Consider the following 47,340-nt stretch of genomic DNA (forward strand, 5'->3'; position numbering starts at 1 on the left):
ATGGTGCGCTGCAGTCCAACTCCAAAGCCGAGCACCAGTACCCAGAAAAAGGTGACCGGGTCGATTTTCCGGTTGCGCTGGACGTATCCGACTTTAGCCGCTGTTTCCCTTAGCCACTCCGGAGAAAACATCTTGTTCAAAACTTTTTCTATTTCGCGCGGATTAATTTTTCCGGGAATTAGAGCCAATGTAGAACCTCCTCGCGAACATTATTTGGAGGAGAATTCCACAAAGGGAGGGGCATACTCCTTCTTTTCAAAGAACAATTCCCGCTATTTATTTTCCAGGGACAAAGCCCTATCTCTGGCTGTTATTGGTATATCCAGGGCTTAACCGAACACAAATGGAGTTTTGCAGGTCACACAAATTGGATATTGCATAATGATTTGGATACGAAACAGAATCAATACTATTCTTTATAATGTTGGAATATTCTATTTGTTTATTAATTAATTGTTGGATATTATTTATCCCATAATCATCAGGATCGAGCCCTTTTAACATTACATAGTATCCTTTATACTCTTGTCCTAATTTTATAGGAATTATGGGGTTGAATGGATTATAATTTGTTATATATTTTCCACTTGTTGGATCTAATAATATCCATTTATCGTCTATATAGACTTCTAGAAACACGTGCCCACTAAAAGATTTAGTTTTTTTTGGATAATCAAGTGAAAACTGAATACCAGTTGCATCAACCATTACAACAGGGAATCCATATTTTCTTAGTATACTTCCAACTAGCAATGCGTGATCGTGGCATCCACTAAGCTGTTTTTTCTGAATAATTTCATTAACCGTAATTTTCCCTACATATTTTCCCCCTGCAGGTACAGTATGAAAGTTTTTGTTTTTCCAATTTAAAATAGTTTTAATATCCAATAGGGTTTTTGTTCTAATTTTTAACTTTGTTTTCCGTTAACAGTATATTTGTTTGGGTTACTATAGTCTATGGCTCCAATGCAACCTTTTTGCTGTTTTCCTTCAGATGGATTAGCCATAGAAATAATAGTAATTGTTTGAGATGCAACATCCCAATTAACCTTACTCTCTAGTGCTTCAGATACAAATCTTAAAGGAACGAATGTTCTATTATTTATTATCCTAACAGGAACATCTAATATTACTGGTAAGTCATTCTTATATGCAGTAACTTGATCAATAGTCAGTTTTATCTTTGTTGTTCCTTTGGTTACTGTAATTGATTGCGTAATATCATCCCAACTAACATCAGCGCCCAACGCTTCAAATATTGCTCTTATTGGAACTAATGTCCTGCTGTTTTCGATAACTGGTGACACATCAAAGCTTAAAGCCCGCCCGTCAACTATAACCGTGGGTGAGCTAAAAGCCGGGCTGACCATCGGAAATAGAAAAAGTAAAACCAAAAAGGAAATAAACATTACTGCTCTTTTCATTTTGCATTCCTCCAAACGTTTAAAATATTCAAATGTGTAAATGTTCAGTCAACTCGATTAAAGCACGGCGTTGTCCCGTTTACTCCCTGGCTTCCGCGTAAGATACGCACCGCGGCTCACTTCGGGCCGGCTCTGGCCCTTAAGAGGATTGCCCGTCACCATCATTCAGGAGCCTCCCTCAGGAACTTGGATATGACGCGCAGCCCCTAGCCTACCTGCGCCTTACGGCGGCGCTACAACTCGTCCAAAATTCCTGGGCGAAGGGGTCCGTGTATCTGCCCAATGAATTGACAAGATTAATCCCCCTCGCGTTCCCCCGATTCTCTAAATGCCCAGAGCATTGAGCAACCGCAAAACCACGGCCGCTGTCTCGGGCCGGGTTGCTGGTTTTGCAGGCCTGAAGGTGTGGTCTTCGTAGCCTTTGATGACGCCCTTCGCCACAGCCCGCGAAATGCTGTCCGCAGCCCAGGCCGGACCTTGCCCGCATGTAGTACAGGCCGTTATTGTCGGTCATCACCCCGTCCCGGCCGTTGTACAAAAACGGAGTTGCATTTGTCCCCGACCTGTAAACAAGCTCCCCGTAAGGACCGTACTGGAACCTGTCGGTCACCCGGCCGCCTTCATCCGTAAGAACTACCGTACTCCCCCGCCGGTCATAGTGATAGGTGAGGTAGGAGCCGTCGGGGTTTTCCGTAACCGCGCTGAGGCGCCCTAAAGCGTCATAGCTCAAATAACCGATTTGCCGCGGCCGTTGCTCAGGCTGATTAACCTTCCTGCCGAGTCAAACCGGTATTCCTTTTGGTCTTTGCGGGTTAGAGTATAGGAGCCGTCCTGATTTTTAACCAGCCGGGTCTCATAGTTATGGCTCCAGCCTTTGCCTAAGGGGCCTTCTTTCAGCAGCAGGGAATTATAGTTTAAGTTAAAAGAAACTGGCTGTGCTCCGTTGATTGTCAGTACGTTTCGCTCAATCACATGCGCCCCTGTAGCAGCGTCCACCGGCTCTGCGATGAGGGTGCCGCCTTTTTCGTATTTCCCCAGCTTCTCCGCTGCAGGTTGACCAGTTAAGGGGAAAGAAATCACAGAGAGTTCGGGTTTGAGTTTTACAAGGTAGATACTGAAATCAAGTTCTGAATTACCTGATTGGGTTAAGGTCTCTGTATAGCCTACAACGATATATCCTCCGTCCCTGGTCTGCTGGACAAACGAAGCTTGATCGGTTTTATTACCTGTTCGTACCAAGGCTTTTTCCCATAACTTTTTGCCAGAGGCGTCGATCTTGACAAGGTAAAAATCTTTCATACCATCGCCAAAGGATCCTGAATAACCAGCAATGATATAATTCCCGTCGCGGGTCCGCTGGATGCAATTGGCTCCATCATCTGACCACCCCCCAAAAGTCTTTTCCCACTGCTTATTGCCAAAGGCGTCAGTCTTGATCAGATACCCATAAAAACCGCGGCCTGGGGACACGCCTCCTTCAGGGGGCAGGTACGATGACTTGATCCGCAAGTGAAAATCGGATGGTACAAATAGCCAGGATAAACATATGTTTGGTAGTTACAGTTTCATTTCGAGCAATATATTTTTTTCTAACACATTTGAATTTCCTGTCAACATTATTTAAAATATTTCGACATATTTAGACAAAAAACGTGGAAGTCATGGACAACCAGGAGGTCCAGCTAGGCTTTGTAATAGAAAATGAGATTATCATGCATTTAACACTGATCAAAAAAATACGCCAGGAGGTATCTTTGTACGATCCCGTGGGCGTGGATAAGGAAGGCAATGAAATCATCTTGATCGAAACCCTGGGTACACCACCGGAAATTTTCTCCGAAATGGTGGAAACACAGCTTGAACTCAAAAATTTGCTGGAAAGAATTGTTACGCTAAGCCCCCAGGAAATAAAGGTTCTGACCCTGCGGTTTGGTTTAAGCAGTGGCATCCGTGCAACTCAACGGGAAGACGCCCGGAAGCTAGGAATATCCAGGTCATGTGTCCCGAATTGAAAAGAGAGCCCTGTACAAATTAATCACGGGTTACCAGCTCTACCTGGCTTATCTGGCAGGCCTCCCCGAATTTCATTGACAAGACAGATTTTGCGGTTTACAATTATAACATATACGTTATACCAGAGAAGGTTGCTCCATGCGCTGGGAAGTTGAATTTTACAAAAGCGCTTCGGGCAGGAAACCGGCAGCCGATTTTATTGTGTCGCTGCAGCCGAAAGAACAGGCGAAAATTGCCCGGGCCATCGACCTCCTGGAAGAATTCGGCCCGCAGATCGGGATGCCTTATGTTAGGCACCTGGACGGCGGTCTTTGGGAATTGCGCGTGCCATTCGGCGGGCAGACGTTCCGACTGCTGTTTTTCATCGAGGGTAACACCCTGGATTATGGTGCACGGCTTTTCCAAGAAGACCCCGAAAACGCCGCTTAAAGAGCTGAATACCGCCATTGCAAGGATGAAAGACTACAAAAGAAGGATCGGTGATAACAAATGAAATGGAGCGATTTAAAAAATGAACTGATGGAAGATCCGGCTTTCCGGCAAGCTTACGAAGAACTGGAACCGGAATACCAGCTTATCAGGGCCATCATTAAACAGCGGAAATTAAAGGGAATGACCCAGGCCGAACTCGCCCGTAGAGTCGGCACCTGTCAGTCGGCTATCGCCAGGCTAGAAAGCGGAACTTATAACCCCTCCCTTCGGTTTTTAAAGAAAGTCGCGAAAGCTCTGGAAGCGAAAATCGAAGTGTCGCTAAAATGCGACAACTGATCCGGGTAGCGGCCAGCACTCCCCCGGCAATGCCCAGTCGGAAGCGGGGCACGGAGCCCATTACGGCGCTGTTGTTAGGAGACTGGAATAGCCCCGTGCCCAACCCGAAGATGCCGAGACGCCAGGCCACGTCGCCGGTGCCGGAATGCTGCCCCAGTCCAGCCAGGAGTAGAGCAGAGACGGTACAGATAAGCGAGCCCGTGAAGGCCAGTCCTCGCTGCCCGCTCTTATCCGACAGCGCACCGGCCAGGGGAGCTACTACCAACACCGTCAGGGGAAAGGCGGTCATGGTTGCTCCTGCCCGGCCAGCGGAAAGTCCCATCGCCTGCTGCAGGAGAAAAGGGGTCAGGAAAACAATGACGTACTGGGTCATGAAGTTTAGAAGGGCGGCCAGGTTGCCGGCCGCAAAGGCGCGGATGTGGAAGAGCTTGAGGTCCAGCATGGGTTCGGGAGAGCGCTTCTCCACCACGACAAACCAGCTCAGTAAAGAGAGAGCCGCAAGGCCGAGCACCAGGATGGGCCAGGACCAGTTGTAGGCCTCGCCACGGCTGACGGACAGAAGCAGGGCGCCGAGGCCGCAGAAGGCCAGCACCGCTCCCGGCCAGTCAAAGCGCTGGCGCTTTTCGCTGCGGAACTCGGGGAGAAGGTGCCGGCACCACAGGTAAGCGGCAATACCGATGGGCACGTTAATAAAAAAGATGGCCCGCCATCCCAGGGTATCCACCAGCAGGCCTCCCAGGCTGGGCCCCATAGCCAGGCCGAGGGCTATGACCATTCCGTTCATGCCCAGAGCCCGGCCTCGTTCCTGGGGTGGGAAGACGGCGATAATGATGGCGGGAGCCATGGTCATCATCATGCCTGCTCCGCCGGCCTGCAAAGCCCGCAGCAGGATCAGGGTGCCCAGGGTGGGGGCAAGGCCGCAGAGGGCAGAGGTGAGGACGAAGGTCAAAAGCCCGGCTAAAAAGACCCGCTTGAAGCCGAACATGTCTCCCATCCGGCCAAAGGCGAGTATCAAGCTGCCCAGTACCAGCAGATAGGCCATGGACACCCAGCCTATGGTGGCCGGGTCTGCACCGAAATCCCGGGCAATGACAGGTGTGGCTATATAGACCACACTGGCATCGATGGGACCCATGATGGAGCCGAGCAGGACCGCGGTCAGGATGCGCCACCTGTTGGCGTACTGCTGATCACTCATATTTTTATACACCACCTTTTTTATACACCACCGATATTACCTATATTCGTCTGCAAAAGGGCTGGGTGTACCTGGTAGCAATCATGGATTGGTACTCCCGTTATGTGGTCAGTTGGGAGATGGATCTCTCGCTGGAGATTTCCTTTGTCCTGGAAGCAGTCAAACTGGCCCTGGCCCGGTCCCGGCCGGAAATCATGAACAGCGACCAGGGAAGCCAGTTCACCAGCCCGCAGTACATAGAGCTTTTAAAAAATGCAGGGGTCCAAATCAGCATGGACGGTAAGGGTAGAGTTACAGATAACATCTTTGTCGAGCGCCTCTGGCGCAGTCTGAAATACGAAGAAGTTTACCTGCTCGACTACGCCAGTCCCCGCTAGGCCAGGCAAAGAATCGCCCACTACCTGGACTTTTATAACTATCGTCGCCCTCATCAATCACTTGGCTACCAAACACCTGCAGAAGTTTACACATAATCATGCCATAATATACAAAAGGAGGTGGCCACAACCAGGGATATTATAACAGATTTGGTAGTGCCAATGGTTTAATAACCCTAACCATTCTACCTATTACAAGGTCTATAAAACACGTGTTTGACTCTTAAATTTTAAATAAAACTGTCTTGACAATGGGGTCCACCTTGCCCGATATCATGTTTAATCTTATCCCTAATCAGTACACCCAGTTTTTCTATGTCCTCCGCCGACAACTCTACCTGACCCAGAAAAGTAACATTTTCTAGTTCCGCCGAGAGAACCTGCTCACAGTCTTCCACGTCGATACACCTTTCCAACATCAGCAGATATCCCCCAATAGATATCTTCTTTTTTCAAATGATTATTTCGCTAAACTATTCGACGATTTTTACCAATTCCCTCTAATCTTTACCACAGAAAAAGCACCGGCACCCCGGCACTTGCAAACGATTTGACTGTATGAACTAGCCCCTGGTACAATAAATACAACACAGGAAGAAGGTGATTATATATGCTGCCCAAAAGAAATATGCTACCCAAAAGAAGGATGAGCAATTTCGCGAAGGGTTTAATTGAAGCGCGTCGTCTATCAGGGATCATTACGAGAAAAATGAAGTCAGCCGGCTTTACCCATGAAGAATTAGAGAAGGATGTCCATGAAGTCTTTCGTGAAATCAAAAGAAATCGCAATTCCAATCGTGGTTGATACGAACGTGCTTGTTCCTTCTCTTTATATGGCCACCCCCCTGCTTCGTTTTGTACTTTCCGGAAATTTGATCCTCATTTGGAATGATTTCATACGTTCGGAAGCCTGTGAAATAATTAACCGGCTAGCTCACCGTTATTTTGAAAAGGCCGGTGTCTCCGCTTCGGAAGTAAATTACCTGCTCGACCTGGTTCTCCATAAGGAAAGCAAGGTGCCGGAAATGCCGGGCGACTGGCCGCCGCACTCCCCGGACAGGGACGACGACCCATTCTTATGGGCGGCCATAGCCGGAAAAGCGGAGTACATCATTTCTAGCGACATCCGGCATATGCTTAAGTTAAAAAATATCTATGGTATCCCGATAGGAAGACCGAAAGACTTTTTCGATTGGGTGAAAATAGCACATCCCATGTCCTGAAACTTACCATATCCTGCTGAGATACGGTTTTTTTAAGAACCGTTCGGGTTATCCCCGGCCCTTCAAAACCCGCTGCCTGCATCTTTGGCTCGCACGAATTTCCGGGCATCATGAGTTATCCCCGGCCCTTCAAAACCCGCTGCCTGCCTATGAAGCAGGGACGAACAACAGGGCGTTGCTTATCCTGCGTCCGGGAGCGGTGAGGTAGCGGCCCTTGTAGTAAAGCCCCGATGACGCCCCGCCGTCGAGGTTCATGGCGTCCACGGCGCCCAGTTCTTTCATAACCGACGCAAGCTGCCTGATGGTCGCGCCGGGTACCGTCACCAGTAAAATGCTGCCGTCGGGTTTCACGCCGATGGCGCTCCTCGCCCCTCCGCCCGTTAAGATCTTGGCACTGGTGAATCCTTCACCTGCCGGGTCGACGGTGACCCGGCCACCGGTCAAAAGCCTGGGTCCGGCACCCACGGCAGTCACTACGTCCGACCAGTCCAGCCTGTTGCCGTCCTTGTCCTCAAAAACTACCCGGTAGCTGACACTCTTCCTTGGTTCGAAACGGTCCCGCAGGTACTGTTCCGAACCGGTGAGGTTGACCACGAAACCGTCGTCGGGGATCGTCACGTCCTGGTTTTCCACCACCCTGACCACTTTCCCGCCGGAAACCACCACCGAGATACCGTAAGCAAATCCCAGGGAACTGCCGCGTTCGCGGGTGTAGATATACGCCGCGCTGCCGCCCGGGCTCGGCGTCCTGTTGAAACCGTAGGCGTACCAGTTGTCCGGCCATTCGTAAGAACCCCCGGTGCCGCCCTCCACTTTTATGCGCACCGTGTCCATCTTAACCCGGCCATCGGAAGTTATCCCCACCACGGAACCGACATTGCCCACGTGCACGACCTTCCCGTCCCTGATAATGGTGCCCCACGGTTCGGGTATGCCGCCGTACGCTTCAAAAAAGGTCCCGTTGATGGCGGCCACCGCACCGTAGCGCTTCGCCATCGAAGCCAGGTCTTCCGTCGTGCCTATCCTGTCGTGAGCAATTGCAACCACGGCCCTGACGGGAGCACCGGGCGGGATCTCCACCACCGTCGCCCTGATATTCCCGACCTGGCGGGAGTACTGTTTGATGCCAGCACTCCCGCTGCTGGACACCTTCACCAGAACAACCTTACCGTCCAGGCTGACGGTAGCCGTACCGGTCTTTTCGTCCCAGTCAACTTTTGCCCCGAAAGCCTCGGAAACGAAGCGCAGGGGTACGTAGGTAATGCCGCCGACCACGCGGGGCGGTACGTCCAGGAGAATTTCTTTCCCCGCTATCCTGGCGCGGCTCGAACCCGCCTTCAGGGAAATAACCCTGTCCCCTTTTTGAACCGTGATTCCGGAACCGTCCCACCCAACCGCTGCACCGAGGGCTTCCAGCACACCCCGGAGGGGCACCAGGACGCGATCCTGGACTTTAATCCCCCTGTACAGCGTGCCCGCACCGGTAAGGCCGGGCAGGATCAACAGGGCAACCAATACCACAAACAGGGTTGCCATTACGGGCGATCTGCGCATTTCCTTATCCCCCTGAACAATACATGACTGGATATATTTTCCTCCCAGGAAGCCGGAATCCAACCCCGGTTGCTCTATTCCGTCTGTGTCAATCCTCATTTTAATACTGTCTCGTCATTTCAATAACGGCTGTGATAATGGCCGCAATAAAAATGGCGGGTAAAAGGTTTCCCACTTTAATCCGGGCAGACTTGATCATATTAAACCCAATAGCCACAATGAGGAGGCCACCGGTAGCGGTAAGCTCGGCCACCACCCAGGGGCTTAAGCCTGCACCGGCAACACGGGCGGCAAGGGTTATAGCACCCTGGTAGAGAAACACCGGAATAGCAGAAAAAAGCACCCCGATGCCCATAGTGGAGGCAAAAATTGCGGCGGCGATACCATCCAGCATGGCCTTGGCGATCAGGGTTCTGGGATTACCGGTCAGCCCGTCCTCGATGGCACCCATTACGGCCATAGCACCAACGCAAAAAATCAGGCTGGCGGTAACAAAGGCATAAGCCATGCCGCTCTCCCCGGGGCGGCCAAATCTGGCCTCGATGCGTTTCCCCAGGGACTCCAGCCTGCCCTCAATGTCCAAACCGGCTCCCACCACACCGCCCAGGGCAAGGCTGCCGATAACAATAAGCGGGTTTTTGGTTTGCAGGGCCATCTGGGCACCGATCAGGATAACGGCCAGCCCGAGCCCCTGTATAACCGTATCGCCCACTCTCTGCGGTATGCCTTTTTTAAGTAAGGTACCGAGCAACGCACCTGCACAAATAGCTGCCGCATTAATTAATGTACCAACCAACTACAGTAACTCCTTTCCGGTTGAAAAATAAGTTCGCTATATTTGAACAGGGTTCCTGCTGGAATGGAAAAAAACCGGCCCTATTGCATAGGGCCGGCTCCTTTTAAGGAAACCCCTCCTAATACCTAACTTAACTGCAGCAGCACCCCATACCTTCTTTATTACCAGCAAAATACCGGTCTATCAGGCCGGCCAGAGTCCGGGCGTGCCTGGCCTCATCCCGGGACGATTCGTCCATAATATCGTGCACCGGGTCCAGGTTTAGCTCCTTGGCCCGTTTGGCCACTTCCTTCTTGCCCCGGTTAGCTTCCTGCTCCCCTTTAAGCATTTTGAGCAGATTTTCCCTGGTGCTTTCGGAAATCTTCCCGTTTAACTCAGCAAAATGGGCGGCGTGCCAGGCCTCATCCATGGCTATGGACTTCAGCACTTCGGCCACCTCGGGGTAGCCCTCCCGCTGGGCCTGCCGGGCCATGGCCAGGTAAATGCCCACCTCCCAGGTTTCACCCCGGAACTCCTTATCTACCGCCTCTTCCACTTCAGTACCTCTGGCCACACCCAGTCGATCCTCATTGATTAGTTCCAACGGCCATTCCTCCTTCACCGGTGCATATTATTTACCCCAGGCTCAAAAAATAGAATTACCCGCAGGGGAAAAATCTATCCACCGGGAGGTATTGTAAAGTGACTACGGAGCCCGTAACGGTGTATACCACCCCCACCTGACCCCACTGTCGCACGGTGAAAGAGTTCCTTTCCCAAAAAGGCGTTAAATTTACCGAAAAGAATGTGGCCGAGGACGAACTGGCCCGGAGTGAAATGGTGCGTAAAACCGGACGACTTGCCGTACCCACCATTACCGTGGGAGAACGGGTGGTGGTAGGATTTAACCGGAGTGAACTGGAAAGGTTGTTGCATTAAATGCAGGGAAAAATGGCGGTGACCATCCATCCTGCGGCAGGCATCCCGCGGGACAGGCCACCGCCATTCCGGCTTTGAGTTTAAAATCCGTTCTACAGCAGGCTTTCAAGCTTTTTAGCAAGGACCCCCTTGGGAGTATAGCCGACCATCTGGCCCACCACCTGTCCGGCTTTAAACATAATCAACGTGGGAATGCTCATGACACCGTAACGGCCGGCCAGGGCCCGGTTTTGATCCACGTTTACCTTGGCCACCTTTACCCGGCCGGCAAATTCGGCGGCCAGTTCATCAATAATGGGAGCCATGCTGCGGCAGGGACCGCACCAGGGCGCCCAGAAATCCACCAGCACCGGCTGGGTGGATTGTAAAACTTCGCTGTCAAAATTGCTTTCATTTAATTCCAGGGCCATAAAATTTTCACTCCTATCCTTGGTTAATAGATTAAGAAGGGCTACCAGCCCTTAGTTTTAAATAGCTCACCCGCCGGCAGAACCAGAACTGCTTTGCCCGCCACCGCAACTGCCGCCCTTTACGCGAACGGCACAGCCGGTAATCAGCTGGCGTATATCCCGGCTCTGGCACTGGGGGCAGGAAACCTTGTCCCGATCATCAATCCCCACCAGCAGGGTAAACTTGTGGCCGCAGTTGTTGCACTGAAAATCGTATATCGGCATCTATATGCACCTCCCTGAAAAGTTATTGCTTCACAAATCAGGCAGCCGTGATGGCTCCGTTGGGACAGACAAAAATACATTCTTCACATTCCCGGCACAACCCGGGGTCAACTGTTGCTAGCTTGGCGGCAATGGTTATAGCTTCATAGGGACAAACGTAAGCACAGGCTCCGCAGCCGGCACAAAGATCCTTTACTACATAGGCAGGCATGGGTAGTCTGCCTCCCCTTTTTCTTCTATTATACTACAGAGTATTTTCGCTTGCAATAAATTTATTTAAGTTGGACATGTTCTCCATAGTTTACCATTACTCCAAATAAATCGTCAAGCTCTCCCGTTGCAGGCGAAAATAAAAGGAAACGGCACCTGCTTTAACGCAAAGCCACTCCCTTCTCAGCATAGATCAGAGCGCTTGAAGAGTTGAATGAAATTCAAGACAAACTGTAACTCCTTCTGGGTAAGGTTGCAGACCAGGCTCAACACCGACTGCACGTTGGGGTGCATGAGCAACTCGCGCAACTCGGGGTTCATTAAACTGAGCATTTGATCCACTGCACCCGGTTCCATAATAAAGTAGCACGGGGAAACACCCATTACCTCGGACAGTTTTTCCAGCGTCTTTAAAGAGGGCTGCACTTTGCCCTGCTCGATCTGGCCAATCAGCCCGGCTGTAACCCCTGCCAGGTTCGCCAGCTGGGCCTGGGTAAGGCCGTACTCTTCCCGGAGGGCCTTGAGCTTGTGCCCCAGAGAACCCTCCTGCCCCATAATGGAAGTAGGAGACACTTCCAGTGCTTCGGCAATGCGCTTTAAGGTGCTTAAAGCAGGATAAACGGTACCGCGTTCAATTTCACTCAAGTAAGACAGGGAAATGCCCGCCCGCTCGGCCAGTTCCTGAAGCGAAAGGTTTTTTTCGTTGCGCATGATGCGAATCTTATCGCCCAAAGAGAGGCCTCTATCCGTAACATCTCCCTCAATGAGCTGTGCTCTGGGTACGTTCAGGGCGGCGGCCAGCTTCTCAATGGTTTTCAAAGAAGGCCGTTTGGACCCCCGCTCAATTTCGCTCAAATATGATAGGGAAAGGTTCGCCCGCCGGGCCAGGTCCTGCAATGTATATCCGCGCTCTTCGCGCAGGGCACGGATTTTTTCCCCCTTGATAATCATCCACAACACTCCCAGATCAAATTATACTATTATCCTACTATACCTTTACTAAGCAGTCAATGTATGAGGTAAGAATGGTGAAGCAGCCGTCCTTAGTCCGGCGGCAGGGTGAGAATTTTCTCCATGATCTCCCGGAACACCGGGGCGGCCGTTTCTCCCCCGCTGATCCCTTCCTGCACCAGAACCGTCACTACATAACGGGGATCTTGAAGGGGGGCATAACCGGTAAACCAGGCATTTACCTTACCCCGGCCGTCCACCTGGGCGGATCCGGTTTTCCCGGCACTGCCGTAACCGGGCACATAAGCCTGGCGGCCAACACCTTCCGTGGTCACCAGCTTCAACATCTCTTTTACCTGGGCGGCCGTGGAGGCGGGAATGGCCCTGTGACCGGGCCCCGGGGGGAAAGAGCGGGTCACCCGGCTGGCATCGTTGCGCAACTCCCGGACCAGCCGCGGCTGCACATACACACCGTCGTTAACAATAGCATTCATCATGGCCGTAATCTGTACCGGAGTAGCCAGCACCGGTCCCTGACCTAAACTGCTATTAACCAGGTTGTGGGGTGCCGCAACAAGCTGCCAGTTCTGACGCCCATCGGCCGGTACGGGATAACCGGTAACTGTCTGGTTATCCAGCCCGAAACGGCCGGCGTATTCGATGAGTCTCCCGGCCCCCAGTTCCAATCCCACCCGGGCAAAAACCGGGTTGCAGGATTCGGCAAAGGCCTGGCTAAAACTAATGACACCGTGGCCAGGGTCATACCAGCAGCGTACAGGCTGGTCCATGCTCCCCCGACAGTTAAACCGGCTGCCGGGTTTAACAATTCCTTCCGCCAGGGCGGCAGCGGCCACCACTACCTTGAATACCGAACCCGGGGTGAACAGGGCGGTGGTCTGATCGGTAAAGGTCCCTTTTTCACCTAGAGCCAGGTATTTAGCCAGGTTACCGGGACGGGGATCGTAAACGGGGCGGCTGGCCAGGGCCAGGATGTCCCCGGTATGGGGCTCCATAACCACCACTGCCCCCTTTTTTATCCGCCGGTCCATTATTTCCTCCACCACCCGCTGGATCCTGGCGTCCAGGGTGGTAACCAGGTGTTGCCGTCCAGGATCCACCGACTGGAGATCAACAGCAAGGCCCAGTCCCGGTATAGGCCTGCCGGCGGCATCAACGAAGAGCCGGGCGGCACTTTTGGGCCGGGTGGCCTTCAGCTCACTCTCATAGTACTTTTCCAGGCCGGCCTGGCCGATCCAGTCGCTAAAACTATAGCTCTTCCGGCTTTTAACGCTTAAGGCGTCCACCACCTCTTTTGACTGCACCCGTCCCAGGTAACCGACCACCCCGGCGGCCAGGGGTGTGGGACCGTAGCGCAAGTGGACCGGCAACACTAAAACACCGGGCCATTGGTGCTCCCGGATGGCCTTTACCTGGCCGGGAGTGAGGGAAAAGGGTAAATAACAGGGCTGCCCGTCAAAATACGGGGCTATTTTTTCCACCGGCAACCCCAAAATCCCGGCCAGGGAGGTAATGACCGCCTGCTTGTCCCGGACCAAGCTGGGAAAAACCACCACCCGGTTGGCATCAAAACTGCCAGTCAAGGGTTGTAAACGCCGGTCCAGGATTTCCCCCCGGGGATATTCTTCCAAAAGTACCGTCTGGGTCTCCCTCTCCAGGGCTAAAAAGGCATACTCGCTCCCCCGGCCCAGCTGAATAACGGCCAGGCGGAAAAGCAAAAAGGCGAAACAAAACAGGAAAAGGGGAAAAAGGATGACCAGGCGCCTTCCCTGCACACTTCCACATCCTGCACCATTTTTATCCAATAGCATGGCCCGGTGAACTAATTATTATACTCTTCCCGGCGGCGCAAAAGGCTCCAGGGCGGAACGGGGCGGGGCGGGGAGAGAAAAACCCTTTGCCGGGGATGGGGTGCCGCATCAATGGGGGTCATTTCTTCGTTGTATAAACCGGTCAATACAAAGGAAAATGTCTGCCCGCCGGGAAGCAGCACCTCCAGCTCTTCACCCCGGGCAAAACGGTTCCGCTGTTCCACCAGGGCCAATCCCCCGGCGGGGTCATAATCCCGTACCACGCCAACAAAAGTATAGGGCCGGCGGTAAATGGAGTCCACCGCACCCTGGGCCGCTTTTGCCGTCGTACCGGTGAAAAAACCGGTGGTGTATTCCCGGTGGCTGACCTTGCCCAACTCTTCCAGCCACCGTTTCCGAACCTGAAAGCGGGCCGGATCCGCCCGGTAAGCATCCAGGGCCTGGCGGTATACACTGACCACGGTAGCCACATAATGCACGCTTTTGACCCGGCCCTCGATTTTCAAACTGTCAACTCCGGCCTCCACCAGCTGGGGAATATATTCCAAAAGACAGAGGTCCCGGGAACTTAAAATATAGGTGCCCCGGGAACCCTCCTCCACGGGAAAGAACTCCCCCGGCCGCTTCTCTTCCACCAGCGCATAGCGCCAGCGGCAGGCCTGGGCACAGTCCCCCCGGTTGGCATCCCGCCCGGTCATGTAGTTGCTTAACAGGCAGCGTCCCGAATAAGATATACACATGGCTCCGTGGACGAATACTTCCAAAGGCACCGTCACGTACCGGCGAATTTCCCGGATCTCCTCCAGGGTAAGCTCCCGGGCCAGGACAATCCGGGACACTCCCTGCTCCTGCCAGAAACGGGCGGCCATCCAGTTGGTGGTATTGGCCTGGGTGCTCAAGTGCACCGGTAATCCGGGGGATACTTCCCGGACCAGGGCCAGCACCCCGGGATCGGAGACAATAACGGCATCCACACCGATATGTTCCAGTTGTTTTAAATAATGCGGCAGGTCATCCAGATCCCGGTTGTGGGCAAAAATATTCACCGTAACATAAACCTTAACCCCCCGGGCATGGGCAAACTCCACTCCCACAGCCATTTCCTCCAGGGTAAAGTTCCCGGCCCTTTCCCGCAGGCCGAACTGCTTCCCGCCCAGGTAAACGGCATCGGCGCCGTAAATCACGGCTGCCTGCAATTTTTCCAGATCCCCGGCCGGAGCCAGGAGTTCCGGAACAGCCATACCAGAATCACCTTCATTTAGTGCCCTTATCTTAGCGTATGTATTTACGCTTATTTGTGTTATGCTCGTCCAGGGTACTGGCAAAAGCATGGGTACCGTCGGGTCTGGCCACATAATACAGGTAACTGGTTTTGATTGGTTGCACGGCGGCCAGCAGGGAAGCTTCCCCCGGACAGGCTATGGGGCCTGGAGGAAGACCCTTGAACAGGTATGTGTTATAGGGGGAATCCACCTCCAGGTCCTTATAGTACAGTTTTGCCCTTTGAGTGCCCAGGGCATACTGTACCGTGGCATCGATCTGTAAAGGCATGTCCCTCTTTAAGCGGTTAAAAATAACTCCGGCTATTAACGGGCGCTCCCGGTCCACCCGGGCCTCCCGCTCCACCATGGAAGCAATGATCACCGCCTGGTGCAGGGTTAAGCCGGCTGCCTTTACCTTCCGGTAATAATCCATTTCCTTTAACTTCCAGTCAAAACGGGATAACATGAGGTTTATGACTTCATGGGCGCTGGTGTTGCTTCCCACCCGGTAGGTATCAGGGAATAGATACCCCTCCAACCGGTTTGGCCCCGCTGGAAGCCCCTGCAAAAAGGGATAGTCAAACGTGTCCCCGGCGGCTGCAGCCAGGAAATCCCGGCGGGTTACCAGACCCTCCCTTTCCAAAAGTTCGGCTATTTGTTTCAGGTTAAATCCTTCGGGAATGGTAAAAACTCGCCCCTCATCGGGTCCTTTAACCAGTTCGTTAACAATCTCCGGCAGGGACTGGGCGGTAGAGAAAGTGTAACGGCCCGCCTTGAGCTTGCCGTCAACACCTTTCAGCCGGGTATAGAAGTTAAAAAACCAGGCACTGTGCACCAGTCCCTGTTCATGAAGAATACGTCCGATATTACTGCTGGAAGCAGACCGGGGAATGGTTATGTTTACGGACTGACCCTGGCCGGAGGTCACCGGGGATAGCATTCCCAAAATGTATATGAATACAAAAAGCCCCCAAAGAGCTATACCTCCGGCCAGCAACCGCTTTTTTTCCTTTTGTTTGAAGACACTTTGCAAGCTCTTCATTTTGCTACCTGCCTGTTTTAATTACCACATTATATATCAATCCCCGTGTCGATACAATGGCCCTGAAAACAAGCCGGGTTTTACTGGGAACCGGCCGGGGGGACTACTTCGGGCACGCTATTATTACCCTCCGGGGATTGTTGTTCCGGTGGAGCCATACCCTCACCATCAGCTGGCTCCGGAGATTCTTCCGGGAGCTTGACATCCTCCCCACCCACAGGTGTTTTTCCGGGGGAATCACCTGCCGCCGGTGGCTTTTTATCCGGCAGAGGTTTCTGGCCGGATGAAGGCGGGGGAACTACCGGTCCGGCACTCGGTTCCCTGGTGCCTATAGCCACCACCTGGTTCACCGGCTTATAAAAACTACCCGGGAGCCGTTCAGTATACAGCCGGCCGTTTTCCCTCACCACACGCTCGGTTATTACCCGGTAACCCCGGACTCCCTTTTGCTTGACCACCTGCTCCCCCCGCTCCAGATTGGGGTCGGGCTCCCGCACAACCTTTGGCTCCAGAACCTCCGTTATCCGGGTGCGGATTTCCACCGGCACTTTGTAATCTGTATTTCCGTAAATTTTGAAAGTAAGCCGCTCGCCATTAACGGCGGAACGGATATAAACATAGCTTTCAGTATTGTTGCGGAAGCGAAAATCAATGGCCCCGTAAACAACCGTAGCATCCCGGCCGACGGGAACATAGGGGACGGGCAAAGAATGGTTGGTACGCTCCAGCACCTCCAGGTTAGCCAGCAAGACTGCATTGTACAGTGTACTGCTTACCTGGCACACTCCTCCCCCAAGGCCATCCACCAGCTGGTTGTTGACAATCACTTTGGCGTTTTTATATCCGGCTTCGGAACTCCTGGGTCCGACTACCTTATTAAAGGAAACTTCCTGCCCCGGAGGGATGAGCAACCCATCAAGGGCCGCCGCAGCCACCCGGATATTATAAGCCCGGTCTGTATAGGAAGCATCAAAACTGGTGGTATAAGAAGCCAGAAGACCTTTAAGCCCCATAGCCTGGACCTCTTCCGTGGTGGTCTGGGGCTTCACATACACCATGTTAAGTTGAATTTCCGGTTTTTTACCGGCGGAAAGAGCGGAGAGCAAATCCCGGTAGGCCCGTTCTTCATCCACTTTCATCCCGTCGCGGCCCGGGATAATTTCAATGCGATCATCGGGCAGAACCCGAAAGGCGGCGTCCCGGGGCGGAGTGGCGATTTCTCCGGCCAGGGCGTTGAGTTTTTGATTGAATTTCTGCCGGCTGAGAACCACCATCAGAGGAAGCTCGTAACCTTCCTTCTTGATTTTCCACTGCCTGTACCACTGCCACCACCATTGTGCATCCCGGCCGGCCTGCAGGGCCCCGGTTAACATGGCCTGCGTGTCCAGACGCAAACCAATTTCCGGTGGGGAAAAGCTCCAGGTACGGTCCCGGTAATGAAAAACAACCGGGGTGGTATTTAACTTTTCCTCCAGGGAAGCCAGGGCCCGCCGGCACGCTTCCCTGTCCATACCAGACAGGTCCATACCCGCAGCCCGGACGCCGGGAACAACCTGTTGACGGCCATAAACAGAGCTGGCACCGGCGGCGCCAATTACCAGTAAAATACCAATGATAAAGCCAGCGATGATAAGATAAGTCCTCCTCATTTTCTCCCCCCTGTCTTAAGACGACATAAAGGGCAAAAAAGTTCCACCCACAAGTTCATGATATATAAATTATCTGTGAAGGGGGACAGTATGAAACTTGCTGGCGATAAGTAAAGGTTGAAAATAAAAAAGCTGGATGATCCAGGTGCCCCTGTCCCCAGCTCTTCTCTACCTGTGGTGAACTATCCTCTCCCAATCAGGAATCCTCACCAGCAACCATTTCCTCCCAGTAGTCTGCCACCTTTTCCCATTCCTCGTCATCTTCAATATCGACCAGGATTTCGTTCCCATCCTCATCCGTTTCAAACTTGAGGATTATAGCCTCCCCATCATCATCATCAGCCGCCCCGGTGTCAACTTCTTGAAGGGGAAGTAAAATAGCGTACTTTGAGCCGTCCAGATGTATAATATCGATAACTTCGAAATCCCGCTCCTGGCCGTCTTCATCCACCAGTGTGATTACCTCTTCCAGTTCCAGCTCTTGTTCGGGCATATCACTCACCTCTTTTTAACAAGTTGTGCCTATTCTATATCAAGAGGAACCTTTTGTCAAGAAACCGGTAACCTTACTAACCTTTACCCCGACCAAAATCCAACGATTGCTCCCCTGCTCTTAGACCAGAGAATCAAAAAAGCTATAGTTAATTTTCCCCATTTCCGGCCTTTTTATGCCGGGAATCTAAATAGTTCTGCAGAATCACTGCCGCGGCCATTTTATCAATTATTTTCTTGCGTTTGGCCCTGCTGACATCAGCAGCCAGTAAGACCCTTTCCGCACTGACGGTGCTAAGGCGCTCGTCCCAGGTTTCCACCGGTAGTCCCAGCTCCGTACCAATCTCCCGGGCAAAATCAAGCACTTTTTGCCCCTGGCTGCCCAGGGTACCATTCATATTGCGGGGCAAGCCCACTACTATACGCTCCACCTGGTAATCCTGAATCAGCTTTCTCAACTGCCCCATTACCTGCTCCTGCGGCCGGTCCCGGCGAATAACCCCTACGCCTTGAGCGGTCCACCCCAGGGGATCGCTTACCGCCACCCCAATAGTTTTTTCGCCTACGTCCAATCCCAATATCCGCGGAGGCAAAAAGCTATTCCCCACTTTCCCTATAACAAATGGATAAGTCCTAAATGACCTTGATACAGAAATCGGGGCAAACAGTTCCGCAGTAACCACATAAGCGGCAATTTAAAGGGTTCACCATCGCCCGCCCCCCGGCCAGGAACAGCGCTCCCGCGCTGCACCTTTCCACACAGCGCCCGCAGCCCCTGCACCAATCCTCAATATGTAAACGGCGTTTTTGACGCCCCACCCTGGCCCAAAGCCCGGATGGAACGGGTAACCGGTTGAAAACCGTCACGTTAAAGTCAACTTCCGCCATGGTCCGCATTCCCACGGCCACACTGGCCAGCTGGGGGATGCCAAGGACAAAGGCCAATGCTTCCTGCGCCCTGGGTATGAGATGCCCTCCTCCTAAAGCCTTCATGCCGTAAATACCCTTGCCGAAACTGGCAGCCTCGGCAATGGCTGCCAGCATATCATCCCTGGTTCCTCCCTGAATGCCAATGCCGGCTATATTGATTATGGGATGTATGATATCAAATTCAGCTATGCGGGCCGCCGCCCTTACCCCCTCCACACTGTGGGTGGAGACACCGGTGGCCCTTACCAGGCCTTCTTTTTTAGCCTTTAAGAGATATTCCACCGCCTCCCAGTGCCCCCGGATGGTCAGAGCCGATTCCTGTTCGTGGAGGAGGAAAATATCTATATAATCCCGGCGAAGGGCCCTCAAGGCCCCTTCCAGGCTTTGCCGCATCCCCTGCCAGCTATAAGCATAGGATTTGGAGGCAATCACCACTTCCCCCGCCCAGCCCCTGGTGGCTTCGTAAATATATGGATAGGTTTGGTAACACTCGGCCGTATCAATAAAATTCACACCCGCTTCCAGTGCCCGGCGGATTACCGCTGCCCCCTTATCCACCGGGAGGGCGGCCTGCAATGGGCCAATGGTAAGGGCGCCGAAGCAAAGGCGGGACACTTTTATCCCTGTTTGACCCAGTACCCGGTACTCCAATAGATGTTTCCTTCTTTCGAAAAACCTTTAAATAGCTTCTGCATCCTTTAAATAGTTTCTCACCAACTCTTCCAGCAGCTCGTCCCGTTCCAGCCGCCTGATTTTGCTGCGGGCATTGTTGTGGCTGGTAATATAAGCCGGGTCCCCGGATAACAAGTAGCCTACAAGCTGGTTGATCGGATTGTACCCCTTTTCTTTGAGCGCAGCATACACAGACAGAAGTATTTCCTTCGCCTGGTTTACTTCCTCCGCTTCAACCTTGAACATAACGGTATTTTCGGAAGTTTCCCTGCTCACGGCCAAAGCCCTCCTTTTAAGAATATAACCCCGTCTGGGATCTATATTCGTTGGTCCAACCCTTTTTCCTCTATTGTCAAAAAACTACCAGGACAAAAAAAGCGGGTCAAAGCCCGCCTAGTTCTTTAACTGCCCTGCTGCCACGGTGTAGGCTTTTTGCAGCGCCTCCTGGAGCCGGGAGGCATCCTTACCTCCGGCCTGGGCCATATCCGGCCTTCCGCCGCCTCCGCCGCCAAGCATGGAGGCCACTTCCTTAACTAGCTTGCCGGCATGCAACCCCCGGGGCAACAGATCTTTTGTCACTGCCGCCACCAGGTTGACCCTCTCCCCTACCGGGCTGGCCAGGAGAATTACCCCCGAACCAAGCCGCTCCCGCAGCAGGTCCACCATAGCCCGCAGGCTGTCCATGTCGGGAGCGCTGGTTTTAGCGGCCAGGAACTTGGCGCCGTCCAGGTCTTTTACCTGCTCCAGCAGCGTCTGCACCTCGTAACGGGCCAGCCGGGCACGCAACCCTTCACTTTCCCGTTCCAATTCTTTTACTTCCTTCACCAGCGACTCCACCCGGTGTACCACTTCTGCCGGAGTCGCCTTGACCAGGGACGCGATCTGAGCCAGCTGCTCCTCCCGGGCCCGGACATAACGCAACGCGCCGGCACCGGTCACCGCCTCCACCCGGCGCAGCCCGGCACCCACACTGCCCTCGCTAATTAATTTAAAAAGCCCGATTTCAGCGGTAGATCTCACATGGGTACCGCCACAAAGTTCCACGCTGAAGTCCCCCATCTTAACCACCCGGACCTGTTCCCCGTATTTCTCGCCAAAGAGGGCAACCGCCCCCATGGCCTGCGCCTCTTCCAGGGAGGTAATGAAGGTCTGGACCGGGAGATTTTCCAGCACCGCCTGGTTGACCATTTCCTCTATGCGGTGCAACTCTTCCGGGGACACCGGAGCGTAATGGGTAAAGTCAAAGCGCAGGCGGCCGGGTTCCACTAAAGAACCGGCCTGGTTCACGTGGGGGCCAAGGACTTCTTTCAAGGCCTTATGGAGCAGGTGGGTCGCCGAGTGATTGCGGGCAGTGTCGCGGCGGCGCTTACCGTCAACCACTACCAGTACACTGTCATTCTCCTTCAAAACCCCGTTCTGGACTTTCCCCCGGTGCACAATGATTCCTTCAACAGGACGGGAAACCTCCAGGACTTGAACCTCCAGTTCAGGGGCGCTGACCCGGGCGTGGTCGGATACCTGCCCGCCCGATTCGGCATAACAGGGAGTTACATCCAGGATAAATTCTACTTCTTCACCGGCAACCGCCTTGTCCACCGGACGCCCTTCTTTAAGCAAGGCCAAAACCTTACCTCGGGCTTCCAGGGTATCGTAACCCACAAAACGGGTTTCCCCCAGCTTATCCCGCAGTACTTGATAAAAGGCGTCCCTCTCGGAAAGGTATTCCGTTTCCTGGCGCGCGCGGCGGGCCCTTTCCCGCTGCTCCTCCATGGCCCGGGCAAAAGCTTCCTCATCCACGGTTAACCCTTCCTCGGCAGCCATTTCCCGGGTTAACTCCAGGGGAAAACCGTAGGTGTCATAAAGGCGGAAGGCATCCTCTCCCCGGATGACCGTGGAGCCGGCAGCCCTGGCCTCCTGAACCAGACGGTTCAAAATTTCCGTACCCTGGGCCAGGGTTTCTCCGAAACGTTCCTCTTCACTACGGATTATCTTCAGCACGTGACCTTGATTGGCCGGCAGCTCGGGATAGGCACCGCCCATCTGTTTGATCACCGCCCCGGCCACCTGGTAAAGGAAAGGTTCGTGCAGTCCCAGCACCCGTCCAAAACGCACCGCCCGGCGCAAAAGCCGCCGGAGCACATAACCCCGCCCCTCGTTTGAGGGCAGGGCCCCGTCGGAGATGGCAAACGTGACCGCCCGGCAGTGGTCGGCAATAACCTTTAAAGCCATATCGGTTTTGCTGTCGCCACCGTATTTTACGCCCGCCAAGCCGGCAGTAAAATCCATAATCTCCCGGAACAGGTCGGTATCGAAATTGCTAGGCACTCCCTGCAGCACGGAAGCTACCCGCTCCAAACCCATACCGGTATCAATACCCTTGCTGGCCAGCGGTGTATAATTCCCGGCCTCATCCCGGAAAAACTGGATAAACACCAGATTCCAGATCTCCAGGTAACGGTCACAGTCGCAGCCCACCCCGCAGCCGGCGGAACCGCACCCCCGCTCTTCCCCCAGGTCAACGTAGATCTCCGAACAGGGACCGCAGGGGCCAACCCCGATTTCCCAGAAGTTGGTGTCTTTGCCCATGCGCACAATACGTTCGGCGGGGACGCCCACCTCCCGGTGCCAGATGTCAAAGGCCTCATCATCATCAAGGTAAATGGAGATCCATAACTTTTCCTCCGGCAGTCCCAAAACCCGGGTGGTAAACTCCCAGGCCCAGGGAATGGCCTTTTCTTTAAAATAATCCCCAAAGGAGAAATTGCCCAGCATCTCAAAGAAGGTGTGATGCCGGGCCGTACGGCCAACCGACTCAATATCCGGCGTGCGCAAGCACTTCTGGCAGGTGGTTACCCTGCGCACCTCCGGTTTGGCGGCACCCGTAAAATAAGGTTTAAAGGGAACCATTCCCGCAGCCGTCCATAAAAGGCTGGGATCGTTCGTGGGAATCAAGGAAGCGCTGGGCAGAATGCGGTGCCCCCTCGCTTCAAAAAATTTAAGAAATTTTTCCCTGATCTCCTTCCCGGTCACTGTACTTAACCTCCCGTTTAAAAAGAAAAACCGCTCTTCGCCGGTGAAAAGGAAAGCCCATCATATTTCGGAGTAATTATACAAAAAGTGCCTGTACGGTGTCAAGGGAGAGGCTTTGAATTGGGTTTAGCCTGAGAAATAAAGCCATAAAAGAGAAAAAGTGAGGAATTTCCTCACTTTAACGGATCATCTCGCTGACTCTGCTGGTCATTCCCCGGAGTATTCTTTGTGTCCTGGACCTGGGATGGCCGCTCCGGACGATGCGAAAAATACTCCTCTGCTCCGGTTTTCTTTGTGGGGGGGCCATGAGAACACCGATCACTGCTCCCAGTACACTGCCGGCAATAACACCGCGCCAGAAGCTCATACGCACCACCTTCACCCCCCTGGCGTTAATTAAAGTAAGAATTCGTTATGCGGATCAAAGGCTACCAGACTGCCATCTTCAGCCAGTTCGTAAATCTGCACACCTTCTTTATTGATGCGGTATTCTACGCAACAATCCCAGCAGTAATACTGGTCCTGGCCCACCTTCCCGGTAGCTTTGCCACCACAAACCGGGCAATTCAAATAACTTCGCCTCCTGTATCATCCTTTACACCTGCATTATGCCCGGCCGGGGCGAAAAAAATACGCTTCACGGTCCGCCATTTGTCACAACAAACCCTAAATACTGGAAATATCTTGGTCGTTATGTGGGCCAGAACGCCTCCGGGCAATAATCCCTCCACCAACCACGTAGTCCCCCTGGTAGTAGACCACCGACTGGCCGGGGGTGATGGCCCGCTGAGGTTTGGCAATACGAACCAGTACCCGGTCATCATCCAGGGGGCTGATGACCGCCGGTGCCGGGCGGGAATTGTAGCGGATCTGGGCGGATACTTCCATTGGTGTGGTCAGCTTTTCAATTAAAATAAAATTATTGTCTTCCGCCACCAATTCATCCCCCAGGGTGGCTTCTTCGGGCCCCAGTACGACGGCGTTCCGCCCGGGGTCGATGTCCACCACATAGAGCCTTTGCCCCGCGGCGATGCCCAATCCCCGGCGCTGGCCGATGGTATAAAAGGGTATACCCCGGTGCCGGCCGATAACGTTACCCTGGAGATCGAGAAAAGGCCCCGGCTTAATTTGAGCCCCCGCCCGTTCTCTTAAAAAGTTATGGTAATCGTTATCGGGAATAAAACAGATTTCCTGGCTTTCGGGCTTTTCCGCCACCGGCAGGTCCCTTTCCGCCGCCATGCGGCGCACCTGTTCTTTGGTATAATCCCCTAAAGGCATCAGCGTGTGCGCCAGTTGCTCCTGGGTCATGTTGTACAGGACATAGGTCTGGTCCTTGCGGGCATCGGCCGCCCGTTTCAAAACATAACGCCGCCGGTCCTCATCGTAAGTTATCCGGGCATAATGGCCGGTGGCCACATAACTGGCTCCCAGGGAGCGGGCCTTCTGCAGCAGGCTTTCAAACTTAATATAGCGGTTGCAGGCAATGCAGGGGTTGGGTGTCCGCCCCCGGAGATACTCCGCACAAAAATAGCTTACCACCCTGTCTTCAAAAATTTCGCGGAAATTAAGCACGTAATAGGGAATACCCAGCCGGTGGGCCACCCGGCGGGCGTCTTCAACGGCAGCCAGGGAACAACAGCCCACGTGTTCCCCGGCCACCTCGGTGACGCTGGGATCCCAGATTTGCATGGTCACCCCGATTACTTCATAGCCCCTTTCAACCAAAAGGGCGGCGGTGACCGAACTGTCCACGCCGCCGCTCATGGCCACGACAACCCTTGGCTTCATCAAATTCACCTGTTTATGCTTCTTTTTTCTTTTTGCTGAGGTAATCCTGGATGGCCGCATGCAGGGCATCAGCGGCCAGGTTGGAACAGTGCATTTTCTGGGGAGGCAGCCCGTCCAGAGCCTCGGCCACCTGCTTGTTGCTCACCTGCATGGCCTCTTCCAGGGTCTTCCCCTTGACCAGTTCGGTTACCATGCTGCTGGTGGCAATGGCCGCCCCGCAACCAAAAGTTTTAAATTTAATATCCTCGATAATATTATCTTTTACTTTAATATAGATTTTCATGATATCCCCGCACACCGGGTTGCCCACCTGGCCCACGCCATCGGCATCGGGAATTTCTCCCACATTGCGGGGATTGGTAAAATGGTCCATTACCTTTTCTGAATACATCGCTTTGGCGACCCCCTTAAACACGACAGGTATGACTGACCCGGCAACCGTTACACCGGTCGGAAAGGGCGAATTCCGTCTCCTGATCCAGGGGAGACATGGCCCGCAGCCTTTCCACAATCGACGGCATGACCTCCAGGAAGTAATCGATATCTTCTTCCGTATTATCCCTGCCCAGGGTTAGACGGATGGAACCGTGGGCCACTTCGTGGGGGATCCCCATGGCCAGCAAAACGTGGGACGGCTCCAGGGAACCGGAAGTGCAGGCCGAGCCGCTGGAAGCGGCAATGCCCTGCAGATCCAGGCTCAAAAGCATGGATTCGCCTTCAATAAACTCAAAACAGAAACTGGCATGGTTGGGGAGACGTTTGGTGGGATGGCCCGTAAGACGCACGTGGCTTATTTTTTCCGTCACCTCACGAATGAGCCTGTCCCGCAACCTGGTGAGGTAAGCCGCCTCCTGCTCCATATTGGCCATGGCCAGCTCCGCTGCCTTGCCCAGGCCGATAATTCCGGGAGTATTCTCCGTCCCCGCCCGGCGCAGCCGTTCCTGGGCGCCGCCATGGAAGAGGGTCTGTCTCCAGCGGGTACCTTTACGGATGTAAAGGGCACCAATGCCTTTGGGGCCATAAATCTTATGCCCCGAAATAGTCAGCAGGTCCACGTTTAATTCATCGACATTGACAGGAATTTTACCAAAACTCTGCACCGCATCGGTATGGAACAAAATGCCCCTTTCCCTGGCCAGGCGACCGATTTCGGCAATGGGCATGATGGTACCCACTTCGTTGTTGGCGTGCATAATGGTAATTAAAATGGTCTTGTCGGTAATGGCCGCGGCCACGTCTTCCACGCTGACCATGCCGTACTGGTCCACCGGCAAAATGGTAACGGTAAATCCCTGCTTGCCCAGGGCTTTCACGGTATTGAGGACGGCGTGGTGCTCCACGGCGGAAGTGATAATGTGGTTGCCCCGGTTGCGGTTGGTATAGGCCACTCCGTGAATGGCCATGTTATCGGCTTCCGTACCGCCGCTGGTAAAAACAATTTCGGCTGGATTGGCACCAATGGCCGCGGCCACCTTTTCCCTGGCTTCTTCCACCGCCTTCCGGGCCTTCTGGCCAAAGTGGTGCAGGCTGGTGGGATTGCCGAAATTATCTTTTAAAAAGCGGCACATTTCCTCCACCACTTCCGGGTGTACGGGAGTGGTGGCACTATGGTCGAAGTAAACTCTACGGGTCATACAGCGTCCAGCCTCCTCTATTGTGGTCAAAGCTCTTGGTTTGATGGATTTTTGCGGCTTCGCGGCACATATCGGCCAGGCTGATGGAGTCCAGCACCCCGGCGATACTGTCCCGTACCCGGGCCCAAACCATACGGCTAATGCAGTAGTCAGCCTGGTCGCATTCTTTTGGATCCACTTCCTTCACGCATTCCACGGGCGCAATAGGTCCCTCCAGGGCCCGGATTATCTCACCCACCGTAATCTTCCCCGGTTCCCGGGCCAGGATATACCCCCCCTGGGCTCCCCTGACACTTTTGACCAAACCGGCCTTGCGTAACCTGGCAATCAGCTGCTCCAGATAATGCTCGGAAAGGTTTTGTCTTTCGGCCACACTCTTTAAAGGTATGGGTTCCGTCCCGTAATGTTGAGCCAGATCAAACATGGCCTTGAGACCGTAATGGCCCCTGGTGGACAGGCGCAAACCGTCACCTCCCCCGGGTTATGAATCCATGTTCAATTCATACTAAATTACTCGGATTTCATAAGATGATTTTAACATACCACACCGAGCGGTGTCAATAAAAACCGAGCAAAATACTAAGAATTACTCTTTCTCCTCCCCTTGCCCGGAAGGCTCATAAAACACCTTGCCCGCCAATTCCGGGGGAAGGTACTGCTGAGGCACATGGTGGCCGGGGTAGTCGTGGGGGTACTTGTAGCCCTTCCCGTGGCCCAGGGCGGCGGCACCGGGGTAGCTGGCATCCCGCAGGTGAACGGGCACCGGGTGGGATCTCTCCCTTTCCACCACGGCCATGGCCCGGTCAATGGCCCGGATCACCGAATTGCTCTTGGGCGCCCTGGCGATATAGAGGGCGGCTTCGGCCATAATAATGCGGGCCTCCGGCAGTCCCACCCGCTCCACGGCCTGGGCCGCAGCGGTGGCCACCAGGAGGGCCCGGGGGTCGGCCAGGCCCACATCCTCGGCGGCATGGATCATCATCCGCCGGCAAATAAAGGCGGGATCTTCCCCGGCATAAATAAGGCGGGCCAGCCAGTAGACGGTGGCCTGGGGATCGGAACCCCGCATACTCTTGATGAAGGCGGAAACCACATCGTAATGCTCATCTTCCCGGTCGTATTTGAGCACCAGGCGCCCCGAGGCCTGTTCGGCCACCGCCAGATCAATGCGCCGTACCCCCTCCCCGTCGGGGGGAGTGGTGAGCACCGCCATTTCCAAAAAGTTCAGGGCCGCCCGGGCATCACCGTTGGCCGTCCGGACGAAATGCCGCAATGCTTCCGGATCAATCTCCACCCGGTACTCCCCGAGGCCCCGTTCCTTATCGGCAAGCGCCCGCTGCAGGATGCGGTAAATGGCTTCATCGGAAAGAGGTTCCAGGCGGTAGAGCTGTGAACGGCTTAACAGGGGACGGTTGACGGTAAACATGGGGTTTTCCGTGGTGGACCCGATCAAGGTAATTAAGCCGTTTTCCACCGAGGGGAGGAGGGCGTCCTGCTGGGCCTTGTTGAAGCGGTGAATTTCATCTATAAACAGGATTGTTTTTTGACCGTAATAGGCCCGCCGGTCCCTTGCCTCCTGGACCACCCGGCGGATATCGTTTACCCCGGCCATGACCGCGTTGAGACTGACGAAATGCGCCCGGGTCATGCGGGCGATGATACGGGCCAGGGTGGTTTTCCCCGTCCCCGGCGGGCCCCAAAGGATGATGGAACGCAGCTGGTCGGCTTCGATGGCCCGGCGCAAGGGCGTGCCCTTGCCCACAACGGCAGCCTGCTCTTCAAACTCATCCAGGGTGGTGGGACGCATCCGCTCGGCCAGGGGAGCCTCCCGCTCCAGCGTGTGCTCCAGGGACCGGGTGAACAGGTTGTCCATTCAAAACTCACCTCTAACTAGATTATACTAAAAAACCGCCGGCCAAAGAGTTCTAAGGCAATAAAGCACATGGTTTCAATGTGCTCCGGACCAGTTTACTTGATTAACAGATAAATGTTCCTGGAACAACAGGGGCATTACTATGGTAAAGCGGCTCCCCTGGCCGGGCCGGCTTTCCACTGAAATGCGCCCCCCGTGAGCTTCCACGATCTCTTTGGCCAGGGGAAGACCCAGTCCGAAGCCCCTGACCTGGCCGCGCGACGGGTCTGCCCGGTAAAAACGGTCGAATATTCTAGGTAAATCTCTCTCGTCGATACCCGGCCCGGTATCAGTAATGGAGATAGCGGCTTCATTTTGAGCCCTATTGATGGTCACAATTAGAGTTACTTCGCCACCGGGCCGGTTATACTTGATGGCATTGTCCACCAGTGCCCACAGGGCGCGGCGAAGGTAATCTTCGTCGGCAGCCACCACCGCCCGCTCCACGGGACCCAGCTTCACCGATACATCGTGAGACAACGTCCTGGCCTCCTGTACCGTTTCTTCGGCCAGTTCGTCCAGGGCTACCGGTGCAGGATCAAGAGATGGCCCAGCCTGCATGCGGGCCAGAAGCAACAGGTCATTGACCAGCCTCTCCATAACCCCTACCGCTTTAGCCATGGCCTGGACGGATTCCTCCACCACCGCCGGGTCATCCTTTCCCCACCGGTTCAGCAAATCAGTATAACTCTTAACCACCGTCAGGGGCGTACGTAGATCATGGGAGGCTGCAGCCACAAACTCCTGCTGACTGCGAAACCCCTGCTCCAGCCTGTCCAGCATTTGATTAAAGGTTTCCGCCAGGGTATACAGCTCATCCCTTGGACCGCACAACTTGATTCGGCGGCTGAGGTCAGTTGTGCTGATCTGCCTGGCTGTTCTGATCAGACCATGCACCGGTCTTAAAGCTGCCCGCGTAATTACCCATCCCCCGACCACGGCCAGCCCCAGCCCCCCCAGGGCCAGCAATCCGAGAACCCCGGCCAGTATCTCCAGAAATATTTTCTCCCTACCCAGCGGACGGGCCACCTGAACCAGTGCACCACCCGTTAGATGTGCTCCGGCCAGGATTACTTTTTGTCCGTTCAACTCGGTCAGGACGGGTGGACCGACATAACCCGGAGCCAGAACAACATCCCTCAAAGCCCTTGAACTGTTCAATACCCGCCCGTCCGGAGTAGTGATTTGCACCCAGAGTATACCGTTATCGGCTGAAGCCGTTAATTCCGGGTCATCCAGGTCCACATGATTATAATTGTCGTTTTCATTATAATTGCCGTTTTCCTGTTCGGGATTGGTCATATTCTGGATTCTTACCACGGTCGCCTGCACTTCCCGAATCGCTTCTGTGAAGAGCAGGTAACGCATCACCCAGAACACAGCCATGCCGCAGATAATTAAGATAGCCATTAAAATTCCGGCGTACCAGAAAGTGAGCCGCCAGGTAATGGAGCGCACTTTATTTTTCCTCCCGCAGCGTGTAACCCACCCCGCGCACGGTGTGCAACAACCGAGTGGGAAAGGGTTCATCTATTTTAGCCCGCAGATAACGTACGTAAACGTCCACAACATTGGTATTTCCGCAATAATCATACCCCCAGACCCGGTTTAAAATGGTCTCCCGGCTCAAAACGAGTCCGGCATTCTCGGCCAAGTAGGCCAGCAGGTCAAACTCCCGCCTGGTCAGGGGAATGATCTGGCCGCTTCTGGTTACCTGTCGCGTACCCCGGCGGATGACCAGGTCGCCTATGACCAGTTTGTCCCCCTCCTGCCGTGCTGTACCCGCACGGCGCAGCCTTGCCCGGATCCTGGCCAGCAGTTCCTCCACCGCGAAGGGCTTGGTAATGTAATCATCTGCTCCTGTATCCAGACCCTTCACTTTGTCCAGCGTGGCATCCCGGGCCGTAAGCATGATGATGGGTACGTCCGTCTGTTCCCGAATCCGGCGGCAAACCTCAAAACCGTCCAATCCCGGCAACATCAGATCCAGAAGAACCAGGTCCCATCCTGTCTCACCGATCCTGCCCAGAGCCTCATAGCCGTTTTGGGCCGTTTCCACCTGGTAGCCCTCGTGGTTCAGTTCCAGTTGAAGAAAACGGGCCAGACTGGCCTCATCTTCCACCACCAGGATGCGCGGTTTAACCTTCTCTTCCATGGCATAATCACCCCGATTATTCTACCAGTAAAAGATTAAAGAATCCTTAGAACCAATTCTAATCCATTTTTAAGATAAGTTTAATGGATTTCCAATATAAAGGGGTTAAATTGTTTACAGACCGGAAAATGATTCTGGTAATAAAAAGAAAGGAGGGAATAGGTCATGGCCGGCGCACCAGGTGGATAAAAAGGACTTCAACAAGAGGAACAGGAAGCAAAACAATAACAGAAGGGCCATAACTATTAATTATTTTCAGGGGGAATTCCAGATGAATAAGAAATTAATGGCTTACCTGGCTTCCGGCATCCTGCTCCTGGGAGCAGCCGCCGGCCTGGGCACCTATCAGGCCCGGACGGCGCAGGCGGCAACTACGGCGGTTCAAGCCACCGCACCGGCAGCCGCCGCAACTCAAATAGACACCCGGCAACAGCAGCAGCAACGGGATTTACAAAATCCGTCCTATACCTCCTCCATCCGCACGGCAAATCAACAGAACACCGGCGAAGAAAAGGGCCAGGACAACGAAGCGGCGGAAAGCAGTTCCCTGCAGTCGCTGGCAAAAATCACCCCTGCACAGGCCAGGGCCAGCGCTTTACAGGCGGTACCCGGCAAAGTAATCAAGGTATCCCTGGACAATGAAAACGGCAATGTGGTATACAGCGTGGAAGTACAAACGGCAAAAGGGCTTGTTGATGTAAAGGTGGACGCAGGCAACGGCAAAGTCCTGGCCCAGGACAGCGAGCAAAACCAAAACGACGGACCTGACAGCGAGCAAGACGACGGACCTGACAATGATAATATTCAATTAGAACAGTAAAATCAGAACCTTATTTTCCCCTAACTATGAGCGGCACCCCGCATTTACAAGGGGTGCCGCTTCTTCGCAAAACACCCGTCGTGAAGGTGAAAGAATGTTTTATTCTCGCCGACCTTGCCTGTAAAGTCAATTTAGCCTAAGATACAGTAAAGAAGGTGTGATTTACCCATGCGGCGAAAGTATATCCACCGCACAGAAACCATGACGGCGGTAGACGGACGTGTGGCAATGCTGGGGGGAACGGGCATCCGCCCCCTGCGCGGATTATTGCTGGCCGGCCTCTTAACCCTGTTTTTCTGCAAACTGGCAGAAGATGTGGCTTCCCATGAATTATACGCCTTCGATGCAACGTCCCCTCACACACCACCGGACACGCGAGTCCGTATCCAGCGGTTTACCAGGCTTGACGAAGGACTTTCATCGCTGTCGGCCATGCTTACGGGTGTACGCAAACAAAACGCCGGCATCCAAGCCGGCGCCAACCAGTCAGTTGAACGGCCATGTTTAGCTGGCCTTCTTGATCAGGGTTAAAAAGTCTCCGCCCAGTTTGGTCACACTGCAGATCTTGCTCTTCCCTTCGGTGGAGACGTCAACCAGGCCCAGGGCATAGAGCTGCATGACCACGTGGTCTAAAACGGCCCTTTTTACCTTTGCCGTAAGGGAAAGTTCCTCCTTGTTCATGCTGCCCTGTTCCATCAGGGCAATCAGGACCCTTTCCGCTTCAGTAGGCAGACGTTCACTCACCTTCTGAAAGTATTCCACCAGACTGATTCCCGTCACAAATCTCACCTCCCTTTGAAATCCCCGACCTTGCTAATAGTATGGTCATTTCTTTAACGAGATAATACGGTTTAGGCAAAAAATCTTGAAAAAAATAAAAACATGCCGCACGGTTTTTGGTGAGAAAAACAGCAAAGCACGTTCGTTGCCGAACGTGCCCTCATTTTTAGCACCGTGGAATTACGAGATTTTATAAGTGCTTGTCGAGTATGGCCTTGATTTCCTTTTTGGTTTTGAAGCCAATGGAACGCTCTATTTCCTGGCCGTTCTTAAAGACGATCAAAGTGGGGATGCTGATAACTTTATAGTCTGCCGGTGTTTTCTGGTTTTCATCTACGTTAAGCTTGGCTACCTGTACCTTGCCTGCATACTCCGCAGCTATTTCCTCCACCACCGGGGCAATCATCTTACACGGGCCGCACCACTCAGCCCAGAAGTCCACCAGTACGGGAACCTGGGCTGCTGTCACAAACTCTCTGAAAGTAGCGTCAGTTAAGGTATGAATATTCTCGCTGACCACACCTTTCTCCCCTTTCCCAGATAAACTGTAATCCCCCTCACTCTCCCACAGGGACAACTGACTACCTTCTAATTATAATACCCGCCAAAAGCACCTGTCAATTCGTTACCCTGTATACCCGTTACAGCTCAAGAGACTGCGTACGACCAGCCCGGCCAGGATGAATCCGGCGACCGGCGGCACAAAGGAAATGCTCCCCGGCACCGCAGGGCTTTCACCCCCGGACCCGCACCGCCCGGGAGGCTCCGTGGAAAAAACCACCGTTACCCCAGAAGTGATGCCCAGCTGGCGCAAGCGACGCCGGACTACCCGGGCCAGGGGACAAACGGCGGTTTGGGAAATATCCGCCACCCTAAAGGCAGCAGGGTCAAGCTTATTGCCCGTCCCCATACTGGAAACCACGGGAATATTCCTATGAACACAGCTGGCAATGAGATCAACTTTGGCGGGGACATCGTCAATGGCATCAACCACATAATCGGGAGCAGGATTGAAAAACTGCTCCGCCAGTCCGGGTAAATAGCGCTCCACCCTTGCTTCGACCCGGATGTCCGGGTTAATGAGCTTCGCCCGTTCCGCCATTAACAGGGCCTTGGGTTCTCCCACGGTAGAGATCAGGGCATGAAGCTGGCGGTTTATGTTGCTGGGGCAAACCCGGTCAAAATCCACCAGCACCAGATTCCCCACCCCGGCCCGGGCCAGGGCCTCGGCGGCGTGGGAACCCACCCCGCCCAGGCCGAAAACGACCACCCGGCTCCCGGCCAGTATTTGAAGTCCCCTTTCCCCGATTAGCAGCTCCGTGCGTGAAAAACGCCCTTCCACCGCACACCTCCGGAACATGAGAAAAGGCTTCCGGCCTCAGGACCGGAAACCTTTGCGAGTAACGTTACAGAAACCCCACTAATGCCGTGAACCCTCAAGTTTCTTGAACCCGGTCTCACAAAGTGGGTGCCCTCCTGGCTGCTTTTTGTGTCCTCTTGAGCGAGGCATACAAGCCACAGCCAGAGGCCGGGCTCCCTTTGTACAGGTGTTGGCTCAAAACTTCAAGGAGTCCACGTACATAGCAGGGTAATTGCCTTTGCAGCTATTATGTTAACACAAACCGCAGCCCTTGGCAAGTGCCTTGTGCCTTTTGTTATTTTGCTTTTACCTCCGGCGGCAGGTGGACCCGGATATGCAGGTCCTTCAACTGCTCCGGGGAAACCTCTCCGGGCGCCTGGGTCATCAGGTCGGTGGCGCTTTGGGTTTTGGGGAAGGCAATCACGTCCCGGATGGTTTTCTTTCCGGCCATGAGCATGACCAACCGGTCGAAACCAAAGGCGATGCCACCGTGGGGAGGCGTACCGTATTCAAAGGCTTCCAGCATAAACCCGAACTTTTCCCGGGCCTCTTCGGAGCCCAGGCCGATGGCGGCGAACATCCTCTCTTGCACGTCCCGGCGGTGAATACGGATGCTGCCCCCACCCACCTCCATACCATTTAGAACCAGGTCGTAGGCCCGGGCACGCACCCGTCCCGGCTCCGTCTCCAGGAGGGGGATATCCTCTTCCCGGGGGGAAGTGAAGGGGTGATGGACGGCGACGAAACGTTTTTCCTCCTCGTCGTATTCCAGGAGGGGAAAATCCACCACCCAGAGGAAGTTAAAGGTATCCTCGGGGATCAGTTCCAGGCGCCGGGCCAGTTGCAGGCGTAACGCCCCCAGGGAAGCGGCCACCACCGCCGGCTGATCCGCCACGAAAAGCAGCAGGTCCCCCGGTTCGGCTTCCAAACGTTTTAAGATGGCCTCAATTTCCTCACCGGTAAAAAACTTGGCAATAGGTGATTTTACGCCTTCCGGGGTAACAAAAAAGTAAGCCAGACCCCGGGCACGGTAATTGGCCACAAAGGCGGTTAGATCGTCAATATCCTTGCGGCTGAAATGAGCGCAGCCTTTGGCGTTAATTCCCTTCACCCGACCGCCGGCCGCTACCGCCGAGGCAAAAACCTTGAAGCCGCACCCGGCCACGATGTCGGTAACGTCCCTCAATTCCATCCCGAAGCGCGTGTCGGGCTTGTCGGTGCCAAAGCGATCCATGGCTTCCTGATAGGACAGCCGGGGAAACGGCCGGGGCACCTCCACCCCGATGGTTTCCCGGAACAGGTAAGCCATCATTTCTTCCATCAGTTCAAGAACATCGTCCACATCCACAAAGGACATCTCAATGTCGATCTGGGTGAACTCGGGCTGGCGGTCGGCCCGCAAATCTTCGTCCCGGAAACAGCGGGTGATCTGAAAATACCGCTCCATGCCGGCCACCATCAGGATCTGCTTGAAAAGCTGGGGGGACTGGGGAAGGGCATAAAAGCGCCCCGGGTTTAAACGGCTGGGTACCAGGAAATCCCGGGCCCCCTCGGGAGTGCTCCGGGTAAGCATGGGAGTTTCAATCTCCAGAAAACCATGCTTATCCAGAAAATCCCGCACCACCTTGGCCGCCCGGTGCCTTAAAATGAGAGCCCGCTGCATTTCCGGCCGTCTCAGATCCAGGTAACGGTAGCGCAGCCGCACGTTTTCATCCACATCCACCCCGTCCTCAATGTAAAAGGGCGGGGTTTTGGCCGGGTTTAAAATGCGCATGTCCCTGGCCACCACCTCGATTTCACCGGTGGCAAGGTTTGGGTTTTCCGTGCCGGCAGGGCGGGCCTCCACCTGCCCGACCACGGCCAGGACGTACTCACTGCGCACGGCCTCAGCTTTTGAAAAAGCCCGGCCGGCCCGGTCGGGGCTGAAGACCACCTGCACCAGGCCGGAACGGTCCCGCAGGTCAATAAAGATCAGGCCCCCGTGGTCCCGGCGGCGCTGTACCCAGCCCATCAACACCACCGGCTGGCCCACGTGTTCGGTACGCAGCAGACCACAGTGGTGGGTACGTTTTAGCCCTTGCATCGTCTCGATCATGCCACCATACTCCCCTTTGGTTATACTATAACTTGACTTCAGAACAACGTTGTTTGATCTCTTCCGCCAGGCGGTCCAGGGGCACCTCTTCCTGGTTGCCCGTGGCCATATCCCGCAGGGAGACCACTCCGTGCGCAAGCTCGTCGCTTCCCAGGATGGCCACCAGACCAACCTCCAGTTTGCCGGCATATTTCATCTGGGCCTTTAAGCTCCGCCCCAGGTAATCCCTGTCGGCCGCCAGCCCTTCCCGCCGCAGTTTCTGAACCAGGACCAGAGCCCGGTCCCGGGCCGCCTCGTCGGCCGTAGCCAGGAAAACGTCCAGTTTCGGGGGCCGGGGAAATACGACACCCTGCTGCTCCATGGTGAGCAGGATGCGCTCCAGGCCCAGGGCAAAGCCAATCCCGGGGACGTCGGGGCCGCCGCATTCTTCCACCAGGCCGTTATAGCGCCCCCCGCCGCCAATGGAGTTCTGGGCTCCAATGCCCCGGGCGATAATCTCAAAAGCCGTATGGGTATAGTAGTCCAGCCCACGCACCAGGCTGCAGTCCACCGTGTAGGCAACCCCCAGATTGTCCAGGTGCTTTAACACCGCCTGAAAATGATCGCCGCACCCCGGGCAGAGATGGTCCAAAGAAGTGGGAGCTCCCCGCCCCGCCTCACGGCATCGTTCCTCCTTGCAGTCCAGGATGCGCAGGGGATTGCGCTCCAGGCGATCCCGGCAATGGGGACACAGCCTGTCCAGCCGGGCCCGGAAAAAATCCTGCAGTTTTTCCCGCAGCACCGGCCGGCAGCGGGGGCAACCCACACTGTTGATATGCAGTTCCAGATCCTTTAAACCCAACCGGGCATAAAGGTCCATGGCCATGGCCACCACCTCGGCATCCAGCGCCGGGTCGTGGGAGCCCAGAACTTCCACCCCGAGCTGGTGGAACTGGCGGTAACGCCCCGCCTGGGGGCGGTCATAGCGAAACATGGGGCCGGTGTAGTAGAGCTTCACCGGTTGGGGGCCGGCATATAGTTTGTTTTCCAGGTAGGCCCGGACAACCGCGGCGGTGCCCTCGGGCCTTAAAGTGATACTGCGTCCCCCCCGGTCCCGGAAGGTGTACATTTCCTTCTGAACAATATCGGTGGTCTCACCCACACCCCGCTCGAAAAGCTCCGTATGCTCGAAAATGGGCGTGCGGATCTCCGAATACCCGTACTCCCGGCAGAGACGGCGGATCACCTGCTCCAGATACTGCCATTTCTCTACCTCACCGGGTAGTATATCGCTGGTTCCCCGGGGTCGGGTGGTCAACATGGCTTTCCCTCCCAAACACTATGTTTTGCTTAAAACCAAAAACAGAATAAACTCCCGCCCGGACGGGACGGGAGCATTTCCCGCAACTTTCTGCCCTTCATTGTATGCAAAAGGAAAAGTTTTGTCAACTTTATTCAAGGCGATCCATTAATTCGTTCATGGCCCGGGTATACTGATCTGTAACATCATAGGTCAAAAATTTTGTTGCACCTCGCAGTTGCCGCAATTCCGGATGTTCGGGCAGCACGCTCGCCAGAGGCAGCCCTAAATCGGCAGCCGCTTCCTCGGGGGATTCATCCACCACGGAAGGCATGCGGTTATACACCAGCTGAAAATGATCTGTCTTCACGCCGGCTTCCCGCAGGCGCTCCAGAACTTCAGCCACATGCTGAATGTGATAGTGATAGCCGTCTTCCACCAGAAGAACGACATCCACCATGGATAAAATACGCAAAATGTACTCCCGGACGCCGGAACGGGTATCAAAAATAACCACTTCATAGGGCATGTTTCTCAAGTGGGTGACCACCACTTCCACCATTCCCGCCGCCTGTCCGGGAAAATCCACGGGGCTGGTGGCCAGAACGTCCAGCCCGGTATAGTGGCGCTGGATATAAGAAGTTATCTCCTCCGGAGAAAAACGCAGTTCAAAATAGGGCTGGCCGCCTTTTATCCGCCTGTCAATTTGTTGGAGCCACTGACCCAGGTTTGGCTCGGGTGATAGTCCCAGAGCCCGGGTCACCTGGCCTTCCCCCAAAACCATATCCACCAGCAGGGTTTTCTTCCCCCGCAGGTGAAAAGCCCCGGCCAGTTCCCGGGCCACCACGGTTTTGCCGCTTCCTTCCCTGGCACCGTACACGGCAATCATTTTTTGCGCCAACGAACGCACCCCCGAAAAAATTCTCTTAGAGTGTATTTTTCTCCCACTATATTTAAAAATCCTGCCTTACGCGTCATTTAAACCTAAAACCCACTCCCGTAGCACCCGGCGGTCCACCCGGCCGTCCCCGGTCAGGGGAATGGATTCTTTGACTTCAAACTCCCGGGGGGCGGCGTGGGCCGCCAGGCCCGTCTTGACAAACTCACGCAGTTCCGCGGCCAGCGCGTCCGACCAGGTATAACCGGGATTGAGGACAATAAAGGCTTTGACGATTTCCCCCCGCAATTTGTCGGGCTTTCCGGCCACCCCGGCCCGGGCTACCGCCGGGTGTTCCTCCAGTTTACTTTCCACCTCCGCGGGGCCTACCCGCTCACCGGAGGTATTGATTACACCGTCCAGGCGTCCCTGGAAATAGAAGTAGCCATCTTCATCCCTGTAGGCGGCGTCACCGGAAATAAACCAGGGTTGGTGACGGAAATATTCTTCGTAGCGCGCCGGGTCGTTCCACACCGCCCGGAACTGGGCCGGCCAACCGGCACGAATGGCCAGGTTACCGATCTTGCCCGGGGGCAACTCGCGGCCTTCATCGTCCACCACGGCCGCTTCAATCCCCGGGAAGGGAAGGCCAATGGAACCCAGCTTAATGGGCATGCAGCGGTAATTGCAAATCATGTTCATACCCGTCTCGCTCATCCACCAGGTGTCATAGATGGGCTGCCCCAGCCTGGCCAGGCTCCATTCCATGACCTCTTCCGTGAGGGGTTCACCCACACTCAAAATGTGGCGCAAGTGGCTTAAGTCGTACCGGGACAAGAGCTCGTCGCCGCCGGACATGATCATGCGGAAGGCCGTGGGGGCGCTGTACCACACCGACACCCGGTATTTGGCCAGGGTGGCGCACCAGTCTTCGGCATTAAACCGTCCTCCCCGCACCACCACCGGAATCCCCAGCAACCAGGGAGCCAGGAAACCGTAGGCGATGCCGGTGATCCAGCCCGGATCCGCGGTACACCAGTAAACGTCGCCGGGCCGCAGGTCGTGCACCCAGCGGGCGGTGATCAAGAGGCCGACCATGATGTTGTGCACGTGGACCAGTCCCCGGGCCTTGCCGTCGGCTCCGGAAGCATACAGGATAAATAAAGGATGCTCCCGGCCCACCCATTCCATGGGGGGCGTTTCCGTGACCAGGGACATCTCCTTGTGCCAGCCCACCGCACCGGCCGGGACGTTTTCCCCCACCACAAAAACGTACTTTAAAGCCGGCAGTTGTGCCAGGGGCAGGCGGGGGTAAAGTTCGGAAGTGGTTACCACGGCCACCGCCCCGCAGTCCCCCAGGCGGTCCTTCAGGGCTTCGGCCATAAAGGCTTCAAAGAGGGGCACAACCACCACGCCCAGCCGGGCGGCCCCCAAAAAGCTGATATAGAGCTCCGGACTGCGGGGCATAAAAATACCCAGCCGGTCACCCTTTTGCAGGCCGTATTTTTGTAAAACCGCGGCAAACCGGGCGGCCTCGCCCTGCAGGCGGCCGAAGGTATACTCTTCCTGCCTTTCTCCCGATTCAAAATACAGGGCTACCTGCCGGCCGCCCCCCTCCTCCACATGGCGGTCTACGGCTTCATAAACGATATTCACCCTTCCAGTAGCATGCCAGCTGAACTCCCTCTCAACACTTTGAAAATCAAACTCTTCCCTGGCCCGAGCATAGTTCTTCAGGTTGTGTTCCCCCGGCAGGGCGGGAATAACTTGCACAAGTATCTCCCCCTTATACCTGTGTTTTTCCTGATCAAGGAATTTTTCTTCCCGATTTTGAAATTTTCCTGCTTATCTAAATATGAAAAATTATTTATCGCATTTGTCGAAAACTGCAAGTTATTTCGTAATATTCCGACAAGAGCAGGATCGGAGGGGCTAATAGAGAAGTGATTAAGAAAAAAAAGATAGAAAGGAGGGGTAAGAACATGGATACTGTCCAAACGGGAATTGAAGGACTGGACGAACTTTTTTACGGTGGCATTTTAAGGGGAAACATGGTACTTATCGACGGCCCCCCGGGAGCCGGCAAGACCACCTTCGGGATAGAATTTATTCACCGGGGGATTACGCAGTTCAACGAAAACGGCCTGGTAATCACCTGCGAGCAATTTCCGGAATCCATCTACCGGGACGCTCTCAATTTCGGCTGGCACCTGCGGGCACTGGAAAGGACCAACAGGCTACGGGTGGTTTGCACTTCGCCGGAACTGCTGCTGGATGTACATCTGAACATGATTGAAGAATTGGCCGGGGAAACAGGAGCCAGGCGGGTTGTGGTGGACAGCATCAGCCATTTGCGCAACGCCTGCTGCGACCCCCTCGCCCTGCGCCAGGCTATTTACAGTTTCTGCAACGGGCTGCGTCGCCTGGGTCTGACCGCCTTCCTCATCAAAGAAAGAGAGACGGGTCAGGAAGGCAGCCACAACTTTGAGGAATACGTGGTGGACACGGTTATTTACCTGCACAACCGCGACAACTGGCGCAAGCAGCGCACGCTGGAAGTGATCAAGTCCAGGGGGCAGGAACATATTCCCGGCAGGCATACCTTCAAAATCACTTCAACTGGAATCAGGGTTTTCACCTTAAGGGAATTGTCCCGGGCCTGTCCCTTCGCTGCAGAAGGGAACCGGCTCCCCACAGGGGTGGGCGGCCTGGATGAAATAACGGGTGGCGGCCTGCCGCCGGCAACCTCCGTGGTCGTATGCGGGAGCTCGGGTACGGGAAAAACGGTACTGGGGCTGCAGTTCCTGGTAGAGGGGGCAAGGAAGTACAAGGATAACGGCCTTTACTTTTCCCTCGAGGAAACACCGGCCAGGATTTTTGCCACCGCAAAAAGCTTCGGCTGGGATCTACATACCCTGCACCGGATGAAAAAGGTGCAGGTGGTTTACAAATCAATACTGGAAATGGACATTGACGAGATGATTGTGGAAATGGGAAAACTGGTGCAGTCGACGGGGGCCCGGCGGCTGGTAATCGACTCCCTGGCCGGACTGCTGGACCGCTTGCAGGACCCGGTACTCATTAAGGAAAGAATTTATTACCTCGTCAGGCAGCTAAACGGATTAGGATGCACCAGTCTCATTTTGTTCCCGTCCCTGGAAAGCAACACTATCAGCTCTGTGCTGGAATCCACGACACAGGGAGTAATCCTGCTAAAATCCGCCCTTTATTACAACCGCCGCCTGAGACACCTGGAGGTTTACAAATTACGGGGAGTAAACCATGCCACGGGCAACCACCTCATGGAAATCACCGCGTCCGGCATCCAGGTTTTCCCCCGCATAGGAGGTTGGTAAGGTGTATCCGGCTTACTTTGGTGTGGAAGGATTGGACCAGACCCTGGAAAAGGGGCTGAGCTACGGTTCCCAGATCATGGTATTGGGAGATACCGGTGTAGGCAAATCCGTCCTGGCGGGAGAATTTATCAAAGAAGGGCTCAGGTGCGGCGACACCTGCATTTACGTGGCTTTTGACGAACCACCGGCGGTAATGCGCAGGCACCTCCTCAGCTTCAAGGTGGGCACCCGGATTTACGAACAGCTGAACCGCCTGGTGTTTGTGGACGCCTACGAAGAGGAAGAAAGTTCCGAGGCCTACTGCCTTTATGACCAGCGCAGCCTGGACAAGTATTTCGCCCTGGAAAAGTCAATTATCCGTCAATTTGCCGGACGGCGGCTGCGTCTGGTGGTGGACAGCCTGAGCACGCTGCTGACCACCATAGAATGCAACGAAATTGTGGAGTTTCACCGCAGCCGGTTGAAATGGCTCAGAAGACAGGGGGTCCTCACCATGGACATCTTTGTAAGCGGGGTTCTGGCGGAACGCTTGATTACGGTCACCAGCCATCTGTACAACGTGATTCTGAAAATGAACTTCAGCGGTTCCCCCATGCACCCGGGCCGGATGCTGCAGGTGGGCAAAATCAGGAGCCAGCGTTTTGTGGCCAACCAGTACCCTTTTGTTATCGACCCCGTCTTTGGTATCCTGGTATTCACTAATATGGAGGTGGGAACATGAGCCAGGACTTTGCCATAAAAGTAATTGGTTACATGTACGAAAGCATAATGGAAACCATGAGCCGTCTCCCTTTCAGCGGGCGTTACTGGATGGAGGAGATCGTGCAGGGCACCGCCCTTCGTGTCCTGGACGAGCACAGCAGCGAGCTGGAAATCACCTCGGACAAACCCATAGACATATGCACCGGCTACCTGCATTTGCTGGATAACAAGGGATTCCTCAAAGCGTCGGATTATCACCTCCGGCAGGAAGGCGAGGAAATTCACGTACAGGTTAACTTCTCCAGGTGTGTTTACCGCGATTTCTGCGTTCAGGTACAGGATAAAGAAATTCCCCTGTACTGCATAAGGATGAATGCCCTGCGGGCCGTCCTTAAAAAGTTCCTGGAGCTGGACTATACCTATTCCATTCATGTTTCTCAACAAGAAAACCTTTGCCACGGCAGACTCTTTCCCAACCCCCTTCCCCGCGGTGAAATTGTCATCCGGGAGGGAGATGTGCTGAAAATCGCGGGAGACCGGGCCATGCTACTGCCCATGGCCACCTATGCTTCGATTCTGGGATCCATCAAGGAACACGCGCCCCACGTGCTGGTACACGTGCTTTATGACGCCGGGTTCCAGTCCGGCCTGAGGCTGGCCCGCCGGGCCAGGAAAATGTATCCTGCAGCCGGTGAGTGCCTGAATATCCTCCTGGATGAGTTAAAGCAACACGGCCTGGGGCGCATGGAACTGGTTTCCCTGGAACCCGGTGCCGGCAGGGCACTCATCCGTTGCCACGACTCGTTCCAGGTGGACTCCATAAAGAAATACGGAGAACTATACCGTACCCCCAGGGTGGTCTGCGATCTCCTGCGGGGCACTTTCGCCGCTTTCCTGACTGAATTGCTTCAACAGAATATTTTCTGTGAGGAAATTCAATGCCAGTCAATGGGAAATTCCTGCTGCGAGTTCCTGACTTTGCCGGTTGAAACCCAGTTGAGCAGGGGTGAGGAGGTTTGAAAAGGCCTCCCACCGAGCAGCAGGTCGATCCAATCCTCCTGAGTATGGTGCGCATTGAACTGCTGGCATTTTTTCAGGCAAACCCCTATACCCGGGACACCATTGAAGGCCTGGCCAGACGATTGCACCGTCCTCTCCCGGCGGTATCCCTGGCGGCATCCTCCCTGGCCGCCCTGGGTATACTTGTTGGTCACCAGGGTTCAGGTACAACCATCTACCGCCTGAAACATGGTGAATTCATCACCCTTAATGCGGGGGAAAACACAAAAAATGAGTGTTTCTCCAGCGACCCCTCGGCTCAAGCCCACCAGAGTCAAGGCTGATGAAAGCTTCTTCCATTAAATCATACTCCGGGAGCAGAAGAGGTCAAAGGCCAGCTCATTTTAAGGAGGATAAAACCATGTTTTCCCCTGATTTCATCTGGGACAACCTCCCCGCCGGGCTGCTCGTTATCGATCACCAGGCCAGGATCAGAATTTTCAACCGCACCCTGGCCAACCGTACCGGCCTTCATGCGGAACAGATGATCGGGCAACGGTACCCGGAAATTTATCCTGGTTCCAATAAATTAAAACTTCTAGAGACCCTTTACACCGGCAAAGTTTACGATCAGATCCGGGCCGAGGAGGTTCTCCCGGTACCCCACACAAGCATTCTCGCGGCAAGCTGCCGGCCCATAATTACTGCCGGCGACACCATTACCGGAGCGCTGGCCCTGTTCGTGGATAACGCCCGCTGCAAGGAAATGCAGCAGGCGGTAATGAAAGCAGAAAAGCTGGCCATTATGGGCCAGCTGGCCGCGCAGGTGATGCATGAAGTAAAAAACCCGCTGACCACCGTGAAAGGATTCCTCCAGCTGCTAAAAGAAAGGCAGAATTATCCCAACCAGCAGGAATACCTTGATATCATGCTGGAAGCCATAGATCACGCCAATAACATTATTGCCGATTTCCTGCACCTGGCCCGGCCCGGGTACTCCTGCCGGAAACGTTACGCCCCCGAGAAACTGCTTTCCGAGGTTTCCATGCTCATGGAAAGCGAAGCTGCTCTCAGGAATATTTCAATCAAAACGGTTATCCCTGAAAACCTGCCCCCGGTATGGATTGATCCCGAACAAATGAAGCAGGTGCTTGTCAACATTATTAAAAACTCGCTGGAAGCCATGCCCGAAGGCGGTGAGGTAACCATTAAAACCCACTGCCGTGCCCGGGAGCTTTTCATTGCCATTTCCGACACGGGGACCGGTATGGATGAACTTGTCCTCGAGAACATCTTCGAGCCCTTTTTTACCACTAAAACATCCGGCACCGGCCTGGGCCTGTTCATCGCCAAACAGATAGTACATAATCACAAGGGTGATATAATGGTGGAAAGCATACCGGGAAAGGGTACCACCATAACCATCACCCTTCCCCTACCGCAGCGGGAGGAGGAACATCAAAATTACACTGGCATCCACCCCGGGACCCATCCTTTTTTTACCTGAGGGAAACGAAAAAGTGAAGGCCGGAAAATTTCCGGCCGTTTGTTTACCACCTTCCGTTCAGGAAGGGGTTATATCTGGCTTCTTCACCAATAGTGGAGGCCGGCCCGTGGCCGGGCAGCACTTTGGTTTCCGGCGGGTAGCACAGGAGTTTTTCTTTAATCGATTGGATCAGCTGCTGGTGGCTGCCCCCCGGAAAGTCGGAACGGCCCACCGAACCGGCAAAAAGGGTGTCCCCGGTAATCAGGCTGTCCCCCACCTCCAGGCATATGCCGCCGGGAGTGTGGCCGGGAGTATGTATAACCCGCAGGGTTTGCTTCCCTACGTTAACCGTATCTCCGTCCTCTAAAAGGCGGTCTGCCGGGGGATAGCTGATGGACAGGCCCATATAGAGGGAAAGGTTGCTGCCGGCGCTGGTAAGCATGTGGGCATCATCCCGGTGGATGAGCACCTCGGCCCCCGTAGCCTCTTTAACCTGTCCCAGGGCACCGATGTGATCCACGTGGCCGTGGGTTAAAATGATATAGCGGCATTTCAGGTCCAATTGTTCCAGGCGGCGTAAAATGCGGCCCCCCTCGGCCCCGGGATCCACCACGGCAGCTTCTTTGGTTTCCGGGCAACCGATGATGTAACAGTTGGCTTCCATAGACCCTACGGGAAAACCTTCTAAAATCAAAAAGCATACCCCCTCGTTTTCTTGAATAGCGTCGCTCCACTAGAATTCCTTCTTGCTATCTAGGAGCAGGGTCACCGGACCGTCGTTGATGATCTCCACCTGCATGTAGGCACCAAAGACGCCGGTGACCACGGCCAGGCCCTCTTCCCGCAGCAGGCGGATAAAAAGCTCGTAGAGCTCCCGGGCCTGTTCCGGCTTGGCGGCCCGGTCAAAACCGGGCCGCCTGCCCTGCCGGCAGTCGCCGTAAAGGGTGAACTGGGAGACCACCAGCACTTCACCCCCGGTGTCCAGCACCGAGCGGTTCATTTTGCCCCGTTCGTCCTCAAAAATGCGTAAACGGGCCACTTTTTGCGCCAGGTAACGGGCATCACCGGCGTCATCTTCCCGCTCGACTCCCAGCAGCACCACCAATCCGGGCCCGGTAACCGCCACCCGCTCCCCATCAACTGTAACTGAACCCCTCGTTACCCGCTGCACTACCGCCCGCATGATCAATCCCTCTTTTAGTTGTAGTAAACTATAACAACGGGAAATAATCGTTGTCAAGCATTCATCCGTCTCCACGCTCTACACCTGCCGGAAGGGGAAAATGGCCGGTATGGTACGCAAAGCCGCGCTCCCCTTTTCAACGTACGAACTTTCCCAGAAGCGCCTGCAGCAAACCTCTTCTGCCGGTTCGCACCTTCCCGGCCGCCTCCACAGGAATGGCACGACCCTCCAGCACCCGCCGGGAGTTGTCCACCAGCTTTCGGGCTGCGTCAGCCCCCAGCCGACGTTCCACTTCCGCAAGGGCGGGGGAGAGCACGGGAGTACGTCCGGTGGAGGAATGGGCATCGGAAGCCACAAAGTGGGCCAGGCCGTGCTCCAGAAAATAAAAGGCCGCCCTGGCCGCTTCCCGCCCGAACATCCCGGTCAGGCTGCCCGCGGTAACCTGGGCCGGCACCCCCCGGGAAACCAGGGTCCGCAGCAGATCCGGACGGCGGCAGAAAGATACGTTCCTTTCCGGGTGGGCAATGATGGGCGTAATCCCCTGGAGCTGCAGTTCGTAGAGCACCCGCTCCGTATAGGGGGGTACGAAAGCGGCCGTCAGTTCCACCAGCAGGTAGCGGCCCCCGTCGTTCAAGGTGAGCAGATCCCCCCGGGCCAGGCTGTCCGGCAGATCCGGTTCCAGGAGGTACTCGGCACCAGGTAAAATTTTTAAGGGAATCTCATATTTATTCAACTGGCCGTTCAACTGCTCCACGGCGCTGAGAATCGCCTCCCGGCCCGTGCGGTAACGGCTCCCGTCAACGTGGGGCGTGGCCACCAGGGAAACAATCCCGTCCTCCACCGCCAGCCAGGCCATGGACAAAGCCTCGCCCAAATCCGGTGCACCGTCGTCAAGACCGGGCAAAATATGCGCATGCAGGTCAATCATAAAAACCTACCTCCGGCACTGGGTGAACAACAAGTCCCATCTCCATAACCTTCCGGGTGACGCCGGTACCCCTCCCAGGCCGTGCGGACGATGGTTTCCAGGTCGCCGTAGCTGGGCCGCCAGCTCAGCACATTTCTCGCATTTTTGATTCCTCCTCGTAACCTAAAATCAATCACTACTGTTCAATTGTAAGCCCTTTTTACTGACAGTATATCATATAAGCCACAAACGCATCCATTTATTTACTTGTCCGAACTTTTATGTAATAGAAATCGCTTCCCTCCTGCCCGGTGGCCCCGGGAAAGGTTGTCCAGAACTGTCACCTTATAACCCGCCTGGAGCAGTTCCTTTATCGTGTGGCTGCCGATATAACCGGCCCCGCCGGTAACCAGAGCGCGCATAAAAAGCCTCCTCTACGCCTGCAGGTTTTTGCTTTTTTTCTTGCTTCTCACGTATTCCAGGGCCAATTCCCAGTACTCAGCCAGGGTTTGCTTTTCTTCTCCGGTAAGGTCTGAAACCTGCCCCAGAAGGCCGGCAAAAAGGGGGTCGATAGCCACCACCTGCAGTTTTTCATCCAGCACCTTTTCGTCCCCACTAAAGCTAGGTTGGTCGACACGCCCCAGAAGATAGTCCGTGGACACACCGAAAAAATCCGCCAGACGTATCAAAAACTGGTAATCCGGCAAACGTTTATTTTTTTCGTACATGGCTATGGTGCTCTGCCCCACACCCAGCAGGCGGGCAAGCTCCGCCTGGGAAAGCCCCTTTTGCTGGCGCAAAAATGCCAGCCTCTCACCAAACAATGGCACAGATGACGACCCCCTGCCAACAGCATGAATTTCCTGTGATGCAAAAGGTTTTTCCCTGAACCGTACAAACAAAGAAAAGAAAAAGGCCAAAACCACAAACCCCGCCAGGTCCACCAGCACGTCCACCGCCCGGCCGGTGCGGCCGGGAACAAAAGTCTGATGCCA

The 47,340-nt window shown here is 54.6% G+C and carries 54 protein-coding genes, 1 other RNA gene and 3 pseudogenes; 13 read left to right on the forward strand and 45 right to left on the reverse strand.

Annotated elements, in window-relative coordinates:
• The 5 genes and pseudogenes from BUA65_RS11070 to BUA65_RS11090 all read right to left on the reverse strand — a co-directional run.
• Positions 1 to 131 (reverse strand): annotated as a pseudogene (locus tag BUA65_RS11070) (IS4 family transposase); the annotation flags it as partial.
• 166 nt (positions 132 to 297) lie between these two features.
• Positions 298 to 888 (reverse strand): transglutaminase-like domain-containing protein, encoded by a 591-nt coding sequence (locus tag BUA65_RS11075; protein ID WP_072869690.1) that lies wholly within the window; start codon positions 886 to 888, stop codon positions 298 to 300.
• 20 nt (positions 889 to 908) lie between these two features.
• Entirely contained in the window at positions 909 to 1,424 is a 516-nt protein-coding gene (locus tag BUA65_RS11080) for a copper amine oxidase N-terminal domain-containing protein (RefSeq protein WP_072869691.1), read from the reverse strand.
• A gap of 211 nt (positions 1,425 to 1,635) precedes the next feature.
• Positions 1,636 to 2,154 carry a hypothetical protein gene (locus BUA65_RS19345; RefSeq protein WP_072869693.1) on the reverse strand — a complete coding sequence of 173 codons (519 nt, stop codon included), beginning with the start codon at positions 2,152 to 2,154 and terminating at the stop codon, positions 1,636 to 1,638.
• Positions 2,151 to 2,894: a DUF6531 domain-containing protein gene (locus BUA65_RS11090; RefSeq protein ID WP_072869695.1), complete on the reverse strand. Its 744-nt coding sequence runs from the start codon at positions 2,892 to 2,894 to the stop codon at positions 2,151 to 2,153. The genes BUA65_RS19345 and BUA65_RS11090 overlap by 4 nt, the downstream gene beginning before the upstream one ends.
• A gap of 191 nt (positions 2,895 to 3,085) precedes the next feature.
• Here BUA65_RS11090 and BUA65_RS11095 point away from each other — a divergent pair, with 191 nt between their 5' ends.
• The 3 genes from BUA65_RS11095 (at position 3,086) to BUA65_RS11105 (ending at position 4,205) form a co-directional block, all read left to right on the forward strand.
• On the forward strand, positions 3,086 to 3,436 hold the full coding sequence (locus BUA65_RS11095; RefSeq protein WP_242656314.1) for an RNA polymerase subunit sigma: 351 nt from the start codon (positions 3,086 to 3,088) through the stop codon (positions 3,434 to 3,436).
• A gap of 139 nt (positions 3,437 to 3,575) precedes the next feature.
• Entirely contained in the window at positions 3,576 to 3,866 is a 291-nt protein-coding gene (locus tag BUA65_RS11100; RefSeq protein ID WP_207543889.1) for a type II toxin-antitoxin system RelE/ParE family toxin, read from the forward strand.
• A gap of 90 nt (positions 3,867 to 3,956) precedes the next feature.
• Positions 3,957 to 4,205 carry a helix-turn-helix domain-containing protein gene (locus BUA65_RS11105; protein ID WP_166348364.1) on the forward strand — a complete coding sequence of 83 codons (249 nt, stop codon included), beginning with the start codon at positions 3,957 to 3,959 and terminating at the stop codon, positions 4,203 to 4,205.
• Here the strand turns inward: BUA65_RS11105 and BUA65_RS11110 are convergent.
• On the reverse strand, positions 4,096 to 5,403 hold the full coding sequence (locus BUA65_RS11110) for an MFS transporter (protein ID WP_242656315.1): 1,308 nt from the start codon (positions 5,401 to 5,403) through the stop codon (positions 4,096 to 4,098). The genes BUA65_RS11105 and BUA65_RS11110 overlap by 110 nt on opposite strands.
• Before the next feature lie 20 nt (positions 5,404 to 5,423).
• On the opposite strand from BUA65_RS11110, the pseudogene BUA65_RS11115 reads away from it, so the two are divergent.
• A pseudogene (locus BUA65_RS11115) lies at positions 5,424 to 5,876 on the forward strand (IS3 family transposase); the annotation flags it as partial.
• Positions 5,877 to 6,010: 134 nt separating this feature from the next.
• Here the strand turns inward: BUA65_RS11115 and BUA65_RS11120 are convergent.
• The gene (locus BUA65_RS11120) at positions 6,011 to 6,199 is read right to left on the reverse strand and encodes a hypothetical protein (RefSeq protein ID WP_072869698.1); all 189 of its coding nucleotides are present in this window, start codon (positions 6,197 to 6,199) and stop codon (positions 6,011 to 6,013) included.
• Positions 6,200 to 6,547: 348 nt separating this feature from the next.
• Here BUA65_RS11120 and BUA65_RS11125 point away from each other — a divergent pair, with 348 nt between their 5' ends.
• Complete coding sequence (locus tag BUA65_RS11125; RefSeq protein ID WP_165613243.1) at positions 6,548 to 7,003, forward strand: PIN domain-containing protein; 456 nt, start codon at positions 6,548 to 6,550, stop codon at positions 7,001 to 7,003.
• 147 nt (positions 7,004 to 7,150) lie between these two features.
• On the opposite strand, the gene BUA65_RS11130 is transcribed toward BUA65_RS11125, so the two are convergent.
• From BUA65_RS11130 to BUA65_RS11140, 3 genes are all read right to left on the reverse strand, one after another.
• The gene (locus BUA65_RS11130; RefSeq protein ID WP_072869759.1) at positions 7,151 to 8,557 is read right to left on the reverse strand and encodes a phosphodiester glycosidase family protein; all 1,407 of its coding nucleotides are present in this window, start codon (positions 8,555 to 8,557) and stop codon (positions 7,151 to 7,153) included.
• 100 nt (positions 8,558 to 8,657) lie between these two features.
• The gene (locus BUA65_RS11135) at positions 8,658 to 9,353 is read right to left on the reverse strand and encodes a DUF554 domain-containing protein (protein WP_072869701.1); all 696 of its coding nucleotides are present in this window, start codon (positions 9,351 to 9,353) and stop codon (positions 8,658 to 8,660) included.
• 130 nt (positions 9,354 to 9,483) lie between these two features.
• Complete coding sequence (locus tag BUA65_RS11140; RefSeq protein ID WP_072869702.1) at positions 9,484 to 9,936, reverse strand: ferritin-like domain-containing protein; 453 nt, start codon at positions 9,934 to 9,936, stop codon at positions 9,484 to 9,486.
• A gap of 98 nt (positions 9,937 to 10,034) precedes the next feature.
• Here BUA65_RS11140 and BUA65_RS11145 point away from each other — a divergent pair, with 98 nt between their 5' ends.
• The gene (locus BUA65_RS11145; RefSeq protein WP_084062318.1) at positions 10,035 to 10,271 is read left to right on the forward strand and encodes a glutaredoxin family protein; all 237 of its coding nucleotides are present in this window, start codon (positions 10,035 to 10,037) and stop codon (positions 10,269 to 10,271) included.
• A 92-nt stretch (positions 10,272 to 10,363) separates the two neighbouring features.
• Here the strand turns inward: BUA65_RS11145 and trxA (BUA65_RS11150) are convergent, their stop codons facing one another.
• The 22 genes from trxA (BUA65_RS11150) to BUA65_RS11250 all read right to left on the reverse strand — a co-directional run bounded on the left by trxA (BUA65_RS11150) (position 10,364) and on the right by BUA65_RS11250 (position 30,501).
• Positions 10,364 to 10,681, reverse strand: coding sequence for a thioredoxin (gene trxA, locus BUA65_RS11150; RefSeq protein ID WP_072869704.1), 318 nt, complete (start codon positions 10,679 to 10,681; stop codon positions 10,364 to 10,366).
• Between the two features lie 66 nt (positions 10,682 to 10,747).
• The gene (locus tag BUA65_RS11155; RefSeq protein WP_072869705.1) at positions 10,748 to 10,945 is read right to left on the reverse strand and encodes an FmdB family zinc ribbon protein; all 198 of its coding nucleotides are present in this window, start codon (positions 10,943 to 10,945) and stop codon (positions 10,748 to 10,750) included.
• A 37-nt stretch (positions 10,946 to 10,982) separates the two neighbouring features.
• The gene (locus tag BUA65_RS11160; protein ID WP_072869706.1) at positions 10,983 to 11,156 is read right to left on the reverse strand and encodes a 4Fe-4S binding protein; all 174 of its coding nucleotides are present in this window, start codon (positions 11,154 to 11,156) and stop codon (positions 10,983 to 10,985) included.
• Positions 11,157 to 11,338: 182 nt separating this feature from the next.
• Complete coding sequence (locus tag BUA65_RS11165; RefSeq protein ID WP_072869707.1) at positions 11,339 to 12,106, reverse strand: helix-turn-helix domain-containing protein; 768 nt, start codon at positions 12,104 to 12,106, stop codon at positions 11,339 to 11,341.
• A gap of 92 nt (positions 12,107 to 12,198) precedes the next feature.
• The gene (locus tag BUA65_RS11170; protein WP_207543890.1) at positions 12,199 to 13,899 is read right to left on the reverse strand and encodes a peptidoglycan D,D-transpeptidase FtsI family protein; all 1,701 of its coding nucleotides are present in this window, start codon (positions 13,897 to 13,899) and stop codon (positions 12,199 to 12,201) included.
• A 47-nt stretch (positions 13,900 to 13,946) separates the two neighbouring features.
• Positions 13,947 to 15,176 (reverse strand): peptidase U32 family protein, encoded by a 1,230-nt coding sequence (locus tag BUA65_RS11175; protein WP_072869709.1) that lies wholly within the window; start codon positions 15,174 to 15,176, stop codon positions 13,947 to 13,949.
• 31 nt (positions 15,177 to 15,207) lie between these two features.
• The gene (gene mltG / locus BUA65_RS11180) at positions 15,208 to 16,239 is read right to left on the reverse strand and encodes an endolytic transglycosylase MltG (protein WP_072869710.1); all 1,032 of its coding nucleotides are present in this window, start codon (positions 16,237 to 16,239) and stop codon (positions 15,208 to 15,210) included.
• Between the two features lie 80 nt (positions 16,240 to 16,319).
• Positions 16,320 to 17,888: a VanW family protein gene (locus BUA65_RS11185; protein ID WP_072869711.1), complete on the reverse strand. Its 1,569-nt coding sequence runs from the start codon at positions 17,886 to 17,888 to the stop codon at positions 16,320 to 16,322.
• A gap of 196 nt (positions 17,889 to 18,084) precedes the next feature.
• Complete coding sequence (locus BUA65_RS11190) at positions 18,085 to 18,381, reverse strand: DUF1292 domain-containing protein (RefSeq protein ID WP_072869713.1); 297 nt, start codon at positions 18,379 to 18,381, stop codon at positions 18,085 to 18,087.
• A 148-nt stretch (positions 18,382 to 18,529) separates the two neighbouring features.
• On the reverse strand, positions 18,530 to 18,973 hold the full coding sequence (gene ruvX / locus BUA65_RS11195; RefSeq protein WP_072869715.1) for a Holliday junction resolvase RuvX: 444 nt from the start codon (positions 18,971 to 18,973) through the stop codon (positions 18,530 to 18,532).
• 40 nt (positions 18,974 to 19,013) lie between these two features.
• Positions 19,014 to 19,961, reverse strand: coding sequence for an aldo/keto reductase (locus BUA65_RS11200; RefSeq protein WP_072869716.1), 948 nt, complete (start codon positions 19,959 to 19,961; stop codon positions 19,014 to 19,016).
• 27 nt (positions 19,962 to 19,988) lie between these two features.
• Positions 19,989 to 20,258: an IreB family regulatory phosphoprotein gene (locus tag BUA65_RS11205; RefSeq protein ID WP_013823094.1), complete on the reverse strand. Its 270-nt coding sequence runs from the start codon at positions 20,256 to 20,258 to the stop codon at positions 19,989 to 19,991.
• Positions 20,259 to 20,375: 117 nt separating this feature from the next.
• Positions 20,376 to 23,012 carry an alanine--tRNA ligase gene (gene alaS / locus BUA65_RS11210; protein ID WP_072869718.1) on the reverse strand — a complete coding sequence of 879 codons (2,637 nt, stop codon included), beginning with the start codon at positions 23,010 to 23,012 and terminating at the stop codon, positions 20,376 to 20,378.
• A gap of 178 nt (positions 23,013 to 23,190) precedes the next feature.
• Entirely contained in the window at positions 23,191 to 23,379 is a 189-nt protein-coding gene (locus tag BUA65_RS11215) for a YtxH domain-containing protein (protein ID WP_072869761.1), read from the reverse strand.
• A 29-nt stretch (positions 23,380 to 23,408) separates the two neighbouring features.
• Positions 23,409 to 23,582, reverse strand: coding sequence for a YrzR-like zinc ribbon domain (locus BUA65_RS18285; protein ID WP_013823098.1), 174 nt, complete (start codon positions 23,580 to 23,582; stop codon positions 23,409 to 23,411).
• Positions 23,583 to 23,678: 96 nt separating this feature from the next.
• The gene (gene mnmA, locus BUA65_RS11220) at positions 23,679 to 24,800 is read right to left on the reverse strand and encodes a tRNA 2-thiouridine(34) synthase MnmA (protein ID WP_072869719.1); all 1,122 of its coding nucleotides are present in this window, start codon (positions 24,798 to 24,800) and stop codon (positions 23,679 to 23,681) included.
• Positions 24,801 to 24,813: 13 nt separating this feature from the next.
• On the reverse strand, positions 24,814 to 25,191 hold the full coding sequence (gene nifU, locus BUA65_RS11225; RefSeq protein WP_013823100.1) for a Fe-S cluster assembly scaffold protein NifU: 378 nt from the start codon (positions 25,189 to 25,191) through the stop codon (positions 24,814 to 24,816).
• A gap of 16 nt (positions 25,192 to 25,207) precedes the next feature.
• Positions 25,208 to 26,434, reverse strand: coding sequence for a cysteine desulfurase NifS (nifS, locus tag BUA65_RS11230; protein WP_072869721.1), 1,227 nt, complete (start codon positions 26,432 to 26,434; stop codon positions 25,208 to 25,210).
• Positions 26,424 to 26,897: an RrF2 family transcriptional regulator gene (locus BUA65_RS11235; protein WP_072869723.1), complete on the reverse strand. Its 474-nt coding sequence runs from the start codon at positions 26,895 to 26,897 to the stop codon at positions 26,424 to 26,426. Before BUA65_RS11235 ends, nifS begins: the two co-directional genes overlap by 11 nt.
• A 123-nt stretch (positions 26,898 to 27,020) precedes the next feature.
• Positions 27,021 to 28,307: a replication-associated recombination protein A gene (locus BUA65_RS11240; RefSeq protein WP_072869724.1), complete on the reverse strand. Its 1,287-nt coding sequence runs from the start codon at positions 28,305 to 28,307 to the stop codon at positions 27,021 to 27,023.
• Positions 28,308 to 28,382: 75 nt separating this feature from the next.
• Complete coding sequence (locus BUA65_RS11245; protein ID WP_072869726.1) at positions 28,383 to 29,804, reverse strand: sensor histidine kinase; 1,422 nt, start codon at positions 29,802 to 29,804, stop codon at positions 28,383 to 28,385.
• Position 29,805: 1 nt separating this feature from the next.
• Positions 29,806 to 30,501: a response regulator transcription factor gene (locus BUA65_RS11250; protein ID WP_072869728.1), complete on the reverse strand. Its 696-nt coding sequence runs from the start codon at positions 30,499 to 30,501 to the stop codon at positions 29,806 to 29,808.
• A 271-nt stretch (positions 30,502 to 30,772) separates the two neighbouring features.
• Here BUA65_RS11250 and BUA65_RS11255 point away from each other — a divergent pair, with 271 nt between their 5' ends.
• The gene (locus BUA65_RS11255; protein WP_072869762.1) at positions 30,773 to 31,321 is read left to right on the forward strand and encodes a PepSY domain-containing protein; all 549 of its coding nucleotides are present in this window, start codon (positions 30,773 to 30,775) and stop codon (positions 31,319 to 31,321) included.
• Positions 31,322 to 31,489: 168 nt separating this feature from the next.
• Positions 31,490 to 31,852, forward strand: a complete 363-nt coding sequence (locus BUA65_RS11260; protein WP_072869730.1) for a hypothetical protein — start codon at positions 31,490 to 31,492, stop codon at positions 31,850 to 31,852.
• Here BUA65_RS11260 and BUA65_RS11265 read toward each other — a convergent pair.
• The 8 genes from BUA65_RS11265 to acsA form a co-directional block, all read right to left on the reverse strand.
• Positions 31,826 to 32,101, reverse strand: a complete 276-nt coding sequence (locus BUA65_RS11265; RefSeq protein WP_013823117.1) for a transcriptional regulator — start codon at positions 32,099 to 32,101, stop codon at positions 31,826 to 31,828. The genes BUA65_RS11260 and BUA65_RS11265 overlap by 27 nt on opposite strands.
• 190 nt (positions 32,102 to 32,291) lie before the next feature.
• Positions 32,292 to 32,621 carry a thioredoxin gene (gene trxA, locus BUA65_RS11270; protein ID WP_072869764.1) on the reverse strand — a complete coding sequence of 110 codons (330 nt, stop codon included), beginning with the start codon at positions 32,619 to 32,621 and terminating at the stop codon, positions 32,292 to 32,294.
• Between the two features lie 105 nt (positions 32,622 to 32,726).
• Positions 32,727 to 33,443: a tRNA threonylcarbamoyladenosine dehydratase gene (locus BUA65_RS11275; protein WP_207543891.1), complete on the reverse strand. Its 717-nt coding sequence runs from the start codon at positions 33,441 to 33,443 to the stop codon at positions 32,727 to 32,729.
• A 68-nt stretch (positions 33,444 to 33,511) separates the two neighbouring features.
• Positions 33,512 to 33,694: non-coding RNA, 6S RNA (ssrS, locus tag BUA65_RS11280), on the reverse strand.
• A gap of 62 nt (positions 33,695 to 33,756) precedes the next feature.
• A complete protein-coding gene (aspS, locus tag BUA65_RS11285; RefSeq protein WP_072869733.1) occupies positions 33,757 to 35,556 on the reverse strand; it encodes an aspartate--tRNA ligase in 1,800 nt (599 codons plus the stop codon).
• A 25-nt stretch (positions 35,557 to 35,581) separates the two neighbouring features.
• Positions 35,582 to 36,856, reverse strand: coding sequence for a histidine--tRNA ligase (hisS, locus tag BUA65_RS11290; RefSeq protein WP_072869735.1), 1,275 nt, complete (start codon positions 36,854 to 36,856; stop codon positions 35,582 to 35,584).
• A gap of 130 nt (positions 36,857 to 36,986) precedes the next feature.
• A complete protein-coding gene (locus BUA65_RS11295; protein ID WP_072869736.1) occupies positions 36,987 to 37,736 on the reverse strand; it encodes a CpaE/TadZ family protein in 750 nt (249 codons plus the stop codon).
• A 66-nt stretch (positions 37,737 to 37,802) separates the two neighbouring features.
• Positions 37,803 to 39,485, reverse strand: a complete 1,683-nt coding sequence (gene acsA / locus BUA65_RS11300) for an acetate--CoA ligase (RefSeq protein ID WP_341349618.1) — start codon at positions 39,483 to 39,485, stop codon at positions 37,803 to 37,805.
• 209 nt (positions 39,486 to 39,694) lie between these two features.
• Here acsA and BUA65_RS11310 point away from each other — a divergent pair, with 209 nt between their 5' ends.
• The 5 genes from BUA65_RS11310 to BUA65_RS11330 all read left to right on the forward strand — a co-directional run bounded on the left by BUA65_RS11310 (position 39,695) and on the right by BUA65_RS11330 (position 44,276).
• Entirely contained in the window at positions 39,695 to 41,068 is a 1,374-nt protein-coding gene (locus tag BUA65_RS11310) for an ATPase domain-containing protein (protein WP_072869766.1), read from the forward strand.
• A gap of 1 nt (position 41,069) precedes the next feature.
• Positions 41,070 to 41,789, forward strand: a complete 720-nt coding sequence (locus BUA65_RS11315) for an RAD55 family ATPase (protein WP_072869747.1) — start codon at positions 41,070 to 41,072, stop codon at positions 41,787 to 41,789.
• On the forward strand, positions 41,786 to 42,790 hold the full coding sequence (locus tag BUA65_RS11320; protein ID WP_072869749.1) for a V4R domain-containing protein: 1,005 nt from the start codon (positions 41,786 to 41,788) through the stop codon (positions 42,788 to 42,790). Before BUA65_RS11315 ends, BUA65_RS11320 begins: the two co-directional genes overlap by 4 nt.
• Positions 42,787 to 43,113: a hypothetical protein gene (locus BUA65_RS18590; RefSeq protein ID WP_072869751.1), complete on the forward strand. Its 327-nt coding sequence runs from the start codon at positions 42,787 to 42,789 to the stop codon at positions 43,111 to 43,113. The genes BUA65_RS11320 and BUA65_RS18590 overlap by 4 nt, the downstream gene beginning before the upstream one ends.
• Positions 43,114 to 43,190: 77 nt before the next feature.
• Positions 43,191 to 44,276 (forward strand): two-component system sensor histidine kinase NtrB, encoded by a 1,086-nt coding sequence (locus BUA65_RS11330; protein ID WP_072869753.1) that lies wholly within the window; start codon positions 43,191 to 43,193, stop codon positions 44,274 to 44,276.
• 43 nt (positions 44,277 to 44,319) lie between these two features.
• Here BUA65_RS11330 and BUA65_RS11335 read toward each other — a convergent pair whose 3' ends face one another.
• From BUA65_RS11335 to BUA65_RS11355, 5 genes and pseudogenes are all read right to left on the reverse strand, one after another.
• A complete protein-coding gene (locus tag BUA65_RS11335; protein WP_072869754.1) occupies positions 44,320 to 44,949 on the reverse strand; it encodes an MBL fold metallo-hydrolase in 630 nt (209 codons plus the stop codon).
• 39 nt (positions 44,950 to 44,988) lie between these two features.
• Positions 44,989 to 45,438: a D-aminoacyl-tRNA deacylase gene (gene dtd / locus BUA65_RS11340; protein ID WP_072869756.1), complete on the reverse strand. Its 450-nt coding sequence runs from the start codon at positions 45,436 to 45,438 to the stop codon at positions 44,989 to 44,991.
• Positions 45,439 to 45,574: 136 nt separating this feature from the next.
• Positions 45,575 to 46,366 carry a tyrosine-protein phosphatase gene (locus BUA65_RS11345; protein ID WP_072869758.1) on the reverse strand — a complete coding sequence of 264 codons (792 nt, stop codon included), beginning with the start codon at positions 46,364 to 46,366 and terminating at the stop codon, positions 45,575 to 45,577.
• A 284-nt stretch (positions 46,367 to 46,650) separates the two neighbouring features.
• A pseudogene (locus BUA65_RS11350) lies at positions 46,651 to 46,767 on the reverse strand (NAD-dependent epimerase/dehydratase family protein); the annotation flags it as partial.
• Between the two features lie 12 nt (positions 46,768 to 46,779).
• Positions 46,780 to 47,340, reverse strand: a 561-nt coding sequence (locus tag BUA65_RS11355) for a helix-turn-helix transcriptional regulator (RefSeq protein ID WP_207543892.1), incomplete at its 5' end; no start/stop codon positions are given.

Source organism: Desulfofundulus thermosubterraneus DSM 16057 (genome assembly GCF_900142025.1).
Lineage (GTDB): Bacteria > Bacillota > Desulfotomaculia > Desulfotomaculales > Desulfovirgulaceae > Desulfofundulus > Desulfofundulus thermosubterraneus.

Excerpts from the sequence above, each read along its gene's own strand:
- BUA65_RS11080 (WP_072869691.1), bottom strand. The coding sequence starts at position 1,424 with ATGAAAAGAGCAGTAATGTTTATTTCCTTTTTGGTTTTACTTTTTCTA.
- BUA65_RS11095 (WP_242656314.1), top strand. The coding sequence starts at position 3,086 with ATGGACAACCAGGAGGTCCAGCTAGGCTTTGTAATAGAAAATGAGATT.
- BUA65_RS11100 (WP_207543889.1), top strand. The coding sequence starts at position 3,576 with ATGCGCTGGGAAGTTGAATTTTACAAAAGCGCTTCGGGCAGGAAACCG.
- BUA65_RS11105 (WP_166348364.1), top strand. The coding sequence starts at position 3,957 with ATGGAAGATCCGGCTTTCCGGCAAGCTTACGAAGAACTGGAACCGGAA.
- BUA65_RS11110 (WP_242656315.1), bottom strand. The coding sequence starts at position 5,403 with ATGAGTGATCAGCAGTACGCCAACAGGTGGCGCATCCTGACCGCGGTC.
- BUA65_RS11120 (WP_072869698.1), bottom strand. The coding sequence starts at position 6,199 with ATGTTGGAAAGGTGTATCGACGTGGAAGACTGTGAGCAGGTTCTCTCG.
- BUA65_RS11130 (WP_072869759.1), bottom strand. The coding sequence starts at position 8,557 with ATGCGCAGATCGCCCGTAATGGCAACCCTGTTTGTGGTATTGGTTGCC.
- trxA (WP_072869704.1), bottom strand. The coding sequence starts at position 10,681 with ATGGCCCTGGAATTAAATGAAAGCAATTTTGACAGCGAAGTTTTACAA.
- BUA65_RS11155 (WP_072869705.1), bottom strand. The coding sequence starts at position 10,945 with ATGCCGATATACGATTTTCAGTGCAACAACTGCGGCCACAAGTTTACC.
- BUA65_RS11160 (WP_072869706.1), bottom strand. The coding sequence starts at position 11,156 with ATGCCTGCCTATGTAGTAAAGGATCTTTGTGCCGGCTGCGGAGCCTGT.
- BUA65_RS11165 (WP_072869707.1), bottom strand. The coding sequence starts at position 12,106 with ATGATTATCAAGGGGGAAAAAATCCGTGCCCTGCGCGAAGAGCGCGGA.
- BUA65_RS11175 (WP_072869709.1), bottom strand. The coding sequence starts at position 15,176 with ATGGCTGTTCCGGAACTCCTGGCTCCGGCCGGGGATCTGGAAAAATTG.
- mltG (WP_072869710.1), bottom strand. The coding sequence starts at position 16,239 with ATGAAGAGCTTGCAAAGTGTCTTCAAACAAAAGGAAAAAAAGCGGTTG.
- BUA65_RS11185 (WP_072869711.1), bottom strand. The coding sequence starts at position 17,888 with ATGAGGAGGACTTATCTTATCATCGCTGGCTTTATCATTGGTATTTTA.
- BUA65_RS11190 (WP_072869713.1), bottom strand. The coding sequence starts at position 18,381 with ATGCCCGAACAAGAGCTGGAACTGGAAGAGGTAATCACACTGGTGGAT.
- BUA65_RS11215 (WP_072869761.1), bottom strand. The coding sequence starts at position 23,379 with ATGAGCTTCTGGCGCGGTGTTATTGCCGGCAGTGTACTGGGAGCAGTG.
- mnmA (WP_072869719.1), bottom strand. The coding sequence starts at position 24,800 with ATGAAGCCAAGGGTTGTCGTGGCCATGAGCGGCGGCGTGGACAGTTCG.
- nifU (WP_013823100.1), bottom strand. The coding sequence starts at position 25,191 with ATGTATTCAGAAAAGGTAATGGACCATTTTACCAATCCCCGCAATGTG.
- nifS (WP_072869721.1), bottom strand. The coding sequence starts at position 26,434 with ATGACCCGTAGAGTTTACTTCGACCATAGTGCCACCACTCCCGTACAC.
- BUA65_RS11240 (WP_072869724.1), bottom strand. The coding sequence starts at position 28,307 with ATGGACAACCTGTTCACCCGGTCCCTGGAGCACACGCTGGAGCGGGAG.
- BUA65_RS11250 (WP_072869728.1), bottom strand. The coding sequence starts at position 30,501 with ATGGAAGAGAAGGTTAAACCGCGCATCCTGGTGGTGGAAGATGAGGCC.
- BUA65_RS11255 (WP_072869762.1), top strand. The coding sequence starts at position 30,773 with ATGAATAAGAAATTAATGGCTTACCTGGCTTCCGGCATCCTGCTCCTG.
- BUA65_RS11260 (WP_072869730.1), top strand. The coding sequence starts at position 31,490 with ATGCGGCGAAAGTATATCCACCGCACAGAAACCATGACGGCGGTAGAC.
- aspS (WP_072869733.1), bottom strand. The coding sequence starts at position 35,556 with ATGATCGAGACGATGCAAGGGCTAAAACGTACCCACCACTGTGGTCTG.
- hisS (WP_072869735.1), bottom strand. The coding sequence starts at position 36,856 with ATGTTGACCACCCGACCCCGGGGAACCAGCGATATACTACCCGGTGAG.
- BUA65_RS11310 (WP_072869766.1), top strand. The coding sequence starts at position 39,695 with ATGGATACTGTCCAAACGGGAATTGAAGGACTGGACGAACTTTTTTAC.
- BUA65_RS11320 (WP_072869749.1), top strand. The coding sequence starts at position 41,786 with ATGAGCCAGGACTTTGCCATAAAAGTAATTGGTTACATGTACGAAAGC.
- BUA65_RS11330 (WP_072869753.1), top strand. The coding sequence starts at position 43,191 with ATGTTTTCCCCTGATTTCATCTGGGACAACCTCCCCGCCGGGCTGCTC.
- dtd (WP_072869756.1), bottom strand. The coding sequence starts at position 45,438 with ATGCGGGCGGTAGTGCAGCGGGTAACGAGGGGTTCAGTTACAGTTGAT.
- BUA65_RS11345 (WP_072869758.1), bottom strand. The coding sequence starts at position 46,366 with ATGATTGACCTGCATGCGCATATTTTGCCCGGTCTTGACGACGGTGCA.